Below are 57,671 nucleotides of genomic sequence, written 5' to 3' on the forward strand. Positions count from 1 at the left end.
ATTCTATGCAAAATACGATTAAGGCGAAGTTATCCGCCATGATGTTCTTCCAGTTCTTTATTCAAGGTTCTTGGTACGTGACCATGGGAACCTATTTAGGAAGGACCCTCAACTTTTCCGGAGTTCAAATCGGCCTGGCATACAGCACCGCTGCTATTGCCGCAATTATATCTCCTGTCATTGTGGGAATGATTGCCGATAGGTTCTTTTCGGCTAACAGAGTTTTAGCATTTCTGAATGTGTTAGGGGCTTTTCTATTGTTTTGGCTTACGAAGGTTCAAACTTTTTCTTTATTTTTCCCAATTCTGCTTTTCTACAGCATTTGCTTCATGCCGACCATGTCATTGACCAATTCAATATCATTTGCAAACCTGATTGACCCTGCGAAAGAATTTTCAAGAATCCGCCTGTTCGGATCCTTCGGCTGGATAGGAGCAGGATTACTAATAAGTGCATTAGATCTTGAGATTTATTCAACTCCGTTTCTAATAGGTGCAGGGGTATCATTGCTGGCAGGTTTATTTGCGTTGATATTGCCTTATCGTGCGCCTGTTCAAGCAACACAGAAGATAACAATCGGACAAATGCTAGGGTTCAACGCGTTTAAGCTTATAAAAGATAGATCGTTTTTAGTACTCTTGGCCTTTTCCGCACTGACTTGTATTCCACTTGCTTTCTATGATTCTTTCACCAATCTTTTTATTGTCAATGTTGGTATCAGTAATGCAGCGGCAGCCATGAGCCTGGGACAGGTTGCAGAAGTGGTTTTTCTTTTTGCTTTCCCGCTGATTTTTATCAAGTTGCGTTACAAGGGAAGTATTATAGCTGCTATTGTAGCTTGGATGTTGATGTACGGATCATTTGCGCTGGGTGCGCATACGGGTAAAACCGGATTTATCTATGCCGTATTACCCCTTCACGGATTTTGTTTTACCTTTTTCTTTGTTGCAGGCCAACTCTATGTAGATGAAAAAGCTCCGTCATCACTGAGGAATGCAGCACAGGGACTGATTGCCTTTGCAACCTACGGGGTAGGAAAATATCTTGGAACGTTGGTCGCCGGAAATGTAGTGGATCAGTATACCACTCAAGGGGTGCATGATTGGGTATCTGTCTGGACTGTTCCTTTTGTGATGGCTGTCATTATTCTTGTTGGATTCGTTTCTTTATTTCGCGAAAATCTTAATACAGGGAGTGAAACGGGGAATACGTAGCCTTAGGGAATATAGGAAATGGCATATTTGTAATATGCGGGGACTTTTTTGTTGAACTGTTGGAGTTGATAAGTTGTCAAATAATTTAAATTCAGAAATATTATGAAACGAAAGAAATTAAAAATGGGTATGGTTGGCGGAGGAAGTGATGCCTTTATAGGAGCCATACACCGCCGCGCAGCCTTTATGGACAACTATATTGAGCTGGTCTGTGGCTGTTTTAGTGTTAATCCTGAAATCTCCAGAAGTTCAGGCAGGGAATATTTTCTCCCGGATCATCGGATTTACGATTCCTACCAGGAGATGTTCGAGAAAGAAATGGAACTGCCTGTCGAGGAGCGGATGGATTTTGTAACCATAGTCACACCGAACAAGTGGCATTTTGAGCCTGCAATGATGGCATTGGAAAGAGGGTTTCACGTGGTTATAGACAAACCGATGACCTTTTCACTGGAAGAAGCCCTCAAGCTGAAAGAGAAGGTTGAGGAGACAGGACTGGTCCTGGCATTGACCCATGTCTACTCAGGATACCCGGCAGTCAAGGAGGCTAAAGCAAGGATTGCCGGCGGAGAACTGGGTAAGTTGCGTAAAGTATACGTGGAGTATACCCAGGGGTGGCTTTCGCAACGCATAGAGTTGCAGGGAGGGAATAATGCCGGCTGGAGGACAAATCCAAAGACCACGGGCAAGGCCGGTTGCATGGGCGACATAGGAACGCATGCCTGGCATCTGGCTGAATACGTTACCGGCCTGAAAGTGCTGGAGGTGTGCGCCGATCTGCAAACGTACGTGGAGGGACGCCTGGTGGACGACGACGGGGCATCCCTGCTGCGAATGGAAAAGGGAGTTACCGGAGTATTGATGGCTACCCAGATCGCCACCGGCGAAGCGAACAATATCCGTCTTCGTGTGTATGGCGATAAAGGCGGATTGGAGTGGAGACAGATGGATTCGAACAGGTTGACCCTGAGGTGGGGGGATAAGCCCGCTGAAGAGCTGTATATGGGTAATAATGAATTTATAAGCAAACTGGCTAAATGGAATACCCGCACGCCTGCCGGCCATCCCGAAGGTTTCATTGAAGCCTTTGCCAATATTTACCGCAATTTTGCCCTGGCCGTCATGGCCGCAGAAAGCGGAGACAATCCGGATGAACTGATTACCGACTTCCCTAACGTCTATGACGGGGTAAGGGGAATGCAATTCGTAGAAATGATGGTACAATCAGGGAGCGATAATAATACAAAATGGCAGAAATGGATTGAATAGCTAGTATTCAGGATTGTTATTTCAAAATTTAACGTGGTTAAATAAATGATACATACCAAACAATAATTAAAAATGAAAAAAGAGGATAATGTAACTAGAAGATCATTTCTGAAAGCTTCTGCAGTAGCAGGAGCCGTAGGGGTAATCGGCACAGGATCGGCAGGATTTCTAACATCCTGTAGTGGAGGAACTGAAAAAAGCAAAGGTGGCAGTGTTCCTTTAAAAGAACCAGGGAGCTATTATATTCCCGATCTGCCTGATCTGGCCGCTGATGGTAAAGAGCTTAAAGCCGGTGTTGTAGGTTGTGGAGGACGAGGTTCCGGAGCAGCAATGAACTTTTTGAATGCTGCCAACGGTTTAACTATTGTGGCATTAGGTGATGTTTTTCAGGACAGGGTGGACGGACTGGCAGAAAAGCTTAAGAACGAGAAAAATATTGATATACCTTCCGATAAACGATTTGTCGGCCTTGATGCATATAAACAGGTTATAGACAGCGATATTGATGTGCTTATCGACTGTACGCCTCCATTTTTTCGTGCAGAGCATTTCAAATATGCAGTAGAGAAAAGCAAACATTGCTTTCTCGAGAAGCCAATATGTGTAGATTCTGTTGGCTATCGTACAATAGTGGCAGCGGCTAAACAGGCGAGGGCAAAGAACCTTAGGGTTGTTACCGGAACTCAGCGGCACCACCAGCGCAGTTATGTTGAGTCATTCAAACAAATCATGAACGGCGCCATAGGAGAAATTACCGGTGGTGTTGTATATTGGAACCAGAACATGTTGTGGTATCGCGACCGCCAGCCCGGCTGGAGCGATTTTGAATATATGGTGCGCGACTGGGTTAACTGGAAATGGTTGTCTGGCGATCATATTGTGGAACAGCATGTACATAACATCGACGTGTTTACCTGGTTCTCCGGCCTGAAACCTGTCAGTGCAGTCGGTTTCGGATCGCGTCAACGCCGTATAACGGGAGACCAGTACGATAACTTCAGCATCGACTTCACAATGGAGAACGGGGTGCACCTGCACAGTATGTGCCGCCAGATCGATGGCTGTGCCAACAATGTTAGCGAGTTTATCCAGGGAACTAAAGGTTCGTGGTCAAGTGACGGCGGTCATGTTATCAAAGACCTCGAGGGGAACGTTATCTGGCAATACGACGGTGAAGCTGAGAAAGCCGAGTTCCAGCAGACCGATCCATATACACTAGAACATGTGAACCTGATAAACTGCATACGTGGGAACAATCCCATTGAGCAGGCATCAGAGACAGCCATATCGAATATGGCGGCAATCATGGGTCGCGAGTCGGCATATACAGGGCAGATGGTTACCTGGGATGCCATGACTGCGGCACCGCTCGATTATACCCCTGCCGACCTGAATATCGGTAAAATGGAAATGAAGGGGTTCTCGGTTCCTGTACCGGGAAGTGATCAGAGGAAATAATAACCTCATTGATAATTATTGGCTGTTTGCAGTTGAAAATGTAATTATAGATCAATAAATGTTAAGTACCCAATTAATTCGAAGTAAATTCAATAAAATAATTACTTAAAATAACTAAAATTGACATAGATAGAAGAACTTTCATAAAGGTCAAGTTCGCTTTCAAACGACGGCAATTTTAAACTCAGAGGTAAACGATCTAAAACACATATTCATATTCAATGTAATATAAGTAATCGTATTTGATATTTTGATTTTTACGGAGCAGACTGATTAATAAAAGCAGTATAACTTACAAATCACGCCGTGCCAGTTAATAATAACTTTACATATTATTTACCACCGTACACATCAAAAGTATATTTTTTTCGCTTTTTTATTAAGATTGCTTTGAATTATGGAGTAGAAACATTATTTTCGTGCTGCATAATTATTCTTTGATATGAAATTTGTAAACAGAATAGAAGAACAAGAGCGGCTCTCGGCATCTATAAACAGTCAATCTCCATCCTTTGTGGTAGTATATGGAAGACGGCGCATCGGAAAGTCAACGTTGATAAAAAAAGTGCTTTCCCCTGCCGACGTCTATTACATGGCAGATCAAACAGAGCGGGCGCACCAAATTGAATTGTTGGCGAAAGAAATCGGCATGCGGTTTGAAGGTTTTGACCGAGCTATATACCCGGATTGGGAAGCGTTGTTCGATGGATTAAATCATCGGGCAACAAATCGATTTACATTGTGCTTGGATGAATTTCCATATTTAGCAAAAAGTTCGCCCGAACTGCCCTCGCTGCTCCAAAAAATAATTGATGCAAAAACGCTCAAATACAATATTATTATTTGTGGTTCATCACAACAGTTAATGCAAGGATTGGCACTTGACAGCACATCGCCTCTTTATGGGCGTGCCAATCAAGTTCTAAAGATCTTACCCATCGGTATTACATATCTTCATGAGTTATTGGATGGTACGCCCATTGGAACTGTTGAAGAATATTCCGTGTGGGGCGGCGTACCAAGATATTGGGAAATCCGCTTACAAAGCAACTCGTTGCAGGAATCAATAAGGTATAATCTGCTCAATGCGCAAGGCACGTTATATGAGGAGCCTTACCGGTTATTTATCGACGATATGCGCGATATTGTACAAGCATCTACACTGCTGTCACTTATCGGAAACGGCGCAAACCGGATTTCAGAAATTGCCGCAAGGGCAAATAAGCCTGCCACAAGCCTTTCCGGGCCGTTAGACAGGTTGATTACACTGGGCTATATTGAACGTGAAATACCACACGGAGACAATCCCAAAAAAAGCAAAAAAGGACTCTACAAAGTAGCTGACCCATTTATGAATTTTTATTTCCGATTTGTTGTTCCCAACCGTTCGTTAATTGAATTGGGACGTACCGATGTCGTGATGGAAGAGATTTCGGCACGTTTTAACAGTTATGTATCTTGGCATTGGGAAAACCTTTGCCGTAAAGCAATCAGCGGACAAGTATTCAAAGGAAAACGCTACGGATTGGCATCACGATGGTGGGGAAGCATTTCACGCGATGAACAAATGGAATTTGACGTAGTTTCCGAATCAACCGATGGCAAAAGTCTGCTCGTGGGAGAATGCAAGTGGTCGGACAATGAGAATACCGAATATCTGTTTAAAACCATCAAAGAGAAAGTACAGAAAACCCATTTAGTCAAAAATAAAGAGGTTATTCCTGTGCTTTTCCTGAAAAGCAACAAAAAATCAGGTGAGAATATTTTCACACCCGAGCAGATTTTTGAATTGCTTAAATGATGTAAATTCATTCTATTGTTAGAGCCTTCGTCTCGACTTTTTATCCGTCAAAAGCCGGATAGTAATTTTCTTACAACAACCGGTTAATGTCGGATGCCTTATAAAGAATTTTTCCGTCTAGTTTGATAACCTGAAATCCCGTTCTTTTGTAACCATATTGTTCGAGAAAAACAAGGGTTTGACAATTTTTCACTATATATCAACAGAATAGATATATTTTCAAATTATCTGGTTAGAAAATGCAGGAATTTCGGCATTAAAAATCCAATAAAATTAAAGAGGGTGAAATCACTTTGTATGCGATTCACCCTCTTTTCATGATCTTTATATTAATAGTATTGATATGTTTTATACTACACCCTGTGATAACATGGCATCGGCCACTTTCATAAAACCGGCAATATTAGCACCTTTCACATAGTTTATATATTTCCCGTTTTTCCCGTGGAATATGCACTGTTCATGGATATCGCTCATTATCTGGTGTAACCATCGGTCCACCTCCTCGTTGCTCCATGAGATATGCATGGCATTCTGAGTCATCTCAAGCCCCGAACATGCCACACCACCCGCATTAACTGCTTTCCCGGGTGCAAAAAGCATTTGATTCTCAAGAAAGAATTCTACCGCCTCGGCAGTACAACCCATATTCGAGACCTCTGCAACAATAGTAACACCATTATCTTTCAAACGTTTTGCATCTTCCAGATTCAACTCGTTCTGAATAGCACAAGGCAGAGCGATATCTACTTTACGTTCCCATGGCTTTTTGCCGGGATAGAATGTTGCACCGGAAAACTCATCGGCATATGGAGCCACAATATCATTTCCTGAATTGCGTAGCTCAAGCATGAATTCAATCTTCGCAGGTGTATTAACTCCATCTCTATCGTAGATATAACCGTCTGGGCCGGAGATAGCCACGACTTTGGCACCCAGCTCAGTTGCCTTTTTCACGGCACCCCATGCTACATTTCCAAAGCCTGACACTGCAACGGTCTTCCCTTTCAAGCTGATGTTGTGGGTAGCACACATCTTCTCTACAAAATAGAGAGCCCCATATCCCGTAGCTTCCGGACGTAATCGCGAACCACCAAACGACATCCCCTTTCCGGTAAAGGTGCCGGTATGTTCCCTTGCCAGCTTTTTATACATGCCATACATGTAGCCCACTTCACGCGCTCCAACGCCGATATCTCCCGCAGGGACATCGGTGTCAGGGCCGATATTGCGCCACAACTCCATCACAAAAGACTGGCAAAAACGCATGATCTCAGATTGTGAACGCCCTTTTGGAGAAAAGTCCGCCCCACCCTTGCCGCCGCCCATTGGTAACGTGGTAAGTGCATTCTTGAAGGTCTGTTCAAATCCCAAAAATTTCAGTGAAGAAAGTGTAACTGAGGGGTGAAAACGAATACCACCCTTATACGGGCCTATGGCTCCGTTAAACTGTACACGATATCCGATATTAACATGAACTTTACCGTTATCGTCCACCCAGGGCACACTGAATGTAAACACCCTGTCGGGTTCCACGATACGTTCAATAATGCCCGCTTTTTCAAATTCAGGATGCTGGTTATACACATCCTCAATAGATATCAATACTTCTCTCACGGCTTGAAGGTACTCTGACTCGCCCGGATGTTTCGCCTCAAGTTTTGTCATTATGTCATTTACTTTCATATTATAGAGGTTTTTATTAGGTATTGCTTAGCAAAGGTATAGATTAAATTGGAATATTGATATTTTATTGCAACTTTTTTATAGAAAAAAAACTTTCTGTTTTTAACATATAAATGCTACTTTTGTGGTGCACTATTTGCGTTAAGTCAAATAAACATTGTTCAAGCAAACATGAACGATGTCTTTATGAGCAAATATCCAATTTTAGGGAACTATTGCGATAAGCTAAATAAGCATAGTCAAAGTAAACTTGGCTTACGCCCTAAAGAGCAACTTTTTCATTAAGCGACATACAGAAGACGAATTCATTCGGGTTGTGGTGTTGCAGAAAAACAATTAATGCAATTGAACTTTTGAATTTAAACAGTTTGAATGGCAAAAAATAAACTGGCCAAATTTGCAGACATGGCCACTTATAGTAATGTATTTCAATACCCCTTCGAGGTGTTGAGAGATGAAGGTTTCCCCCTTAAGGGAGAGTGGTACACCTACTTTGGCAACAAAAATCCAATAGTCCTTGAGCTGGGCTGTGGCAAAGGTGAATATACAGTAGAGCTGGCACGTAAGTTCGCGGCAAGGAACTTTATCGGGATCGATATCAAAGGTGCCAGAATGTGGAAAGGTGCTACTTGTGCTCTGGAAGAAAACCTCACAAATGCGGCTTTTATCCGTACCCATATTGAGTTGATAAGTTACTTTTTCAGCGAGAACGAGGTCTCGGAGATATGGATCACTTTTCCCGACCCTCAGATGAAAAAGGTTAACAAACGACTTACCTCAACCCGATTTATGAAGGAATACAGCAGTGTATTAAATGAAGGCGGTATTATTCACCTGAAGACGGACAGCAATTTTTTATACACCTATACCAAGGCGATGATTAAAGAGAACGGTCTTGAACTTCTTTTCGAAACGGACGATCTGTACCATTCAGGCCTAAACAATGATATTCTGGAAATTCAGACTTTCTATGAACAACAATGGCTATCGCGCGGTTTAAACATCAAATATATCAGGTTCGAATGCCCTAAAGACCGGGAATGGAGTGAACCTGATGTTGAAATTGAAAAAGATGAGTATCGCAGTTTCGGCCGCAACGCCCGATTATAATTATAAAAATAGCCTCAAAAGGCAAATTGAATTATGACAATATATCCTCAACTCATTATTGATGCACTGAAAAATGTGCGTTACCCGGGCACGGGACAGGACATTGTTTCTGCCGGGATGGTGGAAGACAACATCCGCATTGAAGGCATGAAAGTGAGCTTCTCGCTCATCACAGAGAAAGCACACGACCCATTTATTAAATCGGTAGTAAAAATGGCTGAACAAGCCATCCTTACATATGCCGGCAAAGACATCGACATAAAGGGAAACATATCCGTGAAATCAAAGCAGCCACCACGTCCGGACTTGCCTGACTTGTTGCCGGGCGTGAAAAATATTATTGCAGTCGCCTCAGGTAAAGGAGGAGTCGGAAAAAGTACGGTATGCACAAACCTTGCAGTGGCTCTGGCTCAGAAAGGATATAAGGTAGGACTGCTTGATGCCGATATTTTTGGGCCCTCAGTACCAAAGATGTTCGGAGTGGAGGATGCCGGTCCCATGCTGGAGAAAAGGGATGGGCGCGATTTGATTGTCCCCGTTGAAAATTACGGAGTTAAGATGCTTTCTATCGGATTCTTTGTAAATAAGGGAGATGCGGTTGTATGGCGCGGAGCGATGGCAAGCAATGCGCTTAAGCAGCTCATTGGTGATGCGGACTGGGGAGAGCTGGACTATTTTCTAATAGATTTTCCTCCAGGAACAAGCGATATACATCTCACCCTCGTACAAACGGTACCTATTACAGGTGCTGTTATTGTGAGTACACCGCAAGAGGTGGCACTGGCCGATGCCCGCAAGGGTATCAGCATGTTCACCGGCGACAAGGTGAACGTGCCAATTCTTGGGTTAGTGGAAAATATGTCATGGTTCACTCCGGCAGAACTACCGGAAAACCGCTATTATATTTTCGGGAAAGAGGGCTGTAAACGGCTGGCCGAAGAGCAGGGTTATGCACTGTTAGGCCAGATCCCCATCGTCCAGAGCATAAGAGAGGGAGGCGATGATGGCCAACCAGTAGCATTGCACAGCGACAGTATCACAGGGATTGCTTTCTCCGAACTGGCTGACAATCTGGTGCAAGCTGTAGAGAAGAGAAACAGGGAGCTCCCTAAAACAGGGATAGTAGAGATAACGCGAAAATAAGATCAATATGCCGGGAAACCGGAACCTCCAATATGGAATTTCCGTTATATTCCTATTAGCACATTACCATATAATTATTCATGAAACATCCACTTGAGCAATTCCGGTTTTGTCCCAGGTGCGGTTCAAAACGGTTTATCGAAAACAATGAAAAGTCGAAGAAGTGCTTCGATTGCTGTTTTGTATATTATTTCAACTCATCGGCAGCAGTGGTGGCGGTTATAGAAAATAAGCAGGACGAAATACTGGTAGCACGCAGGGCAAAAGATCCGGCTAAAGGAACGCTTGACCTCCCCGGAGGTTTCATCGATATGCATGAAACGGCAGAAGAGGCTATTGCCCGTGAAGTGAACGAAGAGACCGGCCTATTTGTTACTTCTCAACAATACCTTTTTTCCATTCCGAATATTTACGTATATTCGGACTTTGAAGTGCAAACCGTAGACCTCTTTTTTAGATGTAACATGAAAGATTTCAACGGATTAAAAGCACAGGATGATGTTTCGGAACTACTGTTCATAAAGTTAAAAGATTTAGAACCCGCTGATTTTGGGCTCCTGTCTATTCGAAAAGGAGTTGAAAAATTGCGGTCAGAAAGGAAAAGAGGTACATCTGACAATGTACAGCATAGCATATCACGGTAAAAAAATTTGAATATATGAAAAAAATCATCTTACTATTCACCCTTGCACTTGTCACTCAGTTTTCAATGGCACAAAAAACAGTGTACCACACGCATCCGGAAGTACTGTTCAACCAGGGTAAAGAGATGTTTCTCGAGGGTAATTGGGTAGGCGCGCAAGAGCTGCTGACCGGGTTTGCCACATTAAGCAACGATTCATACCTGAAAGAAGAAGCAGCATATATGGTTGCCATATCGTCGTTCCACCGCGGAAACAAAACCAGCGGAAACATACTGAAAGAATTTCTAACGAAATACCCTGAAACCATACATCGACATCAGGTAAATTTTCTTATCGGATCGTATTATTACGATAAGAGAGATTGGGAAACAGCCGGAATATGGTTCGGACTTACCGATCTTGATTATCTGACTCTCACGGAACAGGAAGATTACAGCTTCCGTTCCGGATACACACAGTTGCAGTCGGGAAACAAAGAAGAGGCCAGGCGATATTTCGGATTGCTGTCACAAAACAGCAACAAATATAGGGATGCAGCCAATTTTTATCTCGGTTATATCGAATATATCAACAGAGACTATTCAGGAGCTTTGCGCCGTTTTGAGCGATTAAAAAATAATCCGGAATATCAGGAAGAGGTGGCCTTCTATACTGCTCAGGCTACCTTTTTCGATGGTGAGATTAACGATGCCATCAAGCTGTCGGAAGCTTTTGTTAGCAGATATCCGTCAAGTGAACATGTTTCTGAGATGTACCGTGTATTAGGCAATAGTTATTACAGACAGGGACAGCCATCCAGAGCCATTACTTTTTACGAGAAGTATATTGCCGGCAACAACAGACCACTCAGGGGCGATGCCTATTTTATGGGATTATCCTATTCCGATACCGGTAAATACAACGATGCGGTAAATATGTTCCAGCAAGCTGTAGGTGAGCCAGACGCTCTTTCACAAAATGCGCAGCTTCAACTTGGACACACTTATCTAAAAATGAATCAGAAACAGCAGGCCCAGATGGCTTTCGAGGCAGCTACACGCGACAATTATGACCCTCAGGTGCGTGAGACGGCTCTCTTCAACTATGCCCTGCTGGCACATGAAACCAACTTTTCGGTATTCAGCGAATCCATCACTCTGTTCGAGAATTTCCTCAGCGAATACCCCAACTCACAGTATATCAGCCAGGTGAATAATATACTTGCAGAAACATTTCTCACAACAAAGGACTACACGGCAGCCATTAACGCCATCAACCGCATCAAGAACCCCGGGCGCCGTATCATGGAAGCGAAACAGATGGTTCTCTTCCAGCTGGGAGCACAAGAGTTTATCAACGGAAATATGAACCAGGCAGTACAGCATTTCAACAACAGCATTAGCTTAGGCAACTACGATGTTAAAGCGCGTAACAGCGCATATTACTGGCGCGGAGAAGCATATTACCGGATAGGAAATTACAGCAACGCGGTAAACGACTTCCGGCAATTTACGCAGAATGCAATATCATCAGACGAGAACTATGCTTTAGGGTGGTACGGTATGGGTTATGCTCTCTTCAAACAACAACAGTACATTCAGGCGGCAAATGCTTTTATGCAATATATCTCTGCCGAAAACAACCGCAACAGGCCAGAGTATGCCGACGCAATGAATCGTGTGGGTGACAGTCACTATTTTAACCGCAATTTCAGTGAAGCAGAACGCTATTACGGACAGGCTGCAACTGCAAACCCCGATATTGCTGATTATGCTTCATATCAGCGTGCTTTTGTAATGGGACTGCAACGCAACTACCAGGGAAAAATTGAAGCTCTGGACAACCTTATACGCCGCTATCCCAACTCACAGTATTACGATGATGCGCTATATGAAAAAAGTCGCGCCCTTACCATGCTTAACAGGGAGAACGAAGCCATAACTGTATTACATAAACTGGTTACCGATTACCCAAAAAGCCCGATCGCCGGACAAGGAGGGGTGCAACTGGGGCAACTGTATTACAATAGCGGCAATTATCAGCAAAGCATAGCCGCCTACAAAAATGTGATATCTAATTTCCCGGGTTCAGATGATGCACGTAATGCACTGGTCTCACTGGAGACGGTCTATCGTGAAATAAACGATATTGACTCATACGTAAGATATGCGAACTCGCTTCCGGGTGGAATGCGTATCACTCCCTCACGCCAGGATTCCCTCACCTACCTCGCTGCCGAAAATGTATATATGCGGGGCAACCGTACAGATGCAGAACTGGCAATGACCCGGTATCTGCAGTCTTATCCTAACGGAGCATACAGCAGCGATGCCAATTATTACCTCGGGGTGATTGCCGACGAAAAGGGGGACAAGCAACAGGCATTGACTCATTTCCGAAAAGTAATTGATGCAAGCAATGTGAAATTTCTCGACAATGCACTTATTTACACATCTCAGACAGAGTATAAGAACGGCAATTTACGTCAGGCGCTTGCAGACTATTCAAGGTTAGCTAATTCAGCCAGGAATGCTACAAACAAACAAATTGGGCAAATGGGCGTTATACGCGCTCAATCGCAACTGGGAGGCTATCACGAAGCAGTTCGTGCAGCAACAGAATTGCTTGCCGGAAATAATCTCTCAGCAGAAACGGTTACCGAAGCAAGATATCTGCGGGGAAAAGCATATCAGCAGATAAATGAAACAGACAATGCAATGGCCGACTTCCAGTTCATTGCAAAGGATACGCGCAGTATCTATGGCGCCGAAGCTCAGTTTATCATTGCAGACACTTATTACCGCTGGAAGTCGTATGACCGGGCAGAAGCACAGGTGAAAAAGTTTATGCAGAAAAGCACTCCGCATCAATACTGGATGGCCCGTGCTCTTATTGTTCTGTCGGACACCTATATGGCCAAAGGAGATAGGTTCCAGGCACTTCAGTACCTTGAGAGCTTAAGAACCAATTATAAGGGTGGTGAGGCTGATATCAGTCAAATGATAGATGAGAGACTTAAATAAAAACCGGGATTAAAAAAATAATGCAGATCTGCTAACTTTTCAGATTGACCGGATTATATATGTCCAAAAGTCAGAAACTTAATGAAAATAAAAAAAACAGATAGTATGAGAAAAATATATTTCACAATAATAATTTTGTCATTATCTTCAGGAATATTTGCACAAACACAGGATTCTCTACTTAGGCGACAGATGGAACTGGAGCGAGACTTCACACCCTCACTGTTTGATGCGGACAAAATAAATTCGCTGCCTGCCTTGCATGAACCTGCCGTTCAAAAGGCCAACACCAACTATTCCACCTGGGCAGGGCGCACCACTCCTCCCCTGGAGATTGCACTACCTGCACCTGGAAACATAATGACGGCGATACCCTACAACATGAAAAAAGGATTTATCAGATTCAACGCAGGCAATTACGCCAATATGGACGGAGTTTTTGGGTACCGCCTGGTAGAAGACGAGAAAAATGATTTCTCTTTCACTTTTCATCATAACTCCACCAATGGTGATATCAACTATCTGCAGGATGTAAATCCGGCCGGTAGCAATGCCTATTTCATGGATAACCGGGGTTGGCTTGGATTCAGACATATAGCTGATGCTCTCACATTTAATATGCAGCTTTCATACTTGAACTCCACATTCAACTATTATGGAAATACATTCGGTGATACCCGCTTTTACAATAATGAAAATCAGCGACTGGGCATTTTGAATGCAATAATTGGAATCAAATCGCATGAATCAGACATACTAAATTATAGAGGTGAGATAGATTTCAAAAATTTCTCCACCAGATTCGCTGAAACCGTCGACACGAAAGGAATAAAAGGGACACAGTTAAACGCGATTGCCGGTTTCGACAAACCTTTCAGAGGCGCTGGAAGCAAAGTGGGTGTGGATGGGAAGTTATTCACCACCTTTTATAATGGCAATTTAGACGACTTCACCCTTGTCAACGCGGCCCCATACATCACCTTTGCCGGCATTAACAGCAGTGCAAGACTGGGAGCCGATGTGCTTTTTCAAATATCAGGCAGTACAAAGATACGCGTTGTGCCAAACGTGAAACTGCACTGGGGGGTAACTGATCACTCTTCACTCTACGCAACTGTTCACGGAGGAATCAGAAGCAACACATTCCCCGGTATGATAAGCGAATCGAGATACATCCAACCATATGACAATGTAATACCATCATTCACCCTTATCGACTTTAACGCAGGAGCAAAAATAGGTGAAGTGAGCGGGTTTCGTTTCGATATTTTCGCAGGATACAAAAAAACTGACGATGAACATTTTCTGCTATTGAACGGACAGGATATTGTTGACGGAATGGCAACATCCCCATATAAAGAGGTGCTTAAGCCTGTGTATGGGAGTTTGTCAAATTCTCACTTCGGTGGAATAATACAAGGCAACATATGGTCACCTCTGGATTTTTCATTGCGGCTGAAAAAAAACTTCTATGAAGTAAACGATTTAACGGTTAACGATGTACTGATAAATGATGCCAGAGCCTACAATATGCCAGGTTTTGAAGTTGATATTCGTGCATCGCTTGATCTGCTGAGCAACCTGAACCTTACACTTAACTATTACCTGGCCGGAGACAGATGGTCCTATTTCGACGGTGCAAATCTAAAAATGGATAATATCAATGATCTTAATGTGGGAGCCGTTTACGATATCACCGATGCCTTTTCCGTTAATGCAAGGGTAAACAACCTCTTGTCGCAAAAGTTCGATATCTGGTATGGGCACCCGGCACAGAGCATTAATGCATCGGGCGGTTTCACGTTTAAATTTTGATCTTTTGAATCCCGTACGAAAAGCCTATCTCATTGCGACAGGGCCATATTATATATTGTTTATCTGCACATTATAAATATTTTTTCGATATTAATGGCTTTTGGGGCAGACTCATCTTTTTCAACAAACAATTCTTAATCGAAGCAAATCACTTTGCAGATATGCTGTTGTATTGTTGCATAAACACTGGGGGGTTAAACGTCGCACAAAACTATTTTTAATACTTCTTCCTTCTTGTTTACAATGCTTTTATGTACTTTTGCGGCGAACATTGGTTGTCCACAAACTTCATGAAGAGATCCGAAAGTTATGGGTAAGAAAAAAAAAGCTCAGAAAAGAGCATCGAAAACAAAAAAAGTAACAGGGAAATATGACATCGTAAAAGCCATGTGGAGCCTGTTCGGCCTGATGGTGGCAGGTGCTGCGCTCTTTTTCCTGCTCGTGTCGGCAGGGCTTGTTGGTTACCTGCCAGAGATTAATGAGCTGGAGAATCCGATTGATAAATACGCATCACAGGTTATCTCTTCCGATAACGAACTGCTTTTCACCTATTCACAAAGCGATGATAATAGAATTTTTGTGGATTATTCAGACCTGTCCCCATATCTTATCGATGCATTAATTTCGACCGAAGATGTGAGATATTATTCCCACTCCGGTATAGATATTATAGGCTTGGGAAGAGCTGTATTTAAAACACTTATCCTCAATAAAGGAGAGAGCGGCGGCGGGAGTACCATCACTCAACAGCTGGCAAAGCTTCTCTACTCTCCACGGGCAAACAACAAACTTCAGCGTGTTTTTCAAAAACCTGTTGAGTGGGTAATTGCTGCGAAGCTGGAGCGCTTTTATTCTAAAGATGAGATCATCAACCTCTACTTGAACAAATATGACTTCAACTATAATGCCGTGGGGATTGAGTCTGCCGCACGTACTTATTTCAATAAAACCCCCGACGAATTGAGCGTAGATGAGTCAGCCATGCTTATTGGAATGCTTAAAAACTCATCCCTTTATAATCCGGTACGACGCCCGGAGGTTACAAAAGAGCGTCGGAACGTTGTACTTTCTCAGATGCAGAAGGCTGGGCACCTTAAGAAGCAACAGGCCGATTCCCTAAAACAACTTCCAATTGAACTGGATTTTAACCGTTCCGGTCACATTGATATTGCCGCTCCTTATTACCGTCAGCATCTGGCAAAAATGATGATGGCCGTGAAGCCACAGAGAAAGAATTACGCCTCGTGGAAAAAACAACAGTTTACGGAAGACTCACTCTCGTGGGAGGAAGATCCACTTTACGGATGGTGTAATAAAAATAAAAAACCTGACGGATCGAACTACAATATCTACACAGACGGACTTAAGATTTACTCAACAATCGATTCCCGTATGCAACGCTACGCGGAAGCTGCTGTGAAAGAACATTTGGGCGGATATCTCCAAAAACAGTTTTTCAGTGAAAAGGCCGGCAGGAAATACGCTCCGTACTCTGTTGAAGTAAGCAATCAGGTTGATGATCTGATGACGGCAGCAATGAAACAGACGGAACGTTACCGTGTTCTTAAAAAAGGAGGACTCAGTGAAGCTGAAATAATTAAAAACTTTAAGGAGGTACCTGTCGAAATGAAGGTTTTCTCATGGGAGCATCGGGAAATAGACACACTGATGACACCCTGGGATTCAATCCGCTATCATAAAAACTTCCTTCGTGCGGGATTCATGGCAATGGATCCTTTAACGGGACATGTAAAAGCCTATGTAGGAGGGCCTGATTTCAAATTCTTCAAATATGATATGGTTTCCACCGGCAAACGGCAGATAGGTTCTACAATCAAGCCTTATCTCTACACTCTTGCAATGGAGGAGGGGATGACTCCTTGCGACGGAATGATTCACGGCCCGGTAACACTTATGCCCGAAGTAGGGGAGCCATGGGAACCACGCAATACGCGTAAAGCTTCCGGAGAGTTTGTATCCATCAAATGGGGCCTTCAGAACTCCGACAACTGGGTGACTGCCTGGCTGATGAAGCAATTCTCGCCCTACACATTTGCCCGTATGCTCCAATCATTCGGGTTGAAGACTCCGGCCGATCCGGTAGTTTCACTTGCGCTGGGACCTAATGACGCATCAGTTTATGAGATGGTAGGAGCCTATTCTTCTTTCATCAACAGAGGCATCCGCGTGGAGCCGGTATTGGTGACCCGAATTGAAGACCAGTTCGGCAACGAAGTGTACTCATCCGTCCCCAGAATGAAAGAGATCTTCAGTGAATCTACCTCCTATAAGATGCTCGATATGCTGAAGGCTGTCATCGATGGCGGTTCGGGAGGCAGGCTGAGACGGTTATATAACCTGAAAGGGCAAATGGGCGGAAAAACGGGTACGACAAATAATAATTCCGACGGATGGTTTATGTCGTTTACCCCCAATCTGGTCGCAGGCTGCTGGGTGGGCGGTGAAGACCCATCCATACATTTCGACCGGATGGCTTACGGACAGGGAGCCAGCATGGCGTTACCCATTCACGGGTTGTTTTATCAAAAGATTTATGCCGATCGCGAACTAAAATACAGTGACGACGGTGTTTTTGATATCCCAGCCGAATTCGACCCGTGTCATGATTCAAAGCGCTACTCTCCCGACTTCTACCGGAATGATGATCCGATGGTGGAGAGCGAAGGTATCGACGACATATTCAATTGATATTATTCGACAACTGCCACACCGGACAACAGGAATAATAAGCTGAAAAACAAGTATAAGCATCGGCTTTAAATAGAGATCAAAGGAGGATTCAAAATTGAATACCTCCCTTGATGTTGATATAATTATCAACAAGGAGAATAGTTGATAACTATCTTGGATCTTTTATTTCAGGCGTCTTTTTAACTCCGTATCCCACTACTACAATATCACTGACAACAGAACTGCTACCACTGTTTGATAATTCCTCGTCTTGTAACCTGAAATATACTGTAAGATCGACTTTTGAATTGGCTCTTCCTCCTTCCTTTTCCAGGACAATATCTGACGGGATCATTTTCAACACTCTTAATACTTCTGAATCAAGAGAAGGATCAACTCCTTCCGCAATTTTAAGATTTGTAATCTCTCCCTTATCACTGACACTGTAACTGGTTTTTACCAACCCCGTAATACCATTTTCCTGCGCAATAACAGGATATTTAATATTTTGAGCTATAAACTTAACAAAGGCCTGCTCCTGCGAACTATCAGCTTTAACACATACGGCCTTCAAATCAGAACTTTCATTTCTACTCAGCCGAAAAACTACCGGTATGGTAAATCGTACATTTACAGCTTGTCCGCGCTGTTTGCCCGGCTCCCATTCAGGCATCGACTCAAGAACCCGAACCGCCTCGGCATCCAACAGCGGGTCAATTCCACGTACTACATTCACATCGGCTATGCTACCATCTTTCATCACTATAAAATTACAAATTACCCTTCCCTCAATACCTTTCGTTTTAGCCTCTTCCGGATATCTGATATTGTCAATCAGAAACCTCATCATTGCTTCTGTTCCACCGGGGAATTCGGGCTGAATCTCTACTACTACAAAAACTTCATCAGTGGCTGATATTCTCTTTTGAGGTTCGGCTTGTTGAGCATAGACGCTGTTAGCGGTAATCAGCAAAAGCGCCAAGGGTAAACTGGCAATATATTTTGCCAGCTTTACCATAGGCGACTTAGTTTTATTCATCATCATAATTCGTTGTTTTAATTGTGATACATTAAAGTTATTTACTATCTGAACTGCAGTTTCATGATAAGTCAATCGTAAAAGATGGAATTGATATTCGCGGCTGTCGACCCCTTCACGAAGGACACCGTTATCAGCAAGATATTCCAGATTCATAGCCATTTCCCGCTTCATTAGCCACACACAAGGATTCCACCAGGAAAAAAGAAAAAAAATCTCGATAAGTATAATATCCAGCGAATGCCACTGTCGTACATGCGTGTGCTCATGTAGAAGAATCTGCGCAATCTCCGTTTCAGAATGCTTTTCAGTATGTATAAATATCAATTTGAAAAAAGAGAAAGGGGGCATATCATACTTCAACTGGTAAACAGCAATTCCGGAGATCATACTTTTTTCACAATTAAGACGAATTCGCATGATAGAGATGAGCTGCCAGAAAAACCGCAACACAAAAAATAGTGTTCCTACACCAAAGATGGCAGTCAGGACCTGCTCCCAGGATATCGCAAAGGAGGGAAGGGATGTAGGTTCTTCTGTAGCTAATACCATGGCAGGCTTTTCAAAAATAACAGTAGAATTAACTTTCTCCAATGAATTGGAGCGAAAGTTCCACATCTCACCAAATGCAGGAATAACAAAAAGAGGGTAAAGCAAAGAAAATAGAATTGCCGACAGGAAAAAGATACGTCTCACCAATAAAAATGTATCCCGTTTTAATACTGTAATATACAGAAGATAAAACAAAACTATGGCAATGTTAACTTGTACAAGATATATAAGAAAAGAGTACATGATCAGTATAAGTTAAATGTCCAACAAATGGGCTACTCCCGGTTTTTCTCAATCAGGTGAACAATCTCATTCAGCTCCTCAGCACTGATCTTTTGTTCTTTAGCAAAGAAAGATACTAGCTCCTTATAGGAGTTATCGAAATAACTCTGCACCACTCCAGACAAAAAGTGACGTTTATAGGCAGACTCAGATATTTTCGGTTTATAAACCTTTACATTTCCAAATCTCCTTTTTATCAGATATCCTTTGTTCTCAAGATTGTTGAAGATAGATGCCACTGTGGTATACGGAGGTTTAGGCTCTTCCATTTTATCCACCACATCTTTTATAGCACATTCGTTGAGTTGCCACACATGCAACATCACAATTTCTTCCTGGGGTGTTAATCTATCCATAATTCATATCAATTTTTAAAAACATATAGCTAATGAACCTACTTGGGAAAGTCATTTTTTATAATATCTTGAATTTACGCTTCGTTAAAACCTCATTTATAATACTGACAGCTAATAAGTTATGCTGGATTCCCAAAAGTACCATACTCTACTGATATTCAGTGAATTATAAGAATTGTTTTAAAGTAATCGTCGAAGTATTTTTGTATCTCTGCTATTTAAATATTCAAAAAACTAAACTCAGACATTTTAAAAGGCACACGACTATTTAAACAATACAAATTTACGAATTTTTCGTAATGTAGAAACTTTCTCGTACTATTTTATAGTTAAATAAATAAAAAAGAGAGTGCATCACAGTGTGACTTCACCCTCTCTTACTCATCTCCTCTTCTAAAAGAGAACAATAACTAACTCAAGTTTCGCATATATAAATTAAAACATATGCAGCTAAATATGAGACCTATCAAATGTTTAGCGGAAACCCATTCGATAAAACAGATGTGATCTGACAAGCTATTTGAGCGAAGCGCGTTTCTTACAGCTGCTTCTCAAAATCTTGCATACACTGCACCAATGCCTCTACGGCTTCTTTAGGACAGGCATTGTATATGGATGCACGAAAGCCTCCAACTGAACGATGCCCCTTAATCCCAACCATTCCCTTCTCTTTTGCAAACTCAAGGAAAGCAGCCTCTTTGTCTTTATACTCTTCACTCATCACAAAACAAACATTCATGATGGAGCGGTCTTCTTTGGCTGCGGTTCCAACAAAGAGTTTATTCCGGTCTATCTCGTCGTAGAGAAGCGCAGCTTTCTCCTTGTTGAGCTTGTGCATTGCCTCAACACCTCCCAGCTCCTTTACCCATTTCAGGGTTTCATGCATCACGAATATAGAAAATACAGGAGGAGTGTTGAACATGGAGCGGTCTTTCTCTGCTGCGCCTATATGTGTGCGATAATCCACCATGGTCTGCAGCGGGCGGCCCGTTTTTCCAAGAATATCTTCGCGTACAATTACAAAAGCCACACCGGCAGGTCCAACATTCTTCTGCGCCCCGCCATATATTATTCCATATTTAGATATATCTACCGGGCGGCTCATAATGTCAGACGACATATCGGCTACCAATGGCACCGGACTTTCAATATCTTCATGAATCTCCGTACCGTAAATAGTATTGTTGGAGGTGATATGGAAATAATCGGCATCGACGGGAATGGTGTATCCTTTGGGAATATAGGAGTAGTTTTTATCTTCGGAAGAAGCCACAACTTCAACCTCGCCGTAGAATTTTGCCTCTTTAATTGCTTTTTTGGCCCACACACCAGTCTGCAAATATGCAGCCTTCTTTTTCATAAGATTAGCCGGAACATCAAAAAACTGAGTGCTGGCACCGCCTCCGAGCAATAAGACCTTATAATTGTCGGGAATGTTGAGAAGCTCCTTCCAGAGGTCTGCTGTCTCTTTCATGATACGTTCCCATCCAGGTGTACGGTGTGATATCTCCAGAATACCTATTCCGGTGTTGTCAAAATCGCGAATTGCTTCAATTGCGGACTCTATTGCAGGCCTTGGAAGTACACACGGGCCAGCGTTGAAATTGTATTTTTTCATTTTATTGGTATATTTATTATTTTCTATTCACTCTAAACTTGTCATCTCCATCCTTAAAAAAAGAAACAATCTGTCTGGCTGCGGCAAGCCCGGCATTTAAATTGGCTTCTGCTGTCTGAGCTCCCGATTTTCTTGGTGTGGAGAAGTAGCGCTTTGGGAATTTTGCAAGAAACTCTTCATGCTTGTCCGGCTTAATATCGGTAACAAACTGAAATAGAGGCCGCTCTTCCATAATTCGTAAAAGATCATCCTCTACTATAAGTTCTTTACGCGCCGTATTAATAAGAAGACCATCCTGAGGCATATGTGACAGAAGGCTATAATTTACACAGTTACGAGTTTCACCCAGCAAAGGCATATGTAAAGAAACTATATCACTGTTTTCAAACAACTCTATGTTGCTATATGCAGCAATAACACCGTATTCACCCTCTTTGCGCAAGTCATCGTGAGTAAGAGTCGGGGAATAGGCATAAACCGGCATGTCGAAACCTCTGGCAATCCTGGCCACCATCTTCGCTACATTTCCGAAAGCATACAATCCAAGTCGTCTGTCTTTGAGCTCACGGCCTACCGAACCGTCAAACTGATTGCGTTGCATATAAATGGCCATGCCAAAAACAAGTTCAGCTACGGCATTTGCGTTCTGGCCGGGAGTGTTCATTACACAAATTCCTTGTTGAGTGGCAGCATCAAGGTCCACGTTATCGTAACCAGCCCCGGCTCTTACAATCACTTTCAGGTTTGGAGCAGCAAATATTACCTCACCATCTACAATATCACTTCTGACTATTATAGCTTCTACATCTTTCACGGCATCAAGCATTTGAGACTTGTCTGTATATTTCTCCAATATGACAAGTGTGTGCCCCGCAGACTCAACAATTTCTTGTATCCTTTTTACTGCCTGTAGAGCAAACGGTTTACTTGTCGCCAAAAGTACTCTCATATCTTTTATCTTTTTAATATAACTTACAGAAATTACATTTTTGACGGGTATGAGATTTCCCATTACAAAAACATATAATGTTACAACCTAAAATAAATTTCTGTTTTTGAAAATATAATCTTTACAAAATATGCTTCACTATTTTTTTAAAAAAACAGTGTCTGCTGTATGGAATCTTACCTCCAAATAAAGTTACAAATTTACAAACTTATGCGTAACAAAAAACGAAATCCGAATAAAAAAATCTCAATTGTTCATTATTTATCTCTCTTAAAAGATATTTGTCCGATAAATCGATTAATCGTATCTTTGTGTCAGCGCACGAAATATACAACGCGATGAACAGTCCCTATCCATCAACTCTGCTCGAAAATGCGGTCAACGAATTTGCCAAACTACCGGGTATTGGAAGAAAATCGGCACTCCGGCTGGTACTTCACCTGTTGCGGCAGGATAAAGAGAAGGTTGCAAACTTTGCGAACACAATAATTAAGCTGAAAAATGAAGTAAAATACTGCTCATCATGCCATAATATCTCCGATACGGAAATGTGTGGTATCTGTGCCGACAGATCACGCGACCACTCTCTTGTATGCGTAGTGGAAAACGTTAAAGAGGTTATGGCGATTGAGAAAACCATTCAGTTCAGGGGAGTGTACCACGTGTTGGGTGGAATCATCTCTCCTATCGACGGCATCGGCCCTTCTGACCTGGAGATTGCAAGCCTGGAAGAGAGAGTGAGTGACGGCAATATAAAAGAGGTTATTCTGGCACTGAGTGCAACGATGGAAGGCGACACCACAAATTTTTATATTTTCAGAAGATTGCAACCATACGGCGTAAAAGTAAGCATTATTGCCAGAGGTGTCTCCATTGGTGATGAAATAGAGTATGCCGATGAAGTGACACTTGGACGTTCTATTATTAACCGCACACCCTTCGATGAATCGTATAAACTCCTGTCGAAATGAGAGAAGAAAATAAAATTGACAAGGCCATCCGGCTTCTGAAAGCCCATTATTACGTAAATATAATTTTTCTGGCATCTCTTTTTTTACTTTTTCTGTTTCGTCTGCTTCCCTTTTTTCATGAGAAAAAGACGATCAGTGTCACTTTGGAAACATTCACCTTGATAATTTCCATAGTTGCTGTTCCGGGAGCATTGAAATATTTCGCCATCGGCATGAAAAAGATTCATAGTCCCTTAGAGGCCTGCGCAGCAATAAAGAAATACAAATGGCTATCATTCACACGTATATACATATTAAGCATTGCAGCGCTAACAAATATTATTCTGTACGGGTATTCAGGGAATATGAACTTTTTCTGGTTTACTGTAGTATTTTTTATCACCTTTTTATTTTGCAGGCCATCGTACCCCGAACTGGCAGCACTGACTGAAGTGAAGGGTGAAAAAAACGAACCTCTGCAGGATGTTAAAACAATACCCGGAAATGAAGATATACCTGGAGAATAGAAATATCAGGTTACGCGCACCTGAACCGGAAGACCTTGATGTACTCTACGTATGGGAGAATGACACTGAGATGTGGGAAAGCGGCTCATCAATCCACCCCTTTTCCCGGTTCACACTAAAGCAGTACCTTATTGATTCACGACACGATATATATGTGGACAAACAGCTCCGTTTGATTGTAGAGCTGAAGGAATCAGCCGAGCCGGCAGGCGCTGTCGACCTGTATGATTTTGACCCGTTTAACCGTAGGGCGGGTGTGGGCATCCTGATAGATAAAAAATTCCGGAAACAGGGGCTGGGCCTGCAAACGCTGATACTCCTTGAAGAGTATGCTTTTGGTTTTCTAAAATTAAGGCAACTTTACGCTTTTGTACCTGTAAAAAACAAGGAGAGTACCTCGTTGTTTACGAAAGCCTTCTATCTTCCGGTAGGGATATTGAAAGAATGGCTTTCAGGTGAAGAGAGTTTCGAGGATGTACAGGTGATGCAAAAAATTAACCCGGAAAAATAAATTGTTACGGGTCACGATAAATGAATTTCAACAGGAAACAATATGCAGGACGACATAAAAAAAGCTTGTGATGTATTAATGAAGGGAGGAATCATCCTCTATCCTACCGACACCATATGGGGTATCGGTTGCGATGCTACAAATGAAGACGCGGTTAAACGCATTTATAAGCTGAAACAGCGAGACGACAGCAAGTCGATGCTCATTCTTATGGACAATCCGGCCAGGCTGAATTCCTATGTACAAGAAGTGCCTGATATCGCACTGGACCTTATAGAGTTAACCACCAATCCGCTCACCATAATCTACGACGGAGCCAAAAACCTTGCTTCCAATCTTATTTCACCCGACGGGTCAATTGGTATACGCATTACAGAAGAAGCATTTTCAAGAGAACTGTGTAAACAGTTCCGCAAGCCCATTGTATCCACATCGGCAAATTTGAGTGGCGATCCCTCTCCAACCCGGTTTTCACAAATAAAAGCGATCATAAAAGACGGAGTTGACTATATTGTCACATATCGGCAAAAAGAACAAGCCCAATCCAGGCCATCATCAATTGTGAAATTAAGTAGAGACGGCACAATACAAATTATCAGAAAATAAACAATTTTGCTATCTTTGTCCTTAAGATGAACATAAGGAACCTTATTCCAAATATGCAATTTAAAGAGATACACAATAAGTTTTTGCTATGGCGCGATTCTCATATAAAAGAGCGTCATTTTTTGCTATTTGTGTGCTTCCTTGTTGGAATACTCACTGCTACAGCTGCTTATATTTTAAAGTCGGCCATACATTTTTTTCAGTTTTTCCTGACCGAGAATTTCAGTCGCGATAATTTTAACTTTTCCTACCTCCTATTCCCTATTGTGGGAATCCTTATTGCCGGATTATATGTAAAATACGTAGTTAAGGACGATATAAGCCATGGCGTCACAAAAATTCTTTTTGCCATATCTCAGCGCAAAAGCAGGATAAAACCACATAACATGTACTCGTCGATTATAGCCAGCTCCGTAACCATAGGCCTTGGAGGATCCGTAGGAGCCGAGGCACCGATAGTACTCACAGGATCAGCCATTGGGTCTAATCTGGGAAGATTCTTCAAACTGGAACAACGCAGCCTGATGATTCTCGTAGGATGCGGTGCCGCCGGAGCTATAGCCGGAATCTTCAAAGCGCCCGTTGCCGGTATCCTTTTCGTGATTGAGGTGTTGCTGCTCGACCTTACCATGTCTTCAATACTACCTCTTCTTGTTACAGCAGTAACCGCAACCACCGTTTCATACCTTCTCACAGGCATGGACGCCATGTTTGCCTTTACTCTGGTTGAACCTTTTATACTCGATCGAATACCGTATGTGATTATTCTGGGTATTCTCTGTGGTTTTGTCTCGCTCTATGTTATTCGCACAATGGGCTGGCTGGAAGATATCTTCCACAATTTACCCAGCTGGAAAAGATTTCTGCTTGGAGGAGTTTTGCTCAGCATACTGATATTCTTTTTTCCTCCTCTGTATGGTGAAGGGTACAACACTATCAACACACTGCTGGCAGGAGGCGACTCTTTTCTTTCTCTTATGAACGAAAGTTTTTTTCACAACATTGCAAGCAGGTGGGCAATAGTAGGTTTTCTTGTTCCGGTAATTATCTTTAAAGTATTTGCCACTAGTGCCACCAACGGTGGAGGAGGAACAGGAGGGGTATTTGCACCTACATTGTTTCTGGGTTGCATCGCAGGTTTTGTTTTTTCATATACACTCAATCGGTTAGGATATACTACCTATCTGCCGCAGGAGAATTTCGCACTTATGGGTATGGCGGGAGTGATGGCCGGTGTGATGCATGCACCGCTTACCGGTAGCTTCCTTATCGCAGAGCTTACAGGCGGATATCATCTGTTCCTTCCTCTCATGATTGTTTCTCTGGTTTCATATGGAACAATTTTGATGTTCGAAAGGCACAGCATCTACGCCATGCGCCTTGCCAAGAGTGGGGAACTGATCACGCATCACAAGGATAAGGCAGTTCTTACTTTCCTGAAGGTAGAGGATCTGCTTGAGAAAGATGTGCCTACGGTAACTCCCGAAATGACACTAGGTGATATGGTTAAGGTTATATCTGCATCTGAAAGAAATATTTTCCCCGTTGTTACTGATAGTGGTGTTCTGTTAGGACTTGTTTTGATGAACGATATCCGCAATATCATGTTCCGTCCGGAGCTTTACGACAGGTTCACAGTTGAGAAATTTATGGTGGGTTCGCCATCAAAAATTGATATTCACACAAGTATGGAAGAGGTGATGGAAATATTCGAAAATACAAAAGCATGGAATCTACCGGTAGTAGATTCCGGAGGAGTATATCAGGGGCTACTGTCACAATCTTCAGTGTTTAACTCATACAGGGAAGTTCTGGTAGAAAATTACTCCGAAACTGATGAATAACAGAATCAAGATGGATAGTACGATCAATATTAAGAAAGAAGAGGCACGAATTTTGTTCATGGGGACACCCGAATTTGCTGTTGAATCACTAAAAGCGCTGGTTGAGAACGGATATAATGTAGTGGGAGTAGTAACCATGCCCGACAAACCGGCAGGAAGGGGCTATTCACTCCGGCCATCACCCGTGAAACAGTATGCATTGCAGCAAGGGTTACCAGTGTTACAGCCGGAGAAGCTGAAGGATGAGGTGTTTCTGAATGAACTGAGAAAACTGAAAGCCGATCTGCAGGTTGTGGTGGCATTCCGCATGCTGCCTGAGGTAGTTTGGAGTATGCCACCCAAAGGCACCATAAACCTGCACTCATCACTGCTTCCACAATACCGTGGTGCTGCCCCCATCAATTGGGCTATCATCAACGGAGAAAAGGAGACAGGTGTAACCACTTTTTTTATAACTCACGAAATAGATACCGGGGCGATCATTTTTCAGGAAAAGACACCTATCAGTAAACAAGATAATGCAGGATCAGTTCACGACAGGCTAATGGCGATGGGAGCATCCCTTGTATTAAAAACGGTGGATACAGTCCTTAGCGGTAAGGCAGATACGGTTCTGCAGGACAAAATGTTCGCAAAAGAGCTGGAACTGAAGCCAGCACCCAAAATATTCAAGGACACCTGCCGTATCGACTGGGGAAAAACTGCTTCTGAGATATTTAATTTTATACGTGGCTTATCGCCCTACCCCGCCGCATGGACAGAATTAAACCAGCACGGCAGCAATGAGGCAGAGCGACTCAAAGTGTTTGCCTCGGAAGTAGCTGAAAGGTGCAATCACTCCTTACCCTTGGGAACAATTGAAACAGATCACAAAACCTTTGTAAAAGTAGCAGTCAGGGACGGGTTCGTTCACATTAACGAACTTCAGTTGCCGGGAAAGAAAAGGATGAATATCACCGATTTCCTCAACGGTTACACTTTTAGTGAAAACGCGTTATTTATATAATCTACCACTTATAATTTAATCCGAAGCTGAGTGTCTGGTTGTACTGCCAATATTTTAGCTTCGAATCGGGTGGCACCCCGTCATCAAACCTGACATTCAAATATATGCGGGTTGAGAGTGCATTACTCAATGCCATATTAAGTGAGTTTTCGAATTCCGATACCACCTTCTCATAGCTTGTAAAATATGTAAGACGTGAATCCCATGCTATGTAGCGTGTAATATCATATTTAAAGATCGATGTAATGGTGCTACCGATATCCATTAGAGATTTTTTTCCTTCAGGGATACCGAACCGTTTCACATTAATTGAGGAGTTCCCTACATATTTATAGTTTATTGAAATAGGAGCTATCGCCAGGTCCAGCTTCACACGACGATGACGCACCTTATCTGATTTTTTGTCCAGATTATATTTCAAACCCACACCTGCATTAACATATAAAGGAGCTAGAAAAGCGGATCGCAGATCGTTAGAGTTTGTGGGATAAGCATTAAACAGTTGCGTTTTTGCCTCCAGGTTCATTGAGTATGACCATTTGCTCGTAAATGCATTAACTCCAAAGTCGCCGTAATAACGAACAAGGTCATTTCCTATACGGTATCTCCTAAGTGTATCATCAGGTGCATTAAAAACAGATAGCCTCCACTCTAATGTGTTGTTGAACCTCACCTTGTCTTTATTGTAATTTGCAGTAAACTTTTGATAACTGTTGAAGTTCAGATTATTTGTACCTCCCCTGTGCCAGTTATCGGAAAAATAGTTCTGAGCAAACTGAAAAGAGTGTTCTCCATTGCGTATCCAATATCTCCGGTTAATGGTTGCGACCTCCACACCCGGTGCATCGAGGGAATATGTAGTTTCTGTTTTTATAAGCTCACGAAATGGATTAAAAGTCTCTTTCACCACATCATCCGCCCCAGACATACGCGGCAGGGTGTCGAAAATTTCAACAGTATATTTTACTTTATCAGGGTAGGTCTTATAATAGTTCATCCTTACATCCTGTACAAAATCGTAGTGCCTTAGCTTTGGAGCGAAAGTTTTCTCCAGCGGTATAAGCAATCCTTTATCTTTGTCCTCATCCATGGGGTAAAATGACAATTCTCGCGGAAGAATTTCACCTGTGAAAATCATGGGAAGGAACAGAGGGCTGTAGAAAAGTGTATCCCTGAATGTCAATCCATCCATTGCATTATTATCATAATATCTTAAGGGCAGCTCCAATGTCCCATTCTCTTTCCTTGAATAGAGTGAATCGAGATGGTTAATCATTAAATAATGTTTAACATTGGGAACAGGGGGTTCAGTTGATGTGAATACTCTGCGTTGAGGTGCTGGATACATATTAACATTAATCCGTGGTATTGCAACCGGCTCAACATTAATAATCTGTACTTCTGGCTGTTCAGGAGAAACTGTCTGTGTGTTTTCCGGTTGGTTTGTATGACGTTCTATTTGCCTGCTTATATCTGTTATATTACGAAACAAATCCGTACTATCCTGCACTTGTACCGGATCTTTTATAACATAAGACGTGACGTCAATCACAGAAGCCACTGCCCCGAATGAAAAAAGAGATAAAATCAAAGGAAAAACGATTCGTTTCATACCTAAATTTATATTGTATTAATATGCTTATTTCCTGTTATTTAGCAAATTTTATTATTCCGATTTTATTTTATTACAAATAGCAAAGATATAAAAAATGTTTTACTTAAAAACGATATGCTTTGAAAACCACTCTCACATTTCGACTGCTTGTTATTTAACTTTGCATGTTTTACGATAACAGCTGAAAATTTAATATTCTGATGTTTCCGGGAACTCTTTTAAAACCGGTGTTCGAACAAATAGTCTCATTTTTCATCTTATGAAGATGTTTCCGGGAACTCTATTGAAACCGAAAAGAAAGAAAAAGTTGAACATATTCCAAATATCAGACTTCAAATCAAAACAAAACAGCAACAAAATAGCTGAAAAAATGGGATCTAATCCAAATAGCTGACTTCAGTCAACACTAAAACTATAACATAACGGATAGCTGAATATGAAACATTAAAAATTTGCTTATACGATGATTGCGTAAAATCGTTTGACAATAGTTATATTTGCATAAGATATAGAAATAACAATTGAGCCCCGTCCAAAATGTCTTTTTCATTGCAATCGAATAAAAAAATATATACTGTGCTGAGAGCGAATCAAACTTGTCTTGAGTCACAGGGAGAACTGACCGCAGCAGAAGACCAGATTTCATTTTAAAGTAACATTCTTGGTAATAAAATCAGTATAACTGCACAGAAATAGTAACTCACTTAACTTTCGCATCTATCCAAACGATGCGTATATAAAAATAAGCTGTTTAGCTATTTTCGGGTGAGATGCCGGGGAAAGCTGATAATATGGGAAATAGACTGATCACAATACTTGGCCCTACGGCATGTGGCAAAACCACATTTGCCACACATCTGGCTTATGAGCTGGATGGTGAAATTCTGAGTGCCGATTCACGGCAGGTATACAAGCAGATGGATATCGGTACAGGCAAGGACCTCTCTGATTACATTGTTGACGGCACCCTAATACCCTATCATCTCATCGATATTCGCTATCCGGGCGACAAGTATACGCTCTACGACTATCAGCACGATTTTCATGTTGCATACCTTGATATTATATCGCGCGGTAAAAGGCCCATACTTTGCGGCGGCACCGGGCTCTATATTGAGTCTGTTCTAAAGGGATATAACCTGCCAGACGTGCCCGCCGATTCCGAATTGAGAAGATCTCTTGAAGAGAAATCGCTGAAAGAACTGGCCAGAATACTGCGAAGCTATGGCCCACTTCACAACATCACCGATACAGACACAAAAAAACGGGCTATCCGGGCGATAGAAATTGCCGATTTCAAGTCTAAACAGACAGCTTCGGCTTCCGAATTCCCGTCTGTTGATAGCATCATACTAGGACTTCATATCGACAGGAATTTGCGTCGGAAAAAAATTAGCGACCGCCTGCAGGTAAGATTACGTGAAGGCATGGTAGATGAGGTGAAAAAAATCATAAATTCAGGTGTCTCACCGGAAGATCTTATCTACTACGGGCTGGAATATAAATTTGTAACCCTATACGTGACAGGGGTTATCAGTTATGAAGAGATGTCAGGACAGCTGGAAACAGCTATTCATCAGTTTGCCAAACGGCAAATGACCTGGTTCAGGGGAATGGAACGCCGCGGATTAACTATTCACTGGATTGACGCTTCTCTTCCAATGAAAGAAAAACTATTACAAGCACATTCTTTCATTGGGAAATAAGCTTAATTGAGTTTTTCATCCCATTCATTTATTGAGTACCCCTGCTAAAAGTCTCCTTCACTGCAAAAAAAATAAATTGTATGAAAATCGCCGGAATTATCGTAATTTTGCTGTCCTGATAACAAGAGCTCCTGCTGCTTCAAAAGCAACAGGATCTGCTTTTCACCAAATATACGTTTAAACAGATGATAAAAGGAGCATTTCCAGTTGAGAAATTCAAGAAACTTGACACGCCTTTCTATTATTACGATATGGAGCTGTTGAGAAACACTCTTGAGACAATAAAGAAAGAGACCGAAAATAGGCCGTTTCACATACACTACGCGGTAAAGGCGAATGCAAACCCGCGCATTATGGAAGAGATAGCTTCTTTCGGGTTTGGTGTGGACTGTGTAAGCGGAAATGAAATACTAAAGGCACTGGAGTGTGGTTTTTCTCCCGGTAAAATTGTTTTTGCCGGCGTTGGAAAGAGCGACAGGGAGATAGAGATCGGGCTCAAGCATGATATATTCTGCTTTAACGTTGAATCTATACCTGAGCTTGAGGTGCTCAATTCCCTTTCTGAAGGAAAAGGAAAAACTGCTCGTGTGGCTCTTCGCATTAACCCTAACGTTGATGCGCATACCCACAAATATATTACCACCGGTTTAGAAGAAAACAAGTTCGGCATCAACGAAAGGGATCTTCCGGAAGTGCTGAAGCTTATAAACTCCTCTCCGAATATTGAGCTCATCGGGATGCATTTCCATATAGGTTCTCAGATTACCGACCTCTCTTCGTTCGAGGATCTATGCGTTAAAGTTGAGGAGTTGCAGGAATGGTTTAACAAAAGGGGTGTAAGGCTTTCGATAATAAATGTGGGTGGAGGACTTGGAATAAATTATCATCATCCCAACCATTTCCCGATGGCTGATTTTGAGTCCTATTTCAGGTTGTTCGTAAAAAACCTGAAGCTACAAAAAGGCCAGAATCTGCACTTCGAACTGGGCCGTTCGGTAGTAGCTCCATGCGGTTCACTTATTACCCGCGTTCTTTACGTGAAGAAAGGTATTCAGAAGAAATTTCTGATAGTTGATGCCGGCATGACCGATTTAATCCGGCCAGCCTTGTATCAGGCATTTCATCATATTGAAAATATCAGCTCAGACAATGAATACACACCCTACGACGTTGTAGGCCCTATCTGTGAATCTAGTGACGTGTTCGCTGAACAGTTAATGTTGAACTGGGCAGAAAGGGGTGATCTCTTAGCCATTCGTTCTACCGGAGCATACGGAGAAACAATGGCATCACAATACAACTGCCGCGATCTTCCTGAATCCTGTTTTTCTGATACTCTTTAATTAAATTCAATGCTATAATGGATAGTATCTTTTCAGCTTTACCACATTTTTCCATGATTGAATGGATTTTGACAGGCTCACTGTTTCTTTTCTTTCTGATTCAACTCTTTTTTTATCTTTCAGTTTACAGAAAACCTTATTTATACGAGAAAAAGAGAAAAAGGAGTATCGTCCCCGACGAAGAACTGCCTGGAATCTCAGTAATAATCTCCTCAAAAAATAATTCGGAAGAGCTGGAGAAGAACCTGCCCTTTTTTTTTGAACAGGATTATCCCAATTTCGAGGTTATTGTAATAAACAGCGGCTCATCAGATGAAACTGACATGGTATTGAAAGCCGCTGAACTAAGATATCCACGCCTCTACCACACCTATGTACCTGCAGAAGCCGATGAGATAAACGAAAAAAAACTGGCGCTCACACTGGGTATCAAAGCAGCAAAAAACGACATACTCCTCTTTACGGAATCATATTGCAGGCCATGCTCCAGACTATGGATTAAGGAGTATGGGAAAGAATTCTTAGATGGAAAAGAGATTGTACTTGGATATAGCAAGCTGTTGATCCGGAAAAATGTTCACATGCGAAATTTTATAATATTCGACAACCTCATCCATCATCTGAAGTTTTTATCCATGGCCATTGCACACAGGCCATTCATGGGAATTGGCCGGAATATGGCCTATAAAAAAGAGCTTTTTTTCAAGAATAAAGGCTTTTCGCAGGTGTTGAGTATTGACGGTGGTGAGGATGATTTGTATATCAACAGGATTGCACGCAGAAGCATTACCGGTGTGGTTATTTCTCCAGAAAGCATAACTGAAACAGACAGTGTTGACAACTTTTCCACATGGAGAGCGTTAAAGTCAAAGTATTTATACACAAAACAGTTTTATGAAGGTTTCCCTTCCAGGGTATTCGGTTGTGAGACCTTCTCCAAATATGTGTTTTACACAGTATTCATAGCTGCTACGGCATTAGGTATTGTCTGGCATAACTACTTGCTTTTGCTGTTCACCTTCCTGCTCTTTGTAATCCGCTATTTAGTCCAGCTTGCAGTAATCAACAAAAATAGCCATCTCTTTCGAGCCGGAAGATATCATATAAATCTGATCTTTTTTGATATTTTTCAACCTTTCAATAATTTGCAATTCAGAAAATATGCCAACAGGAGAAACGGATTACGACGATAAACCGATCATAAAAAAGGGTCAAGCGCCATTTTGTCAGTTGAAAATTCCTTTTGATTATGGCGGATGGGGTTAAATGCGGTTAATCAATTATTGATTCAGTTAAAAGTGTTAAAAAGATAATCTTACTGATGAAAATCTGCACATTATTTGTCTTATATTTGTTGTTCTGTGATAAAAAATAAATTCAATATTACTAATATGAATACAAGTAACACTAAAAACGTAATTGCAATCGTACTGGTTGCTATTTTGAGCTCAGTAGTTACTTTACTGGGTTACAATATTATCGGCAAAAACAACAGTAGTCGTGCCGATGCATCAGGAAATGTGACATCAAAAGAAATTGGAACCTATTCAAACTCATTTAACCAAGACAAAAATGTTGTACTCACCAATCTTACAACATCAGAAGGGTATCCCGATTTCACAGAAGCTGCTTCCAGGTCGGTAAACGGTGTAGTACACGTAAAAACTACGACAATAAGCCAGCAGCAGTATATCAATCCGTTCGACTATTTCTTCGGATTTGGCGACCGCATACCTCAGCAGCGTGAACAGGTCGGTTTCGGCTCCGGCGTTATAATTTCAAAGGATGGATATATAATAACAAATAATCATGTGGTGGAGAATGCCACTGAGGTATCTGTATCTTTAAACGACAATCGTGAATTTACAGCCAAAGTGATTGGCACAGATCCGCAGAGCGACATTGCTCTGCTTAAGATAGAAGGTGAAGATTTTCCATATCTTACATTCGGCAACTCCGACGCTCTTGAGGTAGGAGAATGGGTTCTGGCCGTGGGCAACCCGTTTAACTTGACTTCTACCGTTACTGCCGGTATAGTAAGTGCTAAAAACAGAAGCAACGTTATGGGAGGAGGCAGCCTTAACATTCAATCGTTCATTCAAATTGATGCAGCCGTCAATCCAGGGAACAGCGGGGGCGCCCTTGTAAACACCAGAGGTGAGCTGGTAGGCATAAATACTGCTATTTTTTCCCAAACAGGAAATTTTGCAGGTTACGCTTTTGCCGTTCCCATCTCAATAGCTGGAAAGGTTGCAGCCGATCTTAAAGAGTATGGCACTGTACAGCGTGCGGTTTTAGGCATACAGGTTCCGAATATAGAAAACATAAGACGTCAGGACCCAGATAAAGCACGTGAGCTGTCGCAGATAAAAGGTGTTCTTGTGGAAGATTTCAGTGACCGCAGTGCCGCGAGGGCTGCAGGCATACAGAAGGGAGACGTGCTTACCGCCATCAACAATGTGCCTATCCGCAATTTTGCAGAATTACAGAGCCAGTTGAACAGATACAGGCCCGGTGACAAGATCAGTGTGACAGTCGACCGCAATGGCAAAAGCCATAGTTTTAACATAGAACTTAAAAATGATGAAGGCAGCACAGAAATTACCCGCAGTTCCGATTCAATCAGCACATTGGGCGCTACTTTCAAACCGATCCCCGATGAAAGGAAAAAACAACTGGGCATATCAAGCGGTATAGAGGTTGTAAGTGTTACAAACAGCGGGCTTTTCAGAAAAGAGGGCATCAACAAAGGGTTCATCATTATGAGAATAAACAATACTCCGGTTAACAGTGAAAGCGATATAGCCAAAATTATTGCTTCCACGAGCAACCGTCAGGATAAAGTACTGCTTGTAGCAGGTTTTTATCCGAATGGAAGAACCCAATATATTGCCATTGATCTGACTGGTAATAAATGACATAGCGTTAACGAAGGTTAATTACTGCCTTTTCAGTAACAAAACAGAGTTATTTGTGTTTTTATAGCAAAGGAGTCGGTTAAATACCATATTCCTTTGCTATATGTTTGGAATATGGTTTATATCGTAAATTAATAACAAAAATATTTTGTAACTTTGCGCTCCCTCCTTAGTTCCAATTAAAAAAATCAGACTAATAAAGATAAATGAGACAATTAAAAATTACAAAATCGATCACCAATCGCGAAAGTGCTTCTCTGGACAAATATCTTCAGGAAATAGGCCGTGAAGATCTTATAACCGTAGAAGAAGAGGTGGAATTAGCCCAGGCTATCAAGAAAGGCGATCGTCAGGCTCTTGAAAAACTCACAAAAGCCAACCTCCGTTTCGTAGTATCAGTAGCCAAGCAATACCAAAACCAGGGACTAAGCTTACCAGACCTTATAAATGAAGGCAACCTTGGCTTGATAAAAGCTGCCGAAAAATTTGACGAGACCAGGGGATTTAAGTTCATCAGTTATGCTGTATGGTGGATTCGTCAATCCATCCTGCAGGCACTGGCCGAACAATCCAGAATAGTGAGGTTACCATTGAACCAGGTGGGCTCGCTTAACAAAATAAGCAAAGCTTTTCAAAAATTTGAACAGGAAAATGAGCGCAGGCCTTCAGCAGAAGAGCTTGCTCAGGAGTTGGACCTTTCGGTTGAGAAGGTCACAGATTCCCTGAAGGTTTCGGGTCGCCATATATCCATGGATGCACCTTTTGTTGAGGGTGAAGATAACAGCTTGCTTGATGTGTTGGTTAACGATGATGCACCCATCGCTGACCGGACCCTAATCAACGAATCACTGCAAAAGGAGATAGACAGGGCTCTTTCTACTCTTACTGAGAGAGAAAGCGATATCATTAAGATGTTTTTCGGCATAGGCTGCCAGGAGATGACACTTGAAGAGATCGGTGATAAATTCCAGTTGACTCGTGAGCGCGTTCGCCAGATAAAGGAAAAAGCAATACGAAGACTAAGGCAGGACTCCAGAAGTAAACTATTGAAAAGTTACCTGGGATAAATCCTGTCTAGTGTAAAGCTCCAATAGAAAAAATAGTAAAAAAATCTATATGTAGGCTTAAATTGGTGATTTTTTACACAAAAAGGAGATTATGTGAAAATTAAGTTTTATATTTGCATTCCAAAGTTTGCCTAAGAAAGCGCAATTGTACAAGCTTTTGCTTCCATAATTGTATATTTTATGGCAAATTGTCGAACATTTTTTTAATGTGAACGTTAAACATAAACCTGATAAGGTAGTACTGAATACGGTACTGTAAATAACATACAACAAAAAATATCGAGTTATTGTAATAAAAAATGTTTAATTAGAATTTAAATTTATGAAAAAGTTTAGTTTACTTTTATTTTCTGCTCTTCTTGCTTTCAGCATAAGTGCACAAGAAGTACAAAACGTTTCTCATGGTACTGTGTATCTGAAAAACAAATCTAGTGACAATTGGTATATTGGTCTTGGAGGCGGAACTAACCTCTATAATACGAAAGCAGAACGTGATGCGGATTCAGATTTCTCAGACCGTCTTGGATGGATGGGTCAAATCGAATTCGGACGCTGGAATTCTCCTAACTGGGGTGCTCGTCTTGTTATTGATGGAGGAAACATTAAACATGAAGCTGATAATGCTCCTTTTGCTAAAAACAACTGGCTTGGCGGACATGTGGATTTAATGTACAATGTTATTAACGCTTGGGGTTCATATAATCCAGAAAGAGTTTACAGCCTGGTTCCATACTTGGGAATGGGTTATATGTACGGATTAGATGATGATTGGAAAAAGCCGAATCCTGACGGAAGCACTTTCAAGCATCAAAACCAGACATTTACTTTTAATGCTGGGTTGATCAACAATTTCCAATTGTCAAGAAATGTAGCTCTTTTCCTGGAACTTGGTTGGAGAGTTGTTCAAGACTCGTTCGACGGAATCAATAGCGAAGACTATGAATGGGACAACATGTTTACAGGAACAGCAGGTATTAAATTCGGCCTTGGCGGAAAACAGAACTTCACTCCTGCCGAATTGATGGACTACAACCTGATTAACGACCTGAACAGCCAGATCAACAGACTGCGCGCTGAAAACGAAGAACTCAGACTCAGACCAGAATCTTGTCCAGAATGTCCTGAAGTACAGCCAACAGTTATTTCAGAAGGAGTTTATGTTCCCAACGTTGTGTTCTTCCGTATCAACTCTTCCAAGATTGATAAGGGACAGCAGGTGAGCGTTTACAATACTGCTGAATATCTAAAAGCAAACGAAAATGCAAAGGTTAACATAGTTGCATACGCTGACAAACAAACAGGTACTCCTGAATACAACTTCGCACTTTCTGAAAGACGTGCAAGAGCGGTTGCCGATGCGTTAACCAACGAATACGGAATCGACAGCGATCGCATCTCTATTGACTGGAAGGGTGATACCCAACAGCCATATGCAGAAAACGACTGGAACCGTGTTGCAATTTTCTTTGTTGAGTAATTCAACAGCAACATAATAAATAAAAAAGCATCTCGTCCGAGATGCTTTTTTTGTTACCTGAAACAGGTTATACTATTTAACCATGACGTTATCAGCTTGAAATGCTATTATTTTTTTATTGTTACCTGGAATGAGTTATGCTTCCCTGAATGAATGTATATAATTACTCCTTTATATAAACTCGCTTAACACGCGGAGAGATAGAGGTAAGAATCTCATAAGGAATGGTACCAATGCTTTCTGCAAGTTCAACAACGCCAAGCCCCTCACCAAACAATACAACTTCATCTCCCTCGTTGGCAGGTATATCTGTTACATCAACCATACACAGGTCCATGCACACATTTCCTACAATAGGTGCAAAATGGCCGTTTATAAGAACTTTTCCCTTACGGTTACCGAACTGTCTGTCTAGCCCGTCAGCATAACCGAAGCGTATGGTGGCAATACGTGCATCTTTGTCTAGTTTCTCCTTTCTTCCATAACCGATAGTCTCATTTGAAGGAATCTGTTTTATCTGAAGTATGGTTGTCTTAAGGGTACTTACATTTCTAAGTCCGTCAAGCCCGCTTGCGCTTACCCCGTACAATCCTATTCCTAGCCGGGCCATTTCCCAATTGTTTGCAGGAAAACGTTCCATCCCTGCAGAGTTAAGAATATGTTTGTAAAAATGATGGCCTAGTGCCTTTTCAATCTCTTCTGCAGCATTGTCGAATGTTGCCATCTGCTGATGTGTAAAATCATCGAAAACCCAACTTTCGCTGGCAGACAAATGAGAGAATACTGAGTTTACTTTCAGCCCTTTCTGGGCCTTGATGATAGCAGTCAGTTGAGGTATCTCCTCTGGGAGAAATCCCAAACGGTGCATACCTGTATCAATTTTAAGGTGTACCGGATAACCGGTGATCCCTCTTCGCTCAGACTCTCTGATAAAAGCTTCAAGAATGCGAAAATTATATATTTCCGGCTCGAGGTCATTAGAAAAGAGTTCCTCAAAACCGTTCACTTCGGGATTAAGCACTATGACAGGCAATGAAATTCCTTCGCTTCTGAGCAAAATACCCTCTTCGGCTACAGCTACCGCAAGATAGTCGCAACGGTGATACTGAAGTGTTTTGGCTATCTCCACTGCTCCTGCCCCATATCCGTTTGCCTTAACCATGCATACAAGCTTGATGCCGGGTTGCAATCGCGATTTGTAGAAATTGAAATTATGAACAACTGCATCAAGATTCACCTCCAGCATTGTTTCATGGATACGTTCCTCAATAAGCAAACTTATCTCTTCGAAATGGTATTTACGGGCACCTTTAAGAAGAATAAGCTCCTGATGAAAATCCCTCCATTCACCGGAAAGAATAAACTTTTCGGTTGTGGTATAGAACGATTTTTCGGGTATCGCAAAAAGATCGTGATTAGCATAAAGATCCTGTCCTATTCCTATTATTTTATGAACGCCGCTCTGTTCTACCATTTCAGCCACTTTTTTATATAGCGTTCTTGGCGGAACCCCGGTCTGTAGAATATCCGAAAGAATCACTGTCTTTTTCAAAGGACGGTCCATCTTTCGCTGCTGCTGAAAATCTAGAGCAATCTTGATAGAATTAATATCAGAGTTATATGCATCATTGATTACAAGGCACTCTTTCTTGCCTTTCCTAACATCAAGGCGCATGGCAACCGGCTCAAGAGTAAGCATCCTTGAGGATATTTCAATTGGTGATACATGCAGGTACAAGGCTACGGCAAGGCAATTGATGGCATTCTCTATTGATGCTTCATCTGTGAACGGGATAACAAATGATTCGTCTAAATCAAGAAATGAATAGTTGATTGCAGTTGTTTCATCTTTTTTCTTAATATCAGAAATATACAGATGCGCGTCCCTGTTTTTTCTGGACCAAGAAAAAGCCTTCTGAGAGAGCACCATCAGGTCTACGCAACGCGACACCAATTCATTGTCTTCATCATAAATAAACACATCGCAATTGGTAAAAAGCTCAAGCTTCTCCATACATTTGTGCTGTAGAGAAGTAAAATTTTCCTGATGCGCTTCTCCTATCTTTGTCAACACACCTATAGTAGGCTTGATAACCGGTTCCAGCAGTTCCATCTCATCAGGCATAGATATCCCGGCTTCAAAAATGCCAAGTCCAGCCTCTTTATCCAGTTGCCAAACAGATAATGGCACACCTACTTGTGAGTTGTAGCTCCTTGGTGAGCGTACAATATTGTAATTTTTTTCCAACAGTTGATAAAGCCACTCTTTCACTATAGTTTTTCCGTTACTTCCTGTAATACCTATAACAGGTATGTCGAACCGGGATCTGTGATACGCTGCAATCTTCTGTAGTGCCCGTAAGCTGTTTTTCACCTGCAGAAAATTTGCATCAGTAAAATTGTCCCATTCATCCAGATGTTTTGAAACGACAAAATTACGTACACCTGAATCATACAGCTCCCTGACGAAAGCATGAGCATCATTGTTTTTAGTTACAAGTGCAAAAAAAAGTGTTTCAGAAGGATGTGTCAGTTTTCTGCTATCGGTAAGAAGTACTGAAATTCCGGCTGGATGCAACTTATCGTGCGACACGTTCAGTATAGAAGCTATTTGTTGAATTTTATAAGTCATGATCTGTATAATTTTTCTTTTAATAGAGCCCTCTCTTCTTCGCATTCGATCTCAGGATGACGATCTGAAAAAAGCTCCAGTTTTTGTAATGTCTGTTCTAAAAACATCTTATATGATCTGGCAGTGGGATGCAAGGGCCGATGGAAAATTGCCTTTCTTATCTGCTCCCACTCTCTGTTCACTTCGCGTGTCTCGCAAGAGAAAAAAGCCTCAGCAAAAAGATGCCAGATATAGTCTATCGCAAAAGGTGACGGATGGATCATGTCATCTTCATAAAACCTATAATCCCGTAGTTCATCTATCATCACCTCATAAGCTGGAAAATAGTACACACTACCAGCGAAGCCATTCCTAAGAGAGTCAACAGCCAAATGCAAAATGGATTTGCTGACCTGGTTCTCATGTGCACCATCTTTCCAGTGTCGCACGGGGCTAACGGTAAAAATAAATTTTGAATCGGGATTGATGGATAAAATTTGAGTAATAACTTCGTTCCACTCTTCCACAATCTCCTCTACCTGAAGGCGGGACCTCTGAAATCTGCACGCAGGAAATTTATGGCAGTTACTCACGAGCATACCATTATCTTTCCATTTGTATATATAGGCAGTTCCAAAAGTGATCAGGAAGAGCCCTGCATTACGAATAATGCCTGCTGCTCTCTCAAATCGCTCCATGATTTTTTCAAGGCACACTTGTTTATCCGTATCTGAAAAATGGCCGTGATGCATGAAGCTGTGATACATGCCATTATAGCAAACAAGGTCTCTCTCAGAAAAATGTTCACCCGAGATCAATCTTTTTATCGAATTGGAAACAGAAAACGGATTATACAAAATACCGAACGGATTTACATCTGCCTTAAACTTATTCTGTAAAAGCTTAATGCCGATATTTTCAGAAAAACAGGATCCGAAAAGCATCAATTCTGTAGAATGCTTTATGAAGATATCCGGTTCCGTGATCTGTATGCGTGTTCTAAAATCCATATTGGAGCATTTTCAGTACAAAATTAACAATAAACCGGTCAATCAGATCAATCTAACAGTTTATAATTTGTAAAAAAGGTAAGGAGAAGTGTATTAAAAAGGAATGGTTGTCTCACGACAACCAATCTTCATTGTTAACCTTAAATCTAATACCATGAAAAACACGATGCAAATGTAAGCCTTTTTGTGTTATAAAACATACTTTACAGGGGAAAAAAAATTACATTTTGCACATTTTAACCAAAAAGGAGCGTTTTATTTAGTTTTAAAACGGATTTTTAGTTTATTATTCAATCCAAAGTACAATTATTTCAACTTTGCGGTCATCTACAAATGGTGCTCTCACGCTCTAAAGACTGCCATTCGTACCATTTAATCTACCGTTTGTACCAACAAAACCTGACAATGACACCATATAACGCACCATTTCTAACACCCAACCTGACATTGGTGCTCACAAATTCATAATTTGACATTGGTACCATTTAATCTACCTGAAGGACCAATCCTTTCAGATACTCTCCTTCGGGATGATATATATTTATGGGATGGTCTGCTGGCTGGGTAAGTTGATGCAGGATACGCACTTTCCGTCCAGATATAGCTGCAGCGGAGAACACAGCCAGGCGGAACTGCTCTTTCGTAATTACCTGCGAGCAGGAGAATGTAAAAACAATTCCTCCGGGGGCTATTTTCTCCAGTGCAGAAAGATTCAGCTTTTTATATCCCTGCAAAGCGTTATTTACAGCTCCCCGATGTTTTGCAAAAGCTGGAGGATCCAGCACAATAAGGTCGTATTCGCCATTCTTAATTTGTTTCAGATACTTAAAGGCATCGGCAGCACATGAGTTATGACGCCTATCATCACCAAAATTTAAAGAGACATTCTTGCCGGTAAGCGATACCGCTTTTGAAGAGCTGTCCACGGAGTCAACTTTTACTGCCCCTCCCCTTAAAGCGTAAACCGAGAAGCCCCCTGTATAGCAGAACATGTTTAACAGGGTCCTGTTTTTTGAGTACTGCTCCAGTAGATTCCGGTTTTCGCGCTGATCAATGAAAAAACCGGTTTTCTGTCCTTTGAGCCAGTCTATATGAAATTTCAATCCATTCTCCATTGCAGTATCGCTTACATCCTCACCTCCTGACAAATACCTGTCCTCCGGATATAATCCGGCTTTGTAAGGCAGTGTCCCTTCTGACTTGTAGAATATATTTTTCAGCGTACCTGAAGGCATAACCTGATTTAAAGCATCCGTGATGAGGCCAATATCTCTGTGTATCCCTACAGAATGTGCCTGAACTACTGCAGTATTGCCATAAATATCTATTATAAGCCCGGGGAGGTGGTCACCCTCTCCATGCACCAGCCTGAAAGTGTTGTTATCAGACCTTATCAGGTTCAATTCTCTTCTAATCATGAAAGCATTTTCCAGCCTGCCCATGTAAAACTGCTCATTTATCTGCTCATCATTAAATGATAACATGCGCACTGCAATACTGCCTATCTGATAATGCCCCACTCCCATGCTGCTTCCATCTGATGCCAATACCCGAACCACCTCTCCTTCTTCCAGTCCGATTGGCTTACTGCCAATTGCTCCTGAAAAGATCCATGGGTGAAAGCGTTTTAGCGACTCCTCCTTACCTGGACGCAGAACAATTTCCTTGTAACTATTCATTGATATATGCCGGTTAAATGTTTATAAATCCTGAGGCATGCCCAGGAATCTAAAGCAGCATATGACTGCTGGGCAGGTTTAAGTATTGAAGCTTCCCAGTTCGATAAGCGCTGGTTTTTGGAGATTTTTTTACCAAATAATATCGCGTATATCTTCTGCAGGCTGTTATCTTCAATCCCGAATTTATCCACGAAAACCTGCAGGTCAATAAAATTCACAGGTTTACGTACTGAACGTTTACGAATTGCGGCAAAGTCGTCACGCAACGAAAGGCCTATCTTTTTGATCCCCGGATCGCTCATTATCGACACAAGCTCATCGGGATAGCCTATTTTGTTAAGACGAAATAGGAAACACTCCTCTTCAGTTGCAAGTTGCATCAGCGCCACATTATTCACCTGTCCACGTCTGAACGACGGCTTGGTTTCAGTATCAAACCCAAGCTCATTCATTTTGGAGAGATACTCACAAGCTTTCTTCGAATCCCCTTCATTATCGATAACGAATATTTTTCCCTCGAACTTCTCTATCGGTAATTCAGCCAACTGTTCCTTTGATATAGTCAATCCCACAACTCTTCCCCCATTAAATTCCCTTCTTCACCCGGCAACTCCATTTCCTTTATTTTCAGCGCATGCAGCGGCCTCAACACATTAACCAGCTTTTGACCCCAAAAAATATTAAAGTTCTCCCTGCATAAATACAACGCACTATACATCTGTTCCGTAAGCTCAAGCTGATATACAGATACAAAATTCCTTATGTCCTGGTAAATATCAGCAACATTTTCTGAGATAAAAGCTGAAACAGGTGTGTCACTATACTTCATATCATCCACAAAAACATCCAGGTAAACATTTTCCTCACCCATTATATTCGCCACCGAGCTTGCCACTCTGTTATAATCCTCTTCACGTACGAATGTGGCCGGGAGGTCTTCATCAGAAGATATTACATCTGGCAACAATAACGCTTTCACATATAGAATTGGCAGAATCTTAAGCATCCGATCCACCCACTTGCTGCGAGGCATCTTCTCTTCATTCTCAAGAAAAGCACAGAATTCCACGGCAACAGTAACGAAGTCGATAACACTCCTGTCAAAAACAATTTTACCTCTGTCAGGACTCTCCATAATTTCATCTTTCATACACAATTCTTGTCCTTTTAACGGACAAAAGTACACAATATTTTCGATAATGATATGCCTGATTTTCGATAATGATAGGTATTATCTTCGATAATAACAACCGGGATTTTCTGATACGAGATGCTTGGGCGTCGTCCTTAACAGGGTCAACAATCTGGTCGGAAATCAAAAATGATGCTATAATCTTGTCTTTTTCAAAAGATTCCGTTATCTTGCACTCCATAAAAAATGTTTTAAGCCGTACAAAACATCAATCAGGCAAAGGTCGATATTGAATATCTGCTCAAAAGGGGCTTTTATGCTTAAAGTGACATATCTCAGAGGTAATATTATGGAATTGAGGATTTAATAGCCCTTCGATGCTTTATAGGTACGAAGCAGTACGGAAGTGATAGCAGAAGCAGTGGATTAAACAACTAACTTCACAAAACTATGAAAAAGAACGAACAGCCATTAAAAATGAAACATGCAATTCATCTGTTACCTTTGTCATTAATTGTTACAGGTATTATAACATGCTTTCTGAGCGCTACAATCTCGCTAACCTATTGGGATTTTCTGGGACTGATAATCATTGTAGCCCTTGCATCACTGATAACAGGAGCTGTTTTGGGTTTTATCTTCGGGATACCCCGTCTCAACAGGGACTACAACCCTGGGGAAAATTACGGCAGAGACACCAAATACAACCCGAACACCAATCTCGAAGATGTATCTGACTGGCTAACCAAGATTATCTTGGGGGTCACTCTCACCCAACTGGGCAAGATACCGGGTTATCTTCAAAGTATTGCAGACTATATACTGGTGAATGCCGACTGCGAAAACCTAAATTGTGATTTTGCAAGGCCCATAATGATTGCGGTTCTTATCTATTTTTTTGTTGCCGGATTTATTTCAGGATACTTTTACACAAGACTTTACCTCCCAAGCCTTTTCTCCATCATGGAAGATAACAGACTACAAAAGGCTGAGATTGCCATATGGAGAGAGGGAGCAAATAATGAGATTTCTCAAAAATCGGAAACCGATGCAAGGCTGAAAATCGAATTATTAAGTAAGGATGAAATACTGATACTGAAAAAAATTAAAGGTGAAGGGAACAGGTTCAATACTCATCAGCGTATGAACATTCGTGAGAGGGCTGCACTAAATGTATTGCTGGCAAAGGGAATAGTTGAAGCAGACAATAAGGGTTCGTTAGATAAAGCTGGAACTGTTAATTTAAGAATAGTTGACGAAGATTTCATTAAAGAAATGGATTGATTTGAACAGCATTCCAACGAAATTGTTATTATTTTTGGGGGAGTTTAACTCACACGTTTATCGATGCGATACGTAGATAGCTATTTGAGATGTTATGGCGTTTCGCTGGTCAGCGGCCACGCGTGAAAATTAATTTTACCTTTTCAATGAACTATTCTTCTGTAAATATTACCTGCTGATCAATCAAGCGACAACACATTAATATGAACTATTCTACCACAAAAGTTACAGATGTAAAAGTTGAATAAAGAGTTCTATGATTATAAATTATCGTCTTTATGAAACTAATAGGATTCGGGTTGACATATAAGAGCCTATATGAAGTCTTTGAAAAAAATAGCTTTAATCGTATGAAACCTCCAAAATTAGGGAAACAGTCATTATTGCAGGATAATCATAACCGGGAGACCTCTTTTAGTAAGTTTCCAGAAGAGATTTATGACAAGCAGGGTGATGATAATCCCATGTACACGGGCAGGCACCTGTTAATTCTCAAAGAGGGAGCTAAAAGTATAGCGAGAGTCACTAGCTTCTTAAAGTCAGAGTGGGCCCTTTCAGTTGCAAATACCGCAGACTTCGTAACTAAGCCCCCTAACGAAAGTAATATAAAAGATGCGGATGCTCTGGTTTTTAATGATTTAGGCATAGCCCTTCTGGGGATTGAAGATGACCGGATTAAACGGCTTCAGGTAGCCAAAGCATCGGCAGATTATATTATTGAACAGGAAAAAGTGGTCTATCTGCCCGACGATATTACTGTTGACACAGATATTATATCGGCATGGGGTGTAGAGGCTATTGAAGCACTTAAATCACAGTACAGCGGGGAGGGCATAAAGATTGCGGTACTGGATACCGGCTTTGATACAGGCCATCCCGATTTTGAAGGTAGGAGTATCACTGCCAGCTCTTTTGTCCCCGATGAGTCAATTAACGACTTTCACGGACATGGGACTCACTGTATTGGGACAGCATGCGGATCTGTAGATCAGAACGGATTGCGATACGGGGTAGCCACAAAATCGCATATCTATGCGGGAAAAGTATTGAGTAATCAAGGGAGCGGTGCCCAGTCGTGGGTCCTTAACGGAATGACATGGGCAGCCAACGGTGGATGCAAGGTGATATCCATGTCGCTGGGATCGAAGGTAGACCCCGGTCAGGCATACGACATAGCGTATGAGAGAGCTGCCCTTTTTGCTCAATCAAAAGGTGCAATTGTAGTTGCTGCTGCAGGCAATGAGAGCAGACGTTCAAAAAACAAGTTCAGCCCTGTGGGAAGTCCGGCCGATTGTCCCTCCATCCTCGCAATTGCCGCTTTGGATTCGAAGTTGAATGTTGCCGATTTTTCAAACAGGGCTATCAATCCAACCGGATTGGTTGATATTGCAGCTCCCGGTGTGGCAATCTATTCTTCATGGCGAATGCCTGTAAGGTATCGCACTATCTCTGGAACCAGCATGGCCACTCCTCATGTTGCAGGAATCATGGCTCTTCTATTTGAGAAATATCCAGGCGCAACGGCTCAGAATATCGAGAATGAATTCAGGAAATTGGCCAGAAGCCTTCCTTTATCATCGGAGGATGTGGGTGATGGGTTATCCATTGCACCTTAAGGCCAGATAAATTTATTAAAATGAGGCATATCGTAATTACAATATCTGAATATTATTTAGACCGGCTTAACTCATTGGCCGAGAGCTTGCGTGAAGAAGGCTTAACCATCACCCGGTTATATGAGTTCGGTGTAATAATAGGTTTTGCCGAGGATGAGTCGATCATGAGAATTCGCAATCATGAAGGGATAGTCTCATTAACAGAAGAAAAACAGATAGATATTCCACCACCTGATTCTGATATTCAATGACAGCTGACACGGTAAGGTACTCCCAGGAATAATTATAAATTTATGAACTTTCGCATGCATCCATGCTAAGTATATATAGATATATGATATCACGGTATTTTTCGGGGTGCCCGTTGCATGCTTCCCCGATTCTTCTCTCTCATTGGCCACGCCTTTAACGGTCGCGTACAGGTATGAGCTGTAAAACACAACTTTTAAAAGTGAACTGGAGCATTTAAGAATACAAACTGTATGAAAGTATGTACCATAAAACATCGCCTTTAAAAATATTTAGCTATAAACGCAACATGGCTGTGAGTCTAATTAATTTGAGCCAATCCTGATATTTCCGACATGTTTGTTTGACAGATAACAAAATCTATTCACGAGCAAAAAAACAACTAAACATTTTGTGAATCCGTTTGAAAATAATATCTTTGCACACGTAAAGGACGAGGGAAGCAGGAAACACCGCTTCCTTTTTTGTTCATGAAAGGGATATGATTGAAAAAAAGGTGATAATCGGCCTCACCGGAGAGTATTTGAAGAATTCAGCAAATTATCTGGTGGATGTAATAGTGGGCGCAGACAATTCCATCACAGTTGAGATTGACAACGATCTGGGTGTGGATATTGATGACTGCGCTGATCTAAGCAGACACCTTGAGTCGAGGCTCAATCGCGATACAGAAGATTATGAGCTGACTGTAACATCGGCCGGACTCACCTCACCCTTCAAAATACTGCGTCAGTACAAAAAGTTTGAAGGGAAAGAGATTGAGGTCCTAAGCAAAAAAGGGCAAAAGCTTACGGGAGTGCTCAAATCGTCTGATGATGACGGCTTCACGCTATCGATCATTAAAAAGATTAAGCCCGAAGGCGCCAAACGTAAAATTGAAGTGGAAGAAGATATCCGCTTCGCATTCAATGAAGTAAAATATTCAAAATATCTTATACGATTCAAATAATATATGGGTAAGAAGAAAGAAACCATCAGTCTCATCGATACTTTTTCAGAATTCAACGAATTGAAAAATATCGATAAAGCCACACTGATAAGTGTACTGGAAGAGTCGTTCCGCAATGTGATCTCCAAAAGCAGCGGTACTGATGAGAACTACGATATCATCATTAACCCCGACAAAGGCGACCTCGAGATATGGCGCAACCGTGTGATAGTGGAAGACGATGAACTGGAGGATCCCAACCGTGAGATTACCCTTTCGGAAGCATTGAAGATAGACGAAGATTTTGAAGTGGGAGAAGAGGTTACAGATGAGGTGTCTCTCGATCATTTTGGACGCCGCACCATTCTCAACCTTCGACAGACACTTGCCTCCAAAATACTGGAACTGGAAAAAGACAATCTCTATAATAAGTATAAAGAAAAGGTGGGCGAAATTGTCTCAGGTGAAGTTTATCAGGTATGGAAAAAGGAGTTATTGCTTCTGGATGATGAGCACAACGAACTTATCATGCCCAAAACCGAACAGATACCAAGTGATTTCTTCCGAAAGGGAGAGCATGCCCGTGCTGTGGTTGCACGTGTAGAGAATAAGAACAACAATCCCAGGATTATTCTCTCACGCATATCACCTGTGTTTTTGGAACGTCTGTTCGAACAGGAGATACCTGAGATAGCTGACGGCCTTATAACTATAAAAGGTATTGCCCGCATCCCCGGAGAACGTGCTAAAGTAGCTGTTGAGGCTTACGACGACCGCATCGATCCTGTCGGGGCCTGCGTGGGAATGAAAGGATTCCGTATTCACGGTATCGTACGTGAGCTTCGCAACGAGAATATCGATGTGATCAACTTTACAAACAATACCACGCTATACATTCAAAGAGCGTTAAGCCCTGCAAGGATCAACTCTATTACCATTAAAGAAGAAGAGCGCCGTGCCGAAGTTTTCCTCAACCCTGAGGAGGTATCTCTGGCAATTGGAAAAGGAGGTGCCAACATTAAACTGGCATCAATGCTTACTGGTTATAATATAGAGGTATTCCGTGATATAGAGGGAGTGGACGAAGAAGACATCTATCTTGATGAATTCCGTGACGAAATTGATGGCTGGGTTATAGATCAGCTGAAAAAGATAGGATGTTCCACTGCCAAGAATGTACTTGCAATGAATCGTGAAAAGCTCATCAAGGAAGCCGATCTGGAAGAGAGTACAGTTGATGAAATACTAGCTATCTTGCGCTATGAGTTTGAAGATGAAGATGATTTGGATGCTCCGGATACAAACGATGAACCGGATACAAACGATGAACCGGATACAAACGATGAACCGGATACAAACAAATCGCCTGATGAGACTGAATAATGTGCGTACCTGATAAATAGTACGAGTAATAAAAAAACAATACTGTTCACAATATAAAAAGAGAGTAAAGGTTAGAAGAGATATATGCCTATAAGACTAATAAAAGTATCGAAAAATTTGAATGTGGGGATCAACAGCCTGGTTGAATTTCTCCATAAGAAAGGTATTGAAATAGAAGCAAATCCTAACGTTAAAATAGAGGATGAACAGTATGAAATACTGATTGCAGAATTCGGAAAAGACAAAAATATTCGCAGGGAAGCCAATGAGACACGGGAGAAGATGCACCGCCGCGATGAAAAACGTGAAACTGTTGCAATAGAAGGATACGAACTCCCCGAAGAACAGACTCCCAGAAAAAAAGTGGAAAAAGAGATTATAGAAACAGAGATCCCAAAAGAGATGAAGCCCCATTTCAATGTTGTAGGCAGCATCGACCTGGACAGCCTCAACAAAAAGAAAGTTGAGCCGATTAAAGAGGTGCCGGTAAGTGAAAAAGCGGCGGAAACTGATAAAACAACTCTCCCCCATGAGCCGGAAATTGTTCCCCAACCTTCAGTTGAACCTGAAATCAAACAGGATCAGCCTGAAGTAACTATAGAGGAAAAACCTGCACAGGTAAAAGAAGAGGAGATTAAGAGTGCAGAGCCCGTGGAAAAGAAACCACATATTTCAGAAAAGGAAAAGGCTGAGACCAAGGAAACCGAAACCTCAGTCCCCGAAAAAGCTCAGGTGAAACCTGTGGAAGGGGTAAAACAGAAGAGTAAACTTTTTACGGATGAGGCTATACAAAAAAGCGGACCAGCAGCAGAAGAGGTGAAACAAAAAAAAGAACCCGCAGATGACGAGGCTAAACAAAAAAGCGAGCCCGTAGCTGAAGATGCGAAAAAAGCTGAAGGGACAAGGAGCGATAAGGTTTTCCGCATCCACAAAAATAAACTGGAGCCGAACATAGTGGTTAAAGGGTCAATCGACCTCGACTCCATAAACGATCGCACACGCCCCCCCAGGAAATCTAGGGCACAGCGAAAGAAAGAGCGTCTGGAACGGGAGCAGAAAGCCCTTGACAGTAAAAAGCTGAAAGAAGAAAAGGTGAAACAGCTGAAGAAAGAAGCTATTGATGAAAAGAAAAAACACACTGTCTCACCCGAACGCGACGAAGAGAGCAAGAAGAAAAAACGTAAGCGTATCCGCACGAGTAAAGTCAATATCGATAAACCCGGTACATACAACCAGGCTTCAGGAAACGACAGAAGAATGTCGCTCAGGAAACCGATAAAGGCGGAGGTGAGTGAAGAGGATGTTCAGAAGCAGATAAAAGAAACCCTTGCCCGCCTAACCGAAAAAAGAGGGAAAAAAGGCGGTGCAAAATACCGCCGTGAAAAACGAGAAGCAAGCGCCCAGAGATATCAGGAAGAGCTCAAGCAACAGGAGAAAGAAAGCCGTATATTACAGCTCACAGAGTTTGTAACTGCCAATGACTTGGCCAACATGATGAATATTCCCGTAACAAACGTCATCTCCACCTGTATGAGCCTCGGCGTTATGGTAGCCATAAACCAGCGTCTCGATGCAGAGACCATCAACATTGTAGCTGAAGAGTACGGCTTCAAAACCCAGTATGTAAGTGCCGATGTGATAGAAGCTATTGCCGAAGAGAAGGATGATCCTGAAGACCTGATTCCCCGTCCCCCCATTGTAACGGTAATGGGCCATGTGGACCACGGGAAAACATCGTTGCTTGACAGTATTCGCAGTACCAATGTAATCGCCGGTGAAGCCGGAGGGATCACACAGCATATAGGTGCATACAATGTGACATTGGGAGAGGGTGGAAAGATTACCTTCCTCGACACACCCGGTCACGAAGCGTTTACCGCCATGCGCGCTCGCGGAGCAAAGGTGACAGACGTAGCCATTATAATTGTTGCAGCCGACGATAACGTGATGCCCCAAACAGTTGAAGCAATCAACCATGCTGGTGCAGCTGGTGTGCCCATTGTTTTTGCGATCAACAAAATAGATAAACCAGGGGCAAACCCCGAAAAGATAAAAGAGAAACTGGCCGAGATGAATTATCTTGTTGAAGACTGGGGAGGAAAATACCAGTCGCAGGATATTTCGGCAAAAAAAGGTACCGGTATCCGCGAGCTGCTAGAGAAAGTGCTTCTCGAAGCCGATCTTCTGGAACTTAAAGCCAATCCTAATCGCAGAGCTTCTGGCTCCATCATTGAATCATCACTTGACAAAGGAAGGGGTTACGTGGCAACCGTACTCGTGGAGAACGGCACACTGTGTCAGGGCGATATAGTGCTAGCAGGATCATATTTCGGCCGTGTGAAAGCCATGTTCAACGAACGTAACCAGCGTATTGAAAAGGCTGCTCCGTCGGAACCGGCATTGATACTTGGGCTTAACGGAGCACCTCAGGCAGGCGACACTTTCAATGTAATGGAGACCGAACAGGAGGCCCGTTCAATATCCAACCGCCGCGAACAACTGCAACGTGAACAGTCGCTACGCACTCAGAAAATGCTTACCCTTGACGATATAGGCCGCCGCATTGCAATTGGCAACTTCCAACAGTTGAACATTATTGTGAAAGGCGATGTGGACGGATCGGTAGAAGCTCTCTCCGACTCACTCATTCGCCTCTCAACTGAAGAAATTCAGGTGAACGTGATTCACAAGGCTGTAGGCCAGATTTCGGAATCGGACGTAACGCTCGCCGCTGCCTCCGATGCTGTTATCATCGGGTTCCAGGTACGTCCTTCCCTCGGCGCACGCAAGGAGGCTGAAAAAGAGGGTGTCGACATCCGTCTCTATTCAATTATTTATGATGCCATAGAAGAGGTGACTGCAGCAATGGAAGGCATGCTCTCTCCAGAAATAAAGGAAGAGATAACCGGGAATGTGGAAGTGCTGGATGTATTTAAGATATCAAAGGTAGGTACCGTTGCCGGCTGTATGGTTCGCGACGGAAAGATAAAACGCTCCAGCCGTATTCGTCTGATTCGCGAGGGTATAGTTATCTTTACAGGCGAGCTTGATTCACTCAAACGTTTCAAGGACGATGTAAAAGAGGTTACATACGGTTATGAATGCGGAATCACCATTCGTAATTTCAATGACATAAAAGTTGGTGATATTATTGAATCTTACGAAGAAACGGAGATAAAGAAGACTTTGTAAATGAATGAATGAATAATTAATTATTCAACAAAAAATAGATTATTATGACAAAAAAAGTTTTTTTCAGTCTTAGTGTATTTATTTTATTGACAAGTGGAACACTCTTTTCTCAGCAGGTAGTACCACAAGTTTTCATAGCTTATGTGAACACTACGGAGATACTGGATATGATACCAGATAAAGTGCAGGCTACGAAGGACTTGATTGCCTTAAGTGACAACTACAAGAAAGAGTTGGAGTTAATGCAGAACGAATACAATAAAAAATATTCCGATTACATTACATACCAAGCGTCACTGGCAGAAAACATCAAGCTGCGCAGAATGCAAGAGTTGACCGAACTTGAAAACAAGATGGAGCAATTCATGGAACTGGCTCAGCAAGATATTGAAAGTCAAGAAAAGGCAATGCTTAAACCGTTAAAAGAAAAGATCATCAATGCTATCAAGGCAGTGGGTATTGAACGTAACTTCACTGTTATCTACGATCTAGCCAATCCGGGTATTGCATTCGTTTCACCCGACGCAGTTGATGCAAATCCATTTGTAAAAGAAAAACTGGGTATCCGTTAAATAATACCAACTATTGTGAAGGAGCAGTTTTCTGCAAAAGCGGGTGCCATCGGTATATTCGATTCCGGGTATGGCGGACTCACGGTTTTGTCCGGGATAAGGGCCATCATGCCTGGGTACGACTATATTTACCTGGGCGATAATGCACGTGCTCCTTATGGTAACCGCTCCTTTGAGAGGGTTTACGAATTCACACTTGAAGCGGTAAAATGGTTTTTTTCACAAGGCTGTCATTTGGTAATCCTGGCATGTAACACAGCCTCGGCAAAAGCACTGAGAACCATCCAGCAAGCCAATCTGCCGGCAATAGATCCACAGAGAAGGGTACTGGGCGTTATCCGTCCAACAGCAGAGTCTGTTGAAGGCTTATCGAATACTGGTCATATTGGTGTGCTAGGAACAGAGGGAACAATACAATCGCGATCTTATGAGATTGAAATTAAAAAACTTCATCCACATCTTACTGTAACAGGCGAAGCATGTCCCATGTGGGTGCCTTTAGTGGAGAACAGGGAGTATGATAAGCCGGGGGCCGATTATTTTGTAAAACAACATATCAAACGCCTCCTTGAGAGAGATCCGCTAATAGACACTATAATACTGGGATGTACACACTATCCTCTGCTGATGCAGAAGATTAATCAGTACCTGCCTGAGAATGTAAAAGCCATTGCTCAGGCAAGATATATAGCCGAAAGCCTGAACGATTATCTGAAAAGGCATCCCGAGATGGATAAAAAATGTACAAAAAACGGCACTGTAAAATATTTTACTACGGAATCGCCCGGGAAATTCAAACAACTGGCATCACTCTTTCTCAATGAACAGATTGATGCCGGGCAAACAACACTTTAACTGAAATAATGAATTGGTTCGATCTGACCATAGGTATTATTCTGCTTGTAGCTTTCATCAACGGATACCGCAAGGGATTCGTAATGCAGGTTATAGGTTTTGCAACAGTAGTGCTAGCAGCTATTTTCGGAGGAAGGATCGCGGAGAAAATTTTACCGGAAGTAATCAATATAAGTAATCTCTCAACCGATGCTGCAAAGGTTTTATCCTTTATCCTTGCTTTTGCATTAATTGCCATAGTACTCTCACTGATAGGCCGCCTTTTGCAGCGATTTATCGATATGGTTTTTCTTAGTATCATAAACCGATTGCTGGGTGCCGTTATTGCAGCGGGTACCATGATGCTTTTTCTGAGCATTATACTTAATATGATACTTATGCTCGATAAAAACGAGTTGATAATAAAGAAAAACATAAAGGAAGAGTCGTTCTTCTTTGAGCGTGTTGAGGTGGTTTTGCCTGCCATTGTTCCTTATATTGATAAAGAATTCAGTGATGGATATGTACCTGAAAAGTATCGTAAGGAAATAGAAAAAAAGTCGGACAGCATTTTTCAAACCAAGCCTAACTCAAACGCTATTGATTCAACTTTTCAAAAACGTCATTTCGAAACCAATTAAAAAGCATGAAGATAAGGATACACAAAGAGGGTAAAATTGCGCTGGTAAAAATTTTTGCAGCTCTTCTAATGATTAATGCAGCTATCTTCTACTTTTTTCCAAACACTCTCTTTTCGGTAGTTATATTGGCGGTGTCGTTAATTTTGTTTGCAATGGCACTTAACTTTTACAAAAAACCCGACCGGGTCTATAAGGGAGACCTTCACGGGTTGGTGAGCGCACCTGCCGACGGCAGGGTTGTTGTTATAGAAAAGGTGTTTGAGAAAATGTTTTTCAAAGAAGAATGTATACAGATCTCCATTTTCATGTCGTTTTTTAACGCACACTCTAACTGGGTACCGGTGAGTGGAAAAATCATCCACATGTCTCACCTGGAGGGAAATTTTCATGCTGCATACCTGCCAAAATCGAGTCACGAGAATGAGCATACAAACATTCTGATTGAGACTCCCGATCATGGTAAAGTCCTAACAAAGCAGATTGCCGGTGCTGTTGCACGAAGGATTGTCACCTACGTAAATGAAGGCGATGAGGTACATATAGGTTCACCGTTAGGTTTTATAAAACTGGGCTCCAGAATGGATGTTTTTCTGCCGCTCGGAAGTGAAATCCTTGTTGACCTTGGCGAAGAGGTGCGTTCCAACGCAACCTTTCTTGCACGTCTGCCCCAAAAAGATAAATAGTTATGCGGAAACAGATACCAAATATTTTAACATTACTTAATCTCTTTTCAGGATGTATAGCTATCACTATGGCCTTTCAGGGAAACTTCACGGCTGTGGCAATATGGGTCGCTGTTGCTGCACTTTTCGATTTTTTGGATGGGATGGCTGCACGTATATTGAAAGCATACTCTGCCATTGGGAAAGAACTGGACTCACTTGCCGATGTAGTCAGTTTCGGGGTTGCCCCGGCATCAGCAGTGTTTATTCTGCTGCGTGACCACTCCCTCTTTCCCGGCTATCTGGATACCGGCAGCTTATTTATCCCATATCTGGCATTCCTTATTCCTGTTTTTTCCGCACTCAGGCTTGCCCGGTTCAATATCGATGATAGAGAAACTACTACATTCATGGGACTCCCGACACCCGCTAACGGGCTCTTCTGGGTAAGCTACTGCTGCGGATTGCATGTCTTGACCAGTGAAAAAGAATATCTTTTTTATATTACTGCCGGTGCAATATTTCTGATGTCTCTTCTAATGGTCTCAGGAATACCGATGTTTTCACTTAAAATAAAACAGATCAGATTAAAAGGCAATGAGAGACAATTGCTTTTAATATTGCTGATGATAGCTTTTATTGCCATTTGGGGTATAATTGGTGTTGCCTTTGGAATAGTATCATATATTGTTCTTTCAATTGTACTTTCAAGCAAATTTTTTGCATCTGAATCCGAAGAATAGTCGCATCTGCCGTCATTTAAGTCATGCCTGGCATCAATCCATCCTGCATTTTGCAGAATATATGGCGCCTTCTTTCACTTCAGTCAGCGCCCGGGTCAACAAGTAGCAATTCGTTAAATAATACAAACATAATCAATCTATTGTCCGATTCATTGTATCTTTACTTTATTATTAAATATTTTTCATTCACCATATGGGATTTCTGATTAAATTTTTTTTAGTATTCATGGCTGTTTATTTCCTGATGAAATCATTCGGAAGATGGCTATTGGGAAAACGTACAAGACATTCTTCAAATTACGGCCGGCAACAGTCCAGACAGAATAAACAACCGGAATCACAGGAAAATCGTATCATCGAATATCAAAAAAAAAGATTTGAATCAAGTGAAGCGGAAGATGTGGATTTTGTGGAAATAAAAGATCATAACAGATAATATTTTATTGTAAACAATAGATCAATATATCAATGATGGGGCTGTTCCAAAAGGGCAGCCCCTTTTTTAAAAAAGCAGGCGGCATCTTGTTAACATTCATATACACTTTTCGCAAAAAATAAAAGATATTTTTCTGAGATGATGAAAAGCTAAGAAGTAACCGCTTAAACACAATTTTTCCATCGCTTTTCAGTTATATAGTTGATGGGAAAACGAAGGTTTCTGTGTTTACTGTTTCTGTCAGCCTGCTGTCTACTACATATGCAGGCTCAGTGGAATGCTCCTTTCAGTCACTACTGGATGGCAAAAGGTTACTATAATCCTTCATTTGCGGGCGAGGGTAGCCAGATAAGAGCAACTGTACTGTACCGATATCAGTGGACAGGTATAAAAAACGCCCCGCAAAGAATGCTCATTACAGGCGATATGCCTTTCTTGTTCCATAACAGGCTGCATGCCGCCGGTGTGGTTGCATACTACGATGTTAGCGGGACATTTCG

Annotated in this window: 46 protein-coding genes (1 of these 46 running past the window's edge); 35 read left to right on the forward strand and 11 right to left on the reverse strand. The window is 41.9% G+C overall.

Annotation, left to right across the window (positions count from 1 at the left end; all coding sequences use genetic code 11):
- Window positions 1-5: 5 nt before the first annotated feature.
- From KDN43_RS00005 to KDN43_RS00020, 4 genes are all read left to right on the forward strand, one after another.
- Window positions 6-1,214: an MFS transporter gene (locus KDN43_RS00005; RefSeq protein WP_238867656.1), complete on the forward strand. Its 1,209-nt coding sequence runs from the start codon at window positions 6-8 to the stop codon at window positions 1,212-1,214.
- 102 nt (window positions 1,215-1,316) lie between these two features.
- Complete coding sequence (locus KDN43_RS00010) at window positions 1,317-2,483, forward strand: Gfo/Idh/MocA family protein (RefSeq protein ID WP_238867657.1); 1,167 nt, start codon at window positions 1,317-1,319, stop codon at window positions 2,481-2,483.
- Between the two features lie 72 nt (window positions 2,484-2,555).
- Window positions 2,556-3,941, forward strand: coding sequence for a Gfo/Idh/MocA family oxidoreductase (locus KDN43_RS00015; RefSeq protein WP_238867658.1), 1,386 nt, complete (start codon window positions 2,556-2,558; stop codon window positions 3,939-3,941).
- 442 nt (window positions 3,942-4,383) lie between these two features.
- Window positions 4,384-5,742 carry an ATP-binding protein gene (locus KDN43_RS00020; RefSeq protein ID WP_238867659.1) on the forward strand — a complete coding sequence of 453 codons (1,359 nt, stop codon included), beginning with the start codon at window positions 4,384-4,386 and terminating at the stop codon, window positions 5,740-5,742.
- 348 nt (window positions 5,743-6,090) lie between these two features.
- Here KDN43_RS00020 and gdhA read toward each other — a convergent pair whose 3' ends face one another.
- Window positions 6,091-7,428, reverse strand: a complete 1,338-nt coding sequence (gdhA, locus tag KDN43_RS00025) for an NADP-specific glutamate dehydrogenase (protein ID WP_238867660.1) — start codon at window positions 7,426-7,428, stop codon at window positions 6,091-6,093.
- A gap of 372 nt (window positions 7,429-7,800) precedes the next feature.
- Between gdhA and trmB the strand changes: the two genes are divergently transcribed.
- The 6 genes from trmB (at window position 7,801) to KDN43_RS00055 (ending at window position 17,851) form a co-directional block, all read left to right on the forward strand.
- The gene (trmB, locus tag KDN43_RS00030) at window positions 7,801-8,538 is read left to right on the forward strand and encodes a tRNA (guanosine(46)-N7)-methyltransferase TrmB (RefSeq protein WP_238867661.1); all 738 of its coding nucleotides are present in this window, start codon (window positions 7,801-7,803) and stop codon (window positions 8,536-8,538) included.
- A gap of 33 nt (window positions 8,539-8,571) precedes the next feature.
- Window positions 8,572-9,681: an Mrp/NBP35 family ATP-binding protein gene (locus KDN43_RS00035; protein WP_238867662.1), complete on the forward strand. Its 1,110-nt coding sequence runs from the start codon at window positions 8,572-8,574 to the stop codon at window positions 9,679-9,681.
- An 80-nt stretch (window positions 9,682-9,761) separates the two neighbouring features.
- Window positions 9,762-10,325 (forward strand): NUDIX hydrolase, encoded by a 564-nt coding sequence (locus KDN43_RS00040; RefSeq protein ID WP_238867663.1) that lies wholly within the window; start codon window positions 9,762-9,764, stop codon window positions 10,323-10,325.
- A 14-nt stretch (window positions 10,326-10,339) separates the two neighbouring features.
- Complete coding sequence (locus KDN43_RS00045; RefSeq protein WP_238867664.1) at window positions 10,340-13,327, forward strand: tetratricopeptide repeat protein; 2,988 nt, start codon at window positions 10,340-10,342, stop codon at window positions 13,325-13,327.
- A 105-nt stretch (window positions 13,328-13,432) separates the two neighbouring features.
- Complete coding sequence (locus KDN43_RS00050; RefSeq protein WP_238867665.1) at window positions 13,433-15,142, forward strand: TonB-dependent receptor; 1,710 nt, start codon at window positions 13,433-13,435, stop codon at window positions 15,140-15,142.
- A 387-nt stretch (window positions 15,143-15,529) separates the two neighbouring features.
- Window positions 15,530-17,851: a transglycosylase domain-containing protein gene (locus tag KDN43_RS00055; protein WP_238869511.1), complete on the forward strand. Its 2,322-nt coding sequence runs from the start codon at window positions 15,530-15,532 to the stop codon at window positions 17,849-17,851.
- Window positions 17,852-18,002: 151 nt separating this feature from the next.
- Here KDN43_RS00055 and KDN43_RS00060 read toward each other — a convergent pair whose 3' ends face one another.
- The 4 genes from KDN43_RS00060 to KDN43_RS00075 form a co-directional block, all read right to left on the reverse strand.
- Complete coding sequence (locus KDN43_RS00060; RefSeq protein ID WP_238867666.1) at window positions 18,003-19,568, reverse strand: M56 family metallopeptidase; 1,566 nt, start codon at window positions 19,566-19,568, stop codon at window positions 18,003-18,005.
- A 131-nt stretch (window positions 19,569-19,699) separates the two neighbouring features.
- Window positions 19,700-20,062 (reverse strand): BlaI/MecI/CopY family transcriptional regulator, encoded by a 363-nt coding sequence (locus KDN43_RS00065; protein ID WP_238867667.1) that lies wholly within the window; start codon window positions 20,060-20,062, stop codon window positions 19,700-19,702.
- A gap of 538 nt (window positions 20,063-20,600) precedes the next feature.
- Window positions 20,601-21,680 carry a 3-phosphoserine/phosphohydroxythreonine transaminase gene (gene serC, locus KDN43_RS00070; protein ID WP_238867668.1) on the reverse strand — a complete coding sequence of 360 codons (1,080 nt, stop codon included), beginning with the start codon at window positions 21,678-21,680 and terminating at the stop codon, window positions 20,601-20,603.
- Window positions 21,681-21,696: 16 nt separating this feature from the next.
- Window positions 21,697-22,629, reverse strand: coding sequence for an NAD(P)-dependent oxidoreductase (locus tag KDN43_RS00075; RefSeq protein ID WP_238867669.1), 933 nt, complete (start codon window positions 22,627-22,629; stop codon window positions 21,697-21,699).
- Window positions 22,630-22,967: 338 nt separating this feature from the next.
- Between KDN43_RS00075 and recR the strand changes: the two genes are divergently transcribed.
- Genes recR through fmt form a run of 6 tightly spaced genes read left to right on the forward strand, consistent with a single transcriptional unit; the run spans window position 22,968 to window position 28,073 of the window.
- Window positions 22,968-23,600: a recombination mediator RecR gene (recR, locus tag KDN43_RS00080; protein WP_238867670.1), complete on the forward strand. Its 633-nt coding sequence runs from the start codon at window positions 22,968-22,970 to the stop codon at window positions 23,598-23,600.
- Complete coding sequence (locus tag KDN43_RS00085) at window positions 23,597-24,106, forward strand: hypothetical protein (protein WP_238867671.1); 510 nt, start codon at window positions 23,597-23,599, stop codon at window positions 24,104-24,106. The genes recR and KDN43_RS00085 overlap by 4 nt, the downstream gene beginning before the upstream one ends.
- Complete coding sequence (locus KDN43_RS00090) at window positions 24,084-24,617, forward strand: GNAT family N-acetyltransferase (RefSeq protein ID WP_238867672.1); 534 nt, start codon at window positions 24,084-24,086, stop codon at window positions 24,615-24,617. Before KDN43_RS00085 ends, KDN43_RS00090 begins: the two co-directional genes overlap by 23 nt.
- A 24-nt stretch (window positions 24,618-24,641) precedes the next feature.
- On the forward strand, window positions 24,642-25,223 hold the full coding sequence (locus tag KDN43_RS00095) for an L-threonylcarbamoyladenylate synthase (protein WP_286832593.1): 582 nt from the start codon (window positions 24,642-24,644) through the stop codon (window positions 25,221-25,223).
- Window positions 25,224-25,249: 26 nt separating this feature from the next.
- A complete protein-coding gene (locus tag KDN43_RS00100) occupies window positions 25,250-27,067 on the forward strand; it encodes a chloride channel protein (RefSeq protein WP_407681775.1) in 1,818 nt (605 codons plus the stop codon).
- Window positions 27,068-27,095: 28 nt separating this feature from the next.
- Window positions 27,096-28,073 (forward strand): methionyl-tRNA formyltransferase, encoded by a 978-nt coding sequence (gene fmt / locus KDN43_RS00105; protein WP_238869513.1) that lies wholly within the window; start codon window positions 27,096-27,098, stop codon window positions 28,071-28,073.
- A 1-nt stretch (window position 28,074) separates the two neighbouring features.
- Here the strand turns inward: fmt and KDN43_RS00110 are convergent, their stop codons facing one another.
- The gene (locus tag KDN43_RS00110; protein ID WP_238867674.1) at window positions 28,075-29,685 is read right to left on the reverse strand and encodes a DUF3078 domain-containing protein; all 1,611 of its coding nucleotides are present in this window, start codon (window positions 29,683-29,685) and stop codon (window positions 28,075-28,077) included.
- Between the two features lie 794 nt (window positions 29,686-30,479).
- On the opposite strand from KDN43_RS00110, the gene miaA reads away from it, so the two are divergent.
- The 6 genes from miaA (at window position 30,480) to KDN43_RS00140 (ending at window position 38,199) form a co-directional block, all read left to right on the forward strand.
- Window positions 30,480-31,394, forward strand: a complete 915-nt coding sequence (miaA, locus tag KDN43_RS00115; RefSeq protein WP_238867675.1) for a tRNA (adenosine(37)-N6)-dimethylallyltransferase MiaA — start codon at window positions 30,480-30,482, stop codon at window positions 31,392-31,394.
- A 185-nt stretch (window positions 31,395-31,579) separates the two neighbouring features.
- Window positions 31,580-32,737, forward strand: a complete 1,158-nt coding sequence (gene lysA, locus KDN43_RS00120) for a diaminopimelate decarboxylase (RefSeq protein WP_238867676.1) — start codon at window positions 31,580-31,582, stop codon at window positions 32,735-32,737.
- 17 nt (window positions 32,738-32,754) lie between these two features.
- A complete protein-coding gene (locus KDN43_RS00125) occupies window positions 32,755-33,930 on the forward strand; it encodes a glycosyltransferase (RefSeq protein ID WP_238867677.1) in 1,176 nt (391 codons plus the stop codon).
- 198 nt (window positions 33,931-34,128) lie between these two features.
- Window positions 34,129-35,655 carry a Do family serine endopeptidase gene (locus tag KDN43_RS00130; protein ID WP_238867678.1) on the forward strand — a complete coding sequence of 509 codons (1,527 nt, stop codon included), beginning with the start codon at window positions 34,129-34,131 and terminating at the stop codon, window positions 35,653-35,655.
- Window positions 35,656-35,861: 206 nt separating this feature from the next.
- Window positions 35,862-36,722, forward strand: coding sequence for a sigma-70 family RNA polymerase sigma factor (locus tag KDN43_RS00135; RefSeq protein WP_238867679.1), 861 nt, complete (start codon window positions 35,862-35,864; stop codon window positions 36,720-36,722).
- Between the two features lie 322 nt (window positions 36,723-37,044).
- On the forward strand, window positions 37,045-38,199 hold the full coding sequence (locus KDN43_RS00140; protein WP_238867680.1) for an OmpA family protein: 1,155 nt from the start codon (window positions 37,045-37,047) through the stop codon (window positions 38,197-38,199).
- A 163-nt stretch (window positions 38,200-38,362) separates the two neighbouring features.
- Here the strand turns inward: KDN43_RS00140 and KDN43_RS00145 are convergent, their stop codons facing one another.
- The 5 genes from KDN43_RS00145 to KDN43_RS00165 form a co-directional block, all read right to left on the reverse strand.
- The gene (locus KDN43_RS00145) at window positions 38,363-40,831 is read right to left on the reverse strand and encodes a bifunctional UDP-N-acetylmuramoyl-tripeptide:D-alanyl-D-alanine ligase/alanine racemase (RefSeq protein ID WP_238867681.1); all 2,469 of its coding nucleotides are present in this window, start codon (window positions 40,829-40,831) and stop codon (window positions 38,363-38,365) included.
- Complete coding sequence (locus KDN43_RS00150; protein WP_238867682.1) at window positions 40,828-41,820, reverse strand: GSCFA domain-containing protein; 993 nt, start codon at window positions 41,818-41,820, stop codon at window positions 40,828-40,830. Before KDN43_RS00150 ends, KDN43_RS00145 begins: the two co-directional genes overlap by 4 nt.
- A 485-nt stretch (window positions 41,821-42,305) precedes the next feature.
- Window positions 42,306-43,499 carry a class I SAM-dependent rRNA methyltransferase gene (locus KDN43_RS00155; protein ID WP_238867683.1) on the reverse strand — a complete coding sequence of 398 codons (1,194 nt, stop codon included), beginning with the start codon at window positions 43,497-43,499 and terminating at the stop codon, window positions 42,306-42,308.
- Complete coding sequence (locus KDN43_RS00160; RefSeq protein WP_238867684.1) at window positions 43,496-44,071, reverse strand: 3'-5' exonuclease; 576 nt, start codon at window positions 44,069-44,071, stop codon at window positions 43,496-43,498. Before KDN43_RS00160 ends, KDN43_RS00155 begins: the two co-directional genes overlap by 4 nt.
- On the reverse strand, window positions 44,062-44,649 hold the full coding sequence (locus KDN43_RS00165; protein WP_238867685.1) for a DUF5063 domain-containing protein: 588 nt from the start codon (window positions 44,647-44,649) through the stop codon (window positions 44,062-44,064). The genes KDN43_RS00160 and KDN43_RS00165 overlap by 10 nt, the downstream gene beginning before the upstream one ends.
- Before the next feature lie 432 nt (window positions 44,650-45,081).
- On the opposite strand from KDN43_RS00165, the gene KDN43_RS00170 reads away from it, so the two are divergent.
- From KDN43_RS00170 to KDN43_RS00230, 13 genes are all read left to right on the forward strand, one after another.
- Window positions 45,082-45,915, forward strand: coding sequence for a hypothetical protein (locus KDN43_RS00170; RefSeq protein WP_238867686.1), 834 nt, complete (start codon window positions 45,082-45,084; stop codon window positions 45,913-45,915).
- 278 nt (window positions 45,916-46,193) lie between these two features.
- Window positions 46,194-47,531: a S8 family peptidase gene (locus KDN43_RS00175; protein WP_238867687.1), complete on the forward strand. Its 1,338-nt coding sequence runs from the start codon at window positions 46,194-46,196 to the stop codon at window positions 47,529-47,531.
- Window positions 47,532-47,551: 20 nt separating this feature from the next.
- Window positions 47,552-47,782 carry a hypothetical protein gene (locus KDN43_RS00180; protein ID WP_238867688.1) on the forward strand — a complete coding sequence of 77 codons (231 nt, stop codon included), beginning with the start codon at window positions 47,552-47,554 and terminating at the stop codon, window positions 47,780-47,782.
- A gap of 479 nt (window positions 47,783-48,261) precedes the next feature.
- A complete protein-coding gene (gene rimP / locus KDN43_RS00185) occupies window positions 48,262-48,729 on the forward strand; it encodes a ribosome assembly cofactor RimP (RefSeq protein ID WP_238867689.1) in 468 nt (155 codons plus the stop codon).
- 3 nt (window positions 48,730-48,732) lie between these two features.
- A complete protein-coding gene (gene nusA, locus KDN43_RS00190; RefSeq protein WP_238867690.1) occupies window positions 48,733-50,091 on the forward strand; it encodes a transcription termination factor NusA in 1,359 nt (452 codons plus the stop codon).
- Between the two features lie 84 nt (window positions 50,092-50,175).
- Window positions 50,176-53,283, forward strand: coding sequence for a translation initiation factor IF-2 (infB, locus tag KDN43_RS00195; RefSeq protein ID WP_238867691.1), 3,108 nt, complete (start codon window positions 50,176-50,178; stop codon window positions 53,281-53,283).
- A gap of 44 nt (window positions 53,284-53,327) precedes the next feature.
- Window positions 53,328-53,855 (forward strand): OmpH family outer membrane protein, encoded by a 528-nt coding sequence (locus tag KDN43_RS00200; protein ID WP_238867692.1) that lies wholly within the window; start codon window positions 53,328-53,330, stop codon window positions 53,853-53,855.
- Window positions 53,856-53,870: 15 nt separating this feature from the next.
- Window positions 53,871-54,710: a glutamate racemase gene (gene murI / locus KDN43_RS00205; RefSeq protein ID WP_238867693.1), complete on the forward strand. Its 840-nt coding sequence runs from the start codon at window positions 53,871-53,873 to the stop codon at window positions 54,708-54,710.
- Window positions 54,711-54,718: 8 nt separating this feature from the next.
- A complete protein-coding gene (locus KDN43_RS00210; RefSeq protein ID WP_238867694.1) occupies window positions 54,719-55,330 on the forward strand; it encodes a CvpA family protein in 612 nt (203 codons plus the stop codon).
- A gap of 5 nt (window positions 55,331-55,335) precedes the next feature.
- Window positions 55,336-56,013 carry a phosphatidylserine decarboxylase family protein gene (locus tag KDN43_RS00215; RefSeq protein ID WP_238867695.1) on the forward strand — a complete coding sequence of 226 codons (678 nt, stop codon included), beginning with the start codon at window positions 55,336-55,338 and terminating at the stop codon, window positions 56,011-56,013.
- Between the two features lie 2 nt (window positions 56,014-56,015).
- Window positions 56,016-56,735 (forward strand): CDP-diacylglycerol--serine O-phosphatidyltransferase, encoded by a 720-nt coding sequence (gene pssA / locus KDN43_RS00220; protein WP_238867696.1) that lies wholly within the window; start codon window positions 56,016-56,018, stop codon window positions 56,733-56,735.
- Window positions 56,736-56,961: 226 nt separating this feature from the next.
- Window positions 56,962-57,171: a DUF4834 family protein gene (locus tag KDN43_RS00225; RefSeq protein ID WP_238867697.1), complete on the forward strand. Its 210-nt coding sequence runs from the start codon at window positions 56,962-56,964 to the stop codon at window positions 57,169-57,171.
- Between the two features lie 204 nt (window positions 57,172-57,375).
- A protein-coding gene (locus tag KDN43_RS00230; protein ID WP_256448715.1) for a PorP/SprF family type IX secretion system membrane protein crosses the window boundary here: on the forward strand, window positions 57,376-57,671 show its 5' end (the start). Its footprint extends 748 nt past the window's final position; only the first 296 of its 1,044 coding nucleotides appear in the window; the start codon lies at window positions 57,376-57,378; the stop codon falls past the right edge of the window.

It is taken from the genome of Proteiniphilum propionicum, assembly GCF_022267555.1.
Lineage (GTDB): Bacteria > Bacteroidota > Bacteroidia > Bacteroidales > Dysgonomonadaceae > Proteiniphilum > Proteiniphilum propionicum.

Bases quoted from the DNA above. Each gene is read 5' to 3' on its own strand.
- KDN43_RS00005 (WP_238867656.1), top strand. From the start codon at position 6: ATGCAAAATACGATTAAGGCGAAGTTATCCGCCATGATGTTCTTCCAG.
- KDN43_RS00010 (WP_238867657.1), top strand. From the start codon at position 1,317: ATGAAACGAAAGAAATTAAAAATGGGTATGGTTGGCGGAGGAAGTGAT.
- KDN43_RS00015 (WP_238867658.1), top strand. From the start codon at position 2,556: ATGAAAAAAGAGGATAATGTAACTAGAAGATCATTTCTGAAAGCTTCT.
- KDN43_RS00020 (WP_238867659.1), top strand. From the start codon at position 4,384: ATGAAATTTGTAAACAGAATAGAAGAACAAGAGCGGCTCTCGGCATCT.
- gdhA (WP_238867660.1), bottom strand. From the start codon at position 7,428: ATGAAAGTAAATGACATAATGACAAAACTTGAGGCGAAACATCCGGGC.
- trmB (WP_238867661.1), top strand. From the start codon at position 7,801: ATGGCAAAAAATAAACTGGCCAAATTTGCAGACATGGCCACTTATAGT.
- KDN43_RS00035 (WP_238867662.1), top strand. From the start codon at position 8,572: ATGACAATATATCCTCAACTCATTATTGATGCACTGAAAAATGTGCGT.
- KDN43_RS00040 (WP_238867663.1), top strand. From the start codon at position 9,762: ATGAAACATCCACTTGAGCAATTCCGGTTTTGTCCCAGGTGCGGTTCA.
- KDN43_RS00045 (WP_238867664.1), top strand. From the start codon at position 10,340: ATGAAAAAAATCATCTTACTATTCACCCTTGCACTTGTCACTCAGTTT.
- KDN43_RS00050 (WP_238867665.1), top strand. From the start codon at position 13,433: ATGAGAAAAATATATTTCACAATAATAATTTTGTCATTATCTTCAGGA.
- KDN43_RS00055 (WP_238869511.1), top strand. From the start codon at position 15,530: ATGTGGAGCCTGTTCGGCCTGATGGTGGCAGGTGCTGCGCTCTTTTTC.
- KDN43_RS00065 (WP_238867667.1), bottom strand. From the start codon at position 20,062: ATGGATAGATTAACACCCCAGGAAGAAATTGTGATGTTGCATGTGTGG.
- serC (WP_238867668.1), bottom strand. From the start codon at position 21,680: ATGAAAAAATACAATTTCAACGCTGGCCCGTGTGTACTTCCAAGGCCT.
- KDN43_RS00075 (WP_238867669.1), bottom strand. From the start codon at position 22,629: ATGAGAGTACTTTTGGCGACAAGTAAACCGTTTGCTCTACAGGCAGTA.
- recR (WP_238867670.1), top strand. From the start codon at position 22,968: ATGAACAGTCCCTATCCATCAACTCTGCTCGAAAATGCGGTCAACGAA.
- KDN43_RS00085 (WP_238867671.1), top strand. From the start codon at position 23,597: ATGAGAGAAGAAAATAAAATTGACAAGGCCATCCGGCTTCTGAAAGCC.
- KDN43_RS00090 (WP_238867672.1), top strand. From the start codon at position 24,084: ATGAAGATATACCTGGAGAATAGAAATATCAGGTTACGCGCACCTGAA.
- KDN43_RS00100 (WP_407681775.1), top strand. From the start codon at position 25,250: ATGAACATAAGGAACCTTATTCCAAATATGCAATTTAAAGAGATACAC.
- KDN43_RS00110 (WP_238867674.1), bottom strand. From the start codon at position 29,685: ATGAAACGAATCGTTTTTCCTTTGATTTTATCTCTTTTTTCATTCGGG.
- miaA (WP_238867675.1), top strand. From the start codon at position 30,480: ATGGGAAATAGACTGATCACAATACTTGGCCCTACGGCATGTGGCAAA.
- lysA (WP_238867676.1), top strand. From the start codon at position 31,580: ATGATAAAAGGAGCATTTCCAGTTGAGAAATTCAAGAAACTTGACACG.
- KDN43_RS00125 (WP_238867677.1), top strand. From the start codon at position 32,755: ATGGATAGTATCTTTTCAGCTTTACCACATTTTTCCATGATTGAATGG.
- KDN43_RS00130 (WP_238867678.1), top strand. From the start codon at position 34,129: ATGAATACAAGTAACACTAAAAACGTAATTGCAATCGTACTGGTTGCT.
- KDN43_RS00135 (WP_238867679.1), top strand. From the start codon at position 35,862: ATGAGACAATTAAAAATTACAAAATCGATCACCAATCGCGAAAGTGCT.
- KDN43_RS00140 (WP_238867680.1), top strand. From the start codon at position 37,045: ATGAAAAAGTTTAGTTTACTTTTATTTTCTGCTCTTCTTGCTTTCAGC.
- KDN43_RS00145 (WP_238867681.1), bottom strand. From the start codon at position 40,831: ATGACTTATAAAATTCAACAAATAGCTTCTATACTGAACGTGTCGCAC.
- KDN43_RS00150 (WP_238867682.1), bottom strand. From the start codon at position 41,820: ATGGATTTTAGAACACGCATACAGATCACGGAACCGGATATCTTCATA.
- KDN43_RS00155 (WP_238867683.1), bottom strand. From the start codon at position 43,499: ATGAATAGTTACAAGGAAATTGTTCTGCGTCCAGGTAAGGAGGAGTCG.
- KDN43_RS00165 (WP_238867685.1), bottom strand. From the start codon at position 44,649: ATGAAAGATGAAATTATGGAGAGTCCTGACAGAGGTAAAATTGTTTTT.
- KDN43_RS00170 (WP_238867686.1), top strand. From the start codon at position 45,082: ATGAAAAAGAACGAACAGCCATTAAAAATGAAACATGCAATTCATCTG.
- KDN43_RS00175 (WP_238867687.1), top strand. From the start codon at position 46,194: ATGAAACTAATAGGATTCGGGTTGACATATAAGAGCCTATATGAAGTC.
- KDN43_RS00180 (WP_238867688.1), top strand. From the start codon at position 47,552: ATGAGGCATATCGTAATTACAATATCTGAATATTATTTAGACCGGCTT.
- rimP (WP_238867689.1), top strand. From the start codon at position 48,262: ATGATTGAAAAAAAGGTGATAATCGGCCTCACCGGAGAGTATTTGAAG.
- nusA (WP_238867690.1), top strand. From the start codon at position 48,733: ATGGGTAAGAAGAAAGAAACCATCAGTCTCATCGATACTTTTTCAGAA.
- infB (WP_238867691.1), top strand. From the start codon at position 50,176: ATGCCTATAAGACTAATAAAAGTATCGAAAAATTTGAATGTGGGGATC.
- KDN43_RS00200 (WP_238867692.1), top strand. From the start codon at position 53,328: ATGACAAAAAAAGTTTTTTTCAGTCTTAGTGTATTTATTTTATTGACA.
- KDN43_RS00210 (WP_238867694.1), top strand. From the start codon at position 54,719: ATGAATTGGTTCGATCTGACCATAGGTATTATTCTGCTTGTAGCTTTC.
- KDN43_RS00215 (WP_238867695.1), top strand. From the start codon at position 55,336: ATGAAGATAAGGATACACAAAGAGGGTAAAATTGCGCTGGTAAAAATT.
- pssA (WP_238867696.1), top strand. From the start codon at position 56,016: ATGCGGAAACAGATACCAAATATTTTAACATTACTTAATCTCTTTTCA.
- KDN43_RS00225 (WP_238867697.1), top strand. From the start codon at position 56,962: ATGGCTGTTTATTTCCTGATGAAATCATTCGGAAGATGGCTATTGGGA.